35 protein-coding genes, 1 tRNA gene and 1 pseudogene are annotated in these 43,642 nt (G+C 67.8%); 5 read left to right on the forward strand and 32 right to left on the reverse strand.

The window, feature by feature from the left end; translation table 11 throughout:
- From MJ797_RS06795 to MJ797_RS06825, 7 genes are all read right to left on the reverse strand, one after another.
- Positions 1-8,049, reverse strand: an 8,049-nt coding sequence (locus MJ797_RS06795; protein ID WP_239332906.1) for a DNRLRE domain-containing protein, incomplete at its 3' end; no start/stop codon positions are given.
- Positions 8,050-8,584: 535 nt separating this feature from the next.
- Positions 8,585-9,247, reverse strand: coding sequence for an endonuclease NucS (nucS, locus tag MJ797_RS06800; RefSeq protein WP_239332908.1), 663 nt, complete (start codon positions 9,245-9,247; stop codon positions 8,585-8,587).
- A gap of 240 nt (positions 9,248-9,487) precedes the next feature.
- Positions 9,488-10,060 (reverse strand): HD domain-containing protein, encoded by a 573-nt coding sequence (locus MJ797_RS06805; protein WP_239332910.1) that lies wholly within the window; start codon positions 10,058-10,060, stop codon positions 9,488-9,490.
- A gap of 68 nt (positions 10,061-10,128) precedes the next feature.
- On the reverse strand, positions 10,129-12,144 hold the full coding sequence (locus tag MJ797_RS06810) for a protein meaA (protein ID WP_239332912.1): 2,016 nt from the start codon (positions 12,142-12,144) through the stop codon (positions 10,129-10,131).
- A gap of 55 nt (positions 12,145-12,199) precedes the next feature.
- Positions 12,200-12,820 carry a hypothetical protein gene (locus MJ797_RS06815; RefSeq protein WP_239332914.1) on the reverse strand — a complete coding sequence of 207 codons (621 nt, stop codon included), beginning with the start codon at positions 12,818-12,820 and terminating at the stop codon, positions 12,200-12,202.
- A gap of 120 nt (positions 12,821-12,940) precedes the next feature.
- Positions 12,941-13,285 carry an STAS domain-containing protein gene (locus tag MJ797_RS06820; RefSeq protein ID WP_239332916.1) on the reverse strand — a complete coding sequence of 115 codons (345 nt, stop codon included), beginning with the start codon at positions 13,283-13,285 and terminating at the stop codon, positions 12,941-12,943.
- The gene (locus tag MJ797_RS06825; protein WP_239332918.1) at positions 13,285-13,599 is read right to left on the reverse strand and encodes a hypothetical protein; all 315 of its coding nucleotides are present in this window, start codon (positions 13,597-13,599) and stop codon (positions 13,285-13,287) included. The genes MJ797_RS06820 and MJ797_RS06825 overlap by 1 nt, the downstream gene beginning before the upstream one ends.
- Before the next feature lie 82 nt (positions 13,600-13,681).
- Here MJ797_RS06825 and MJ797_RS06830 point away from each other — a divergent pair, with 82 nt between their 5' ends.
- Entirely contained in the window at positions 13,682-14,065 is a 384-nt protein-coding gene (locus MJ797_RS06830) for a hypothetical protein (protein ID WP_239332920.1), read from the forward strand.
- Positions 14,066-14,334: 269 nt separating this feature from the next.
- On the opposite strand, the gene murA is transcribed toward MJ797_RS06830, so the two are convergent.
- Positions 14,335-15,621, reverse strand: coding sequence for a UDP-N-acetylglucosamine 1-carboxyvinyltransferase (murA, locus tag MJ797_RS06835; protein WP_239332922.1), 1,287 nt, complete (start codon positions 15,619-15,621; stop codon positions 14,335-14,337).
- 162 nt (positions 15,622-15,783) lie between these two features.
- Between murA and MJ797_RS06840 the strand changes: the two genes are divergently transcribed.
- Complete coding sequence (locus MJ797_RS06840) at positions 15,784-16,356, forward strand: cob(I)yrinic acid a,c-diamide adenosyltransferase (RefSeq protein ID WP_239332924.1); 573 nt, start codon at positions 15,784-15,786, stop codon at positions 16,354-16,356.
- Positions 16,357-16,425: 69 nt separating this feature from the next.
- Here the strand turns inward: MJ797_RS06840 and MJ797_RS06845 are convergent, their stop codons facing one another.
- The 23 genes from MJ797_RS06845 to MJ797_RS06955 form a co-directional block, all read right to left on the reverse strand.
- Complete coding sequence (locus tag MJ797_RS06845; RefSeq protein WP_239332926.1) at positions 16,426-16,692, reverse strand: F0F1 ATP synthase subunit epsilon; 267 nt, start codon at positions 16,690-16,692, stop codon at positions 16,426-16,428.
- A gap of 214 nt (positions 16,693-16,906) precedes the next feature.
- Complete coding sequence (atpD, locus tag MJ797_RS06850; RefSeq protein ID WP_239332928.1) at positions 16,907-18,346, reverse strand: F0F1 ATP synthase subunit beta; 1,440 nt, start codon at positions 18,344-18,346, stop codon at positions 16,907-16,909.
- Between the two features lie 154 nt (positions 18,347-18,500).
- Positions 18,501-19,403, reverse strand: a complete 903-nt coding sequence (locus MJ797_RS06855) for a F0F1 ATP synthase subunit gamma (protein ID WP_239332930.1) — start codon at positions 19,401-19,403, stop codon at positions 18,501-18,503.
- Between the two features lie 4 nt (positions 19,404-19,407).
- Positions 19,408-21,060 (reverse strand): F0F1 ATP synthase subunit alpha, encoded by a 1,653-nt coding sequence (atpA, locus tag MJ797_RS06860; RefSeq protein ID WP_239332932.1) that lies wholly within the window; start codon positions 21,058-21,060, stop codon positions 19,408-19,410.
- A gap of 74 nt (positions 21,061-21,134) precedes the next feature.
- Positions 21,135-21,980: a F0F1 ATP synthase subunit delta gene (locus tag MJ797_RS06865; RefSeq protein WP_239332934.1), complete on the reverse strand. Its 846-nt coding sequence runs from the start codon at positions 21,978-21,980 to the stop codon at positions 21,135-21,137.
- A gap of 3 nt (positions 21,981-21,983) precedes the next feature.
- On the reverse strand, positions 21,984-22,568 hold the full coding sequence (locus tag MJ797_RS06870; RefSeq protein ID WP_239332936.1) for a F0F1 ATP synthase subunit B: 585 nt from the start codon (positions 22,566-22,568) through the stop codon (positions 21,984-21,986).
- A gap of 16 nt (positions 22,569-22,584) precedes the next feature.
- Entirely contained in the window at positions 22,585-22,833 is a 249-nt protein-coding gene (locus MJ797_RS06875) for a F0F1 ATP synthase subunit C (RefSeq protein WP_239311513.1), read from the reverse strand.
- Between the two features lie 66 nt (positions 22,834-22,899).
- The gene (gene atpB / locus MJ797_RS06880) at positions 22,900-23,787 is read right to left on the reverse strand and encodes a F0F1 ATP synthase subunit A (RefSeq protein WP_239311511.1); all 888 of its coding nucleotides are present in this window, start codon (positions 23,785-23,787) and stop codon (positions 22,900-22,902) included.
- Between the two features lie 392 nt (positions 23,788-24,179).
- Entirely contained in the window at positions 24,180-24,509 is a 330-nt protein-coding gene (locus tag MJ797_RS06885; protein WP_239332938.1) for an AtpZ/AtpI family protein, read from the reverse strand.
- Positions 24,506-24,946 carry a hypothetical protein gene (locus MJ797_RS06890; protein ID WP_239332940.1) on the reverse strand — a complete coding sequence of 147 codons (441 nt, stop codon included), beginning with the start codon at positions 24,944-24,946 and terminating at the stop codon, positions 24,506-24,508. The genes MJ797_RS06885 and MJ797_RS06890 overlap by 4 nt, the downstream gene beginning before the upstream one ends.
- A complete protein-coding gene (locus MJ797_RS06895; protein WP_239332942.1) occupies positions 24,943-26,052 on the reverse strand; it encodes an MraY family glycosyltransferase in 1,110 nt (369 codons plus the stop codon). The genes MJ797_RS06890 and MJ797_RS06895 overlap by 4 nt, the downstream gene beginning before the upstream one ends.
- A 199-nt stretch (positions 26,053-26,251) precedes the next feature.
- Entirely contained in the window at positions 26,252-27,508 is a 1,257-nt protein-coding gene (glyA, locus tag MJ797_RS06900; protein ID WP_239332944.1) for a serine hydroxymethyltransferase, read from the reverse strand.
- 185 nt (positions 27,509-27,693) lie between these two features.
- Positions 27,694-28,380: an L-threonylcarbamoyladenylate synthase gene (locus MJ797_RS06905; protein ID WP_239332946.1), complete on the reverse strand. Its 687-nt coding sequence runs from the start codon at positions 28,378-28,380 to the stop codon at positions 27,694-27,696.
- Between the two features lie 53 nt (positions 28,381-28,433).
- Positions 28,434-29,390: a peptide chain release factor N(5)-glutamine methyltransferase gene (gene prmC / locus MJ797_RS06910; protein ID WP_239332948.1), complete on the reverse strand. Its 957-nt coding sequence runs from the start codon at positions 29,388-29,390 to the stop codon at positions 28,434-28,436.
- Positions 29,387-30,457, reverse strand: a complete 1,071-nt coding sequence (gene prfA / locus MJ797_RS06915; RefSeq protein WP_239332950.1) for a peptide chain release factor 1 — start codon at positions 30,455-30,457, stop codon at positions 29,387-29,389. Before prfA ends, prmC begins: the two co-directional genes overlap by 4 nt.
- Before the next feature lie 248 nt (positions 30,458-30,705).
- Positions 30,706-30,945: a 50S ribosomal protein L31 gene (gene rpmE / locus MJ797_RS06920; protein ID WP_239332952.1), complete on the reverse strand. Its 240-nt coding sequence runs from the start codon at positions 30,943-30,945 to the stop codon at positions 30,706-30,708.
- A gap of 158 nt (positions 30,946-31,103) precedes the next feature.
- A complete protein-coding gene (gene rho, locus MJ797_RS06925) occupies positions 31,104-33,314 on the reverse strand; it encodes a transcription termination factor Rho (protein ID WP_239332954.1) in 2,211 nt (736 codons plus the stop codon).
- A gap of 479 nt (positions 33,315-33,793) precedes the next feature.
- Positions 33,794-34,843 (reverse strand): homoserine kinase, encoded by a 1,050-nt coding sequence (locus MJ797_RS06930; protein WP_239332955.1) that lies wholly within the window; start codon positions 34,841-34,843, stop codon positions 33,794-33,796.
- Positions 34,840-35,997, reverse strand: coding sequence for a threonine synthase (thrC, locus tag MJ797_RS06935; RefSeq protein ID WP_239332956.1), 1,158 nt, complete (start codon positions 35,995-35,997; stop codon positions 34,840-34,842). Before thrC ends, MJ797_RS06930 begins: the two co-directional genes overlap by 4 nt.
- On the reverse strand, positions 35,994-37,277 hold the full coding sequence (locus MJ797_RS06940; protein ID WP_239332957.1) for a homoserine dehydrogenase: 1,284 nt from the start codon (positions 37,275-37,277) through the stop codon (positions 35,994-35,996). Before MJ797_RS06940 ends, thrC begins: the two co-directional genes overlap by 4 nt.
- A gap of 38 nt (positions 37,278-37,315) precedes the next feature.
- Positions 37,316-38,734 (reverse strand): diaminopimelate decarboxylase, encoded by a 1,419-nt coding sequence (gene lysA / locus MJ797_RS06945; protein WP_374581650.1) that lies wholly within the window; start codon positions 38,732-38,734, stop codon positions 37,316-37,318.
- 85 nt (positions 38,735-38,819) lie between these two features.
- Positions 38,820-39,998, reverse strand: coding sequence for a DALR anticodon-binding domain-containing protein (locus tag MJ797_RS06950; protein WP_239332959.1), 1,179 nt, complete (start codon positions 39,996-39,998; stop codon positions 38,820-38,822).
- A gap of 113 nt (positions 39,999-40,111) precedes the next feature.
- Positions 40,112-40,501, reverse strand: coding sequence for a response regulator transcription factor (locus tag MJ797_RS06955; protein ID WP_255738469.1), 390 nt, complete (start codon positions 40,499-40,501; stop codon positions 40,112-40,114).
- 73 nt (positions 40,502-40,574) lie between these two features.
- Here MJ797_RS06955 and MJ797_RS06960 point away from each other — a divergent pair.
- Positions 40,575-40,646: transfer RNA gene (locus tag MJ797_RS06960), tRNA-Arg, on the forward strand.
- A 119-nt stretch (positions 40,647-40,765) separates the two neighbouring features.
- Here the strand turns inward: MJ797_RS06960 and MJ797_RS06965 are convergent.
- Positions 40,766-41,564, reverse strand: a pseudogene (locus MJ797_RS06965) (replication initiator); the annotation flags it as partial.
- Positions 41,565-42,046: 482 nt separating this feature from the next.
- Here MJ797_RS06965 and MJ797_RS06970 point away from each other — a divergent pair.
- Complete coding sequence (locus tag MJ797_RS06970; protein ID WP_239332961.1) at positions 42,047-42,634, forward strand: helix-turn-helix transcriptional regulator; 588 nt, start codon at positions 42,047-42,049, stop codon at positions 42,632-42,634.
- On the forward strand, positions 42,631-43,203 hold the full coding sequence (locus MJ797_RS06975; protein WP_239332962.1) for a DUF6036 family nucleotidyltransferase: 573 nt from the start codon (positions 42,631-42,633) through the stop codon (positions 43,201-43,203). Before MJ797_RS06970 ends, MJ797_RS06975 begins: the two co-directional genes overlap by 4 nt.
- Positions 43,204-43,642 lie beyond the last annotated feature (439 nt).

The following is a 43,642-nucleotide window of genomic DNA, read 5'->3' on the forward strand; positions in this document are numbered from 1 at the left end:
ACCAACCCGCACATTCGCACTGCCCGCGGTCGTCGCCACCCCGAACGGATCGAACACCTTCTGATCCGTCAACCCCGCCCCGTTCGTGGTGAACGCGCCCACCACATCCCCATGGGGATCGGCCAGCGGCACCCACGCCCCACCCGGCGTCCCCAACCCGATCAGATCCCCGTCCGGGTCCCGGGCATACGTCGACGTCCCATCGGCGACCGGTTCTTTTTCCACCCCGGCATAGCCCAGGGTGGTGCCGTTGCGGACCGCGAGCCGATCCAACCCGTCATAGCCGTAACTCGTCGTCCCCGACGTACTGTCGGAGACCAGCCGGTCGAACCCGTCGAAGCCCGTGGTCGCCATCGTCCCGCCGGCGGTCCGGGTCGCCCGGGTCCCCCGCGCCGTATAGGTGAACGTCGTCGTCCCATCGGTGAGCAGCTGGTTCCGCTCATCGAAGCTCGCCGCCGTACCGTTCACCGACGTGCGGTTCCCCGCCCCATCCCAGCCGTACGTCGTCGTCGCCCCACCAGTGTTCGTCCACGACACCAGCCGATCCGCCCGGTCATAGGCGTAGCTCTGACTCCCCGACCCCGCCAGCGCCGCCGGACTCAACGTTTCAGCCAGCCGATTGTCGTTGCCGTCATAGCTGTACGTCGCCGCCCGCAACGTCCCGCCCGGCCCGGTCAGGGTGTCCGAGGTGGTCCGACCCAGCTGGTCATAACCGAACGACCGGACCGCCCCACCACTGGCGTAGGTCACCGAGGTCAGCTGACGGGCATCGTCATAGCCCAATGTCCGGGTCCCACCCGTGACCGCACCCGACGTCGAGATCAGATCATCCCGGGCGTTGTACCCGAACGACGACGTCCCCGCCCCGTCGGTCCGCGAGCTCATCCGGCCACTCGCGTCATAACCGAACGACGACGACCCGGCCGGGCCGGTGCTCCCGATCGGCAGATCCCGATCGTTATACGTCAACGACTGCGTGCCCGACGGATGGTTCACCGACGTGACCCGGCCAATCAGGTCATACCCCAGGGTCCGCGACGCCGATGCCGCCCCACCCCCCGAGCCGGACTCCGCGGTCAACCGGCCCAACGCGTCGAAGGTGCGCGCCCGGGTCACCCCACCCGGCTCAACCAGGCTGACCGGCAGCCCACCGGCGTCATACGACGTCTGCCAGGTCCGATCCGCCGCCGCCGGATACGCGGTGGTCGACGGCTCGATCGTCGTCTCGACCAGGCCCAGACTGTTGAACGTCGTCACCGTCGCATGACTGTTACCGTCGGTCAGCCGGGTCCGGTGCCCAGCCGCGTCATACCCCACGCTCGTGGTGATCGACGCCGAGGCGGTGACCGGCTCGGTCAGCGTTCGCAGCTGATCCAGCGGATCGTAGCTCCGGGTGGTCGTCCACCCGTTCGCGTCCGTGGACGACGTTGGGTTCCCCGCCGCGTCATAACCGATGCTCGCCGTGCGTAGCTGGCTGTTCGACGCCGAGAACTGCGCGGTAGTGACCCGCCGACCGGCCCGGTCGTAGGTGTACCGGGTCGACCGGCCCAACGGATCCGTCACCGACGCCAACCGACCCGCCAGATCGTAGGTCCGGCTGGTGAGCTTCCCGAGCTCGTCGCGTTCGCTGATCAGCCCACCCGTGGCGTCGTACACACCGGTCCACGCCGCCTGCGACCCGACGTTCGCCGGCTTGATCACCCGGGTGACGTTCCCCGCATCATCATGATCGGTATAGGTGGTGAACGTGCCCTGCGGCGAGCGCTCCGTCGCCGTGGCCGCCCACACCCGGTTCAAATCGTCATACGCCAGGAACGTCCAGGCCCCGACCGCGTTCACCGCCGACGTCACGTTCCCCGCATCGTCATAACCCAGCCGGCTCACCCCGGCGGACGCGCCAGTGACCTGCGGTTCGGTGACCGCCACCGGCCGGTTCCGCCGGTCGTACACCGTCGACGTGGTCTTCCCCCGGGTGTTCACATGGGTCAGGACGTTGCCGTTGTGGTCATACGTCCAGGACTCGACCGGGGTGAGCACGCTCCCGCCCGGCGGGGTGTAGGCCGGGTAGCTCGTCTGGGTGACCCGGCCCAGCCGGTCCACGATGCGGGTCGTGACCAGCCCGCGGGTATCCCGACGGTGGGTAGCCTCCCCGAACGTGTTGTACCCGACGTCGGACGTGGGACGGCCGCTGGTGGCGGTCGCGCCGTTCTCCTCCACCAACACCGGCGGCGCCTTGCTCTGGGTGACCCGGCCGGCCGCGTCCACGCTGCTGTTCGTCAGATACGCCGGGTCCGGCGACCCTCCCGCGACGTACCCCCGCGGATCCGCGGTCCCGGTGACAAACCCCCGCTGATCCCGCAGCGTCGTCGACACGAACGTCGCCGAGCCGTCCCCGAACACCGCCCGCGACGTCACCCGGGACGCGTTGTCATACCCGATATCGACCCGCCCGGTCGTGCTCGTCCCCGCCGCACCCGACACCGCCGAGGTGACATCATCGTTCGCGTCATAGGCCAGGTCGGTGGTGCGGGCCAGCCCCGCCGGATCCACCGTCGACCGCGTCGTCCGCCCGGCCGCATCCACCACCGTGGTCACCGTCAACCGGCCACCACCGGTCGTCACCCCGACCGGATTACCCGCCCCGTCATAACTGCGATCGGCCAGCACAATGTCACGGGCAGCTGGACTCGACAGCACCCCGTTCACGGTGTCCGGCGGCCGGTAGCCCACCAGAATGTCCTGCCGCGGCAGATCATCCAACCAGTAGGTGTGCTGGACCGTCCGGCCCAGCGCATCGGTCACACTCGCCAACCGGCCCGCCGGGTCGTAGGCCCGGGACTCGGTCACCACGTCCCGCGGCGTCGACCCCGCCACCGGATCATCCACAAAACTCTTCACCGTGGTCGTCGCCAGCAGGTTCTTGGCCGTGTACGTGAACGCGGTGACCGTGCCCTGCGGATCCGTGACCGTCGCGGCGTTCCCGTTGTCGTCATACGCCGTGGCCGTGGTCGCGGCCTCCGCCGCCCCCGCAGCCGCGGTCGTCGACGTCACCCGGTCGTCGTTGTCATAGGCGTACGTCGTCGTCCGCGCCGCATCCCCACCGGTCGTATCCGACACCACCGTCTGGGTGCGGTTCTCGTTCAGGTCGTAGGTGTTCGCCGTGACCCGGGTGTGGGTCACCCCGGACACCGGGTTCACCGCCCCGGGCTCGGTCACCTGCGAAACCCGCGACAGCTTGTCGTAGGCGGTGGTCGTGGTCAGCCCCGCCGGGAAACTGTCGGAGGTCTCCTTCGCCGTGACCCGCCGACCCAGCTCGTCATAGCTGTAGTCGTGGACCAGCCCGACCGGATCGACGTCCCCGCGCAGATCCCCCTTGCTGTCGTAGGAGAAGGCCGTGACCTTCCCCCGCGGATCCGTCGTGGACAGCAGCACATCGCGCGGGACGGTGCCACCACCGGTCGCCGATTCCGTGCCCGCCGCATACGACCAGGTCGTGGTCCGCCCGGACGGGAAATCCGACGTGGCCGGCACGGTCTTCGCGACCAGATCCCCCAGCACGCTGTAGGCGAACGTCGTCGCGTAGGTGCTGTCGGTCGCGGACGCCGACCGGCCGTCCCGGGAGACCGTCATCAGATCGTTGCGGGGATCTCCCGGCGCCCCCAGAAAATAGCTGTAATAGTCGCTGTTCGCCTGCTGGGTACCGCCTGTGACCGCCCGGACCGTCGTGCGGGCCAGAATGTTCCCCCGGGTATCGGTCTGCAGCATCAGCAGGTTGTCGTTCTCATCGGTCACCTGCGCCAGGAAACCCCGGTCGTTATACACGAACCGGCGGTTCCCCATCCCGTCCCGATGCGAAATCAGCTGACCGTTCGCGTACTCCCAGTCCTCGGCGTGCCCCCGCGGGTCCGTCACCCGCACAATCACCGTCGGACTGCTACTGATCACCGTGAACGTGGTGCGCTTGGCCAGCCCCTCCTCGCGCCAGGCCACCGTCCCGTCCAGGTTGTACCCGATCGTCTCCGCGATGTTCCCCCGCGGCAGGATCGTCTGCCCCAACAACCCGTTGAACGCATAGGCGTACGTCGTCGGGGTCGACGACCGCGGCGAGACAACCGACGTGAGGCTGGCGCCGGTGTAGCCGTACGACCAGACCAGCGGCCCGCCATAGGCGCCGACCGTGTTCGTCGCCACCTGACTGACATGACCACCCGACCAGGTGAACGCCAACGACCGGTTCGTCGTCACGTTCAACGCCGAGGTCAGCCGGCTGGTCGCGTCGTAGGACAGCGTCAGCGCCCGGCCGGCCACATCCGTGACCCGGCTCAGCCGGCCATCGGAACGGAACGCCGACGCCGTACCGGTCTTGTCGATCAACAGGGTGGCGGCGGTGAGCACCACGTCGTCCACCCGGCCCGACCCGGTGCCCTCGGTGTACGGACCCGCCCGGGTCCCGAACAGCACCGCCGGATCGGTCACCGACATGATCTGTGTGCCGTTCCGCAACACGATGATCGATGGCCCGTTCGTCACCACCGTCAACGTGTCCGACGTCGTGCAACAGGAGCTCGACGCATTGGCGACCGTCGTGTCAACCCCACCGACACGCTTGATCAGCCGCCATTTGCTCGCCGACGGCACCGCCACCAACCGCCAGAAGTTGCCACTGTCCGCGACCCGGAACGCCAGCCCCATGTTCGCCTGGGTGACCGGTTCGGTGAAACTGAACGACCCGTCTGCCGCCGCCGGCGTCACCAGCAGATTCGCGCTCCCCGCCGCCGACGCCAGATAGGCACGGTTGGCGTCGATGCCCCAGGTACCGGCCAGTGCGGTCCAGATCGCCCCGTTATCGGTACTCCCCGCCGACGTCGACGAGTTGGCCCGGGTGAACGAATCCCGCTGCTGATCATCGAGGATGGCGAACCCACCGACCCGCCCCGCACCCGTGGTCAGCGCGTACAACCCGGCTTTCGTCGCCGTCTGGAACACACTGTCGCTCACGGTCGCGACCACCCGGTCGTTGCGCGACACCGCGATCGACGACCCGGCCGTCGTCACCGCGAACACATCCGACGCCGCGCAACACGCATTCGACGCGGCCGCCACCACCGTGGTCACTCCGCCGACCCGTTTCGCCACCACCAGCTGGTTCGCCGATGGCTTCGCGTACACCATCCACAGGTTGTCCGCGTCCTGGACGCGGAACGCGACCCCAAGATCGTCCTGTGCCACCGGCAGCGTGAACCGCACCGTGCCGTCCGCCCCCGCCGGCAGCACCGCCACGCTCCGCCCGGCACCGGCCGACACCAGATAGGCGTCGTTCCCGGCGACCCCCCAGGTACCGGCCAGCGTCTGCCAGCCCTCCCCCGTGTCCGCCGTCCCCAACGACGCGTTCGAGTCCGCCCCGGTGAACGACGCCACCCGCGGCGACGGCGCCTGCACCAACGAGTAATAGCCAGGCGACGGCACAAACGAGCCGTCCGGGTTACGGCCGAACCGCGACACCCGCCCATCCGCATACCGGACCGCGAGATTCCCCTCCCCGGCCAGATCCGGCGCGATCGCCATGTCGTACTGGCTCGACCAGCCCACCCCGAACAGGCCGTCGGCTGGGTTCCGGTCGTTGTACGTCCGGGTCACCCCGAGCGCCGGGCCCACCCCCGCCACCGACGCGTCCGTCGTCGACGTCGTGTAGTTCCCCACCACCGGCGTCACACTCGCCACCGTCGGCGCATACGGATCCGCACCCAGGTGACCCTCGGGACCCGACAGCGGAACCTTCGTCACCAGCCGGCTCGGCGGCATCGCCGCGCTCGGCAACGAATAGTCACCCACCCAGCCCCGCCAGTAATACGACTGGTCCCAGGCCAGGACACCCTTCGGCGGGCTCCACGTATTCGCCGTGATCCACCCCGACGACCAGCAGCTCCCCGAATTCGCATCCGACCCGGTACACAACTGGAAGCTGTAATTCACCCCCGACCCCGGATAGTTATCCGGGTCATTACCCGTCAGCGTCAACGTCGGCGTCAGCGAGTACACCGCCGCACCATTCATCGGCGACGCCGCCGTCAGCACCGGCGGATTGTTCACCACATCCAACGGCTGCAGAGCATAGTTCACACCCTGCTCGGAAAAATAGGTCACCCCGTAATTCAGCATGTCCCACCGCAGCGAATAACTCCCCAACGGCAACGGATTGATCGTCGCCAGCACCGTGGCGGTCTGCCCTGGATTCACCGTCACCGGCAGCTGCGTGCCATACCCGTCATACTGCACCACAGTCGTGTTCGACGCGTCATACACATGATAGGCCAGCATATAGTTGCTGTTCGCCGGCCACGGATCCCGCCCGGTATTCGTCACATTGACCTGGATCTTGCCCTGCTGCGTCGGTGACAACATCTGCGTCCACGCCGGCCCACCCGGCGGATACGCATACGTCGCACCGTAGGGCGTCCAGGTAATCGCCATCTGCGGCCGGTTCGCCGCCGTCGCCGTATTATTCGACAGGAACTTCTTCCACGCGTAGTTATCCGTCGAACTGGCCCGCACCGACGTACCCGTGTTCGTCTTCCGCCCATGCGTCCAGTCATCCACCAACGCGGTCAGCCGCGGATCACTGAAGGAACCCCAGTTCGCCGGGCACGACGACGAATACCCGTAGGCGAAACTGCTCTGCGCGACCTCCGGGCCGACCGCGGCACCCGGCCACAGCATCGTCGTGCCATCCCACGACTGGTTCACCTCATACAGGCTCACCGGCCGCGCCGTACACGACCACGACCAGCTGTTCAGCAACGACACAGTCACGCCCAGGACGTTGGCCTGGTTCACCGCGGCCGTGCCCTGCCAGTTGATATACCCGTAATTGACGTCCCCGCCACCGTTGTACGTCCCGACATGAATGTCGTCCAACGTGTTGTAATGCGAATTCGGATACGCCGACGACACATAGGTGTCGTCCGCCCACGCCTGCAACACCTCCACCGACGGATCGACCGTGACCGGGAACACCCGCGCCGGGTCCGACAGCCACCCGGCATCCAGATCCACCTGCAACGCCGGCTGGCCATTCGAGGCGGTCACCAGGGTGTAGACGACACCCTCCGAATACGCCCCACTGCCCACATGCGGGTCGACCGCCGAATCTTCCATCGACCCGCGAGGAATCACCGCCTTCACCGTGCCCGAGGCGTCGACCAGCGAGATCTGCTGGGACTTCCCGTCCAGCGTCGCGGTCAGGCCGTGCAGCCCCAACGGAAACGTCCAACGGGCCGGGGCGTCCACCGCGCGCAGGACCAGCGTCTCCTTCAAACCCGACAGCGTTCCCGTGATGCGCACATCCGACGACCGCCGCACGTCGGCATAGGACGCCGTCGCCCCCTCAACCGTGGCCGCGGACTGCCCCGCGCCAGCGATCCCGAACGACAGCGACGCGTCGCCGCCGACCTGCACCGTCGCCAGCCGAGGGTCGTCCGCGGTGTCCGCGATGTCGGCGGCGTGTTCGACCGCGGCCACCCGGTGGCGCCCTGCGCCCGCCGCCACCAGGGTCGTGTCGATGTCGACCAGCTTGCCGCCAGCGTCGGTGAACCGCTTCGGCACCGAATAGACCTGTGTCGTGTGAGTACCGTCGGGATTGACGTACTCATCGCTCCACACCGTCCGCCGCCCGGGCACCTCGACCTGCCCCGGCTGCGGTCCACGCGCCACCGACGGAACCGACGGAGTCACCGGCCCTGGCCGCGGCTCCCCCAGCACCGCACCACCCGTCACCGGCCCCGGCTTCGCGAACTCCACCGGACGCGCTGGCTCCGCCACCGTGGCCGGCACCGCCCCCGCCACCGCCGGGACCACGGCACGGGCCTTGTCCGCCGCCGGTGCCTTCCCCGACTGGGACTGCGCCGTGGGCACCTGCGTGTCACGGCCCGCCGCACTGCCGTTCGAGCTCTGCGGCAACGCCACCGTCCGGAACGGATTCACCAACGGCGCCGGCCCGCCCGTACCGCCCCCGGCTATCCGCAGCATCACCAGCCCGGTCAGCACCAGCACCGGTACCAACCCGAATGAGATAGCCGCCAACACCCGCCGAGACACCCGGCGAGAGAGCGTCCGGAGACGAGCGGCAGAAAGCCGGCCACGCATGAATAAACTCCAAAGATCTGACGGCAAAAACCTACATGAGCCCACGCCAACGGACAGCACCGGACAACAGCGCGGCCCGACAAGAAAACCCGGAGTGACCCGCACGCCCAGATGAACGCGCGGCAAACAGCACGAACAGAACGACCAGCACACCGCAGACAGCTCACCGCGGGTATGTCGAGTTTTTTGGCGGTGAGATCAGGGCATGTTCCGCGAAAGCCGGCTGTCCGGCTCCCTGGTCGAACGACGGCTCCCGGAACACTCCTAGCGGACAGCCAGGCCGCTACCCGGACGCAAGATTAGTATTTATGCCTGGTACAGGTGGATTCACGTCGCGCAGCATTGCACACGAACCATCGCGGAGTCGAGCTGTTCAACGGCGGCCGTAACAATAGTTCGTTCGTTGTTCTTGGCGGGTGTCGCTATCGACTGCGTTGGAAAATCAGAACAGGGTCGGGATCGCGGGTGCCAGGCCGCGCAGGGCGTCGTAATCGACGGTGACGCAGCCCAGACCACGGTCCGCGGCCAGCAGTCTCGCCTGCGGAGTAATCGCCTGCGCGACCAGGATCCCCCGCACCGGATGCGGCAGGAACGGATCGTCCGCCAGCCGGGCGAGATAACGGGTCAGCTGCTCGACGCCGTCGATCTCACCCTTGCGCTTCACCTCGACGGCGACACTCGCGCCGTCGGTGTCGCGGCAGAGCAGGTCGACGGGGCCGATGCCGGTCTCGTACTCCCGGCGCACCAGGGTGAGGCCGGCGCGAATCGCGTCCGGGCGCTCGGCGAGTAGCACCTGCAGGTGTGCCTCCACGCCGTCCTTCCGCAGGCCCGGGTCCACGCCGAGATCATGGGAGGAGTCGTGCATGATCTCCTCAAGGGTGATCACGAGCCGTTCGTCCGCACGGTTGGTCACCCGCCAGACACCGTCCGCCTCAGCGATCACGCAAGGCGGGCTCATCCAGTTCAGTGGTTTGTAGGCCCGCCCGTCCGCGTGGATGGACACCGACCCGTCGGCCTTCACCAGCAGCAGGCGAACAGCGCTGGGCAGGTGTGCGGTCAGCCGGCCCACATAGTCGACGCTGCACCTGGCAATCACAAGACGCACGCCCAGAACGCTACCGTCCCCGGCCCCGGTGGCTACACCCGCTTAGAGCGACCGGCAATAGGGACGCGGCGTCGCGGGGCTGGGGCACGCACCTCGCTGTGTTGTCGTCGGTCACCACCCAACACCAGGGTGGCTCCCTCCGCCGCCTTGCGATGCACGCACCCCAGCCCCACTCCTTGATCCACGCCCCTATTGCCGGGCGCTCTTACCTGTCCACGGTGCGTCCCTGCCCCATCCGTCCTATCCCATCCGTACCCAGTCCGCCTTGCGCCCGGCAACAAGATCATCGAGTAGCCGGACACGGTCAGCGTAACGTCGCGTGTAGCGGTCCGCCTGATCCCGCGGCAGCCTCGCCAGCCGCGCCGGGTTGCTGTTGTCGGCCATGTCCGCGCGTTTCACCACGACCGCCAGGTCGTTGCCGGCTACCCGGGTGAGATAGTCAGGCACCGACTCCCCGTCGCGATGGGTCAGCGCGTCGACCGCGGCGACGACCTCGGGCGGATAACCGAGGGAGGCGAGGTCCGCCAGGGTGACGTCGGTGTCCTCGACGACGTCGTGCAGCACCGCGGCCAACCGGGCGTGGTAGGGGTCGACAGCGGCCCGCTCCGCGGCGGCACCGACAGCGTCCATCACCCGCAGCGGGTGGCCGATGTAGTCATCGCCGATCTTGTCGAGCTGGCCGGCATGCGCGCGGGTGGCCAACGCGACGGCGTCCCGCAGGGAAACGGGGGGCGCGGCCGGCCCGGTGCCGTCCTGGGCCCGTCCGGCGCCCCGCGCCGGCGCGCGTTGGGGATGGGTGCCTTCGTCAGCCATCACCCTCCGGACGCTACGCGGCCCCGGGCGGCCCCGCACCACCATGTCCGGGTCCCGGGGAGGCCAGCTCAGGCCAGGCCATTCGCGGCGCGGACGACGTCCACGACCCCACCCATGATTTCGGTGAGACCGTAGTCCTTCGGTGTATAGACCGCGGCCACGCCGAGCGCCCTGAGGCGCTCGGCGTCCGCGGGCGGGATGATGCCGCCGACGATGACGGGTACGTCACCGATCCCGGCTGCCCGCATCCCGTCAAGGACCTGGGGCACCAGCTCCAGATGGGAGCCGGACAGCACCGACAAGCCCACGACGTGCACGTCCTCCTCCACCGCGGCGGCGACGATCTGCGCCGGTGTCAGCCGGATGCCCTGGTAGACGACTTCGAAGCCAGCGTCGCGGGCGCGTACGGCGATCTGCTCGGCACCGTTGGAATGCCCGTCCAGGCCTGGCTTGCCGACGAGGAACTTCAGTCTGCGGCCCAGTTCCCGCCCGGTCTCGGCGACCCTGTCCCGCACGCCGGCAAGCTCGGCGCCGCCAGCGTGTACCGCGGCGCCGGACACACCTGTCGGAGCCCGGTACTCACCGAAGGTGTCACGCAGGGTACTGGTCCACTCCCCCGTGGTGACTCCGGCACGGGCGCAGACCAGCGTTGCGGCCATCAGGTTCGTGTCGGTCTTCGCCGCGTCCCGCAGGCCCCGCAGGGCATCGTCCACGGCACGCGCGTCGCGATCGGCCCGCCAGGTCGCGATGTCGGCACGGGCAGCCTCCGCCACCGCCGGGTCCACTGTCTGGACCGCCGCCGTCAGGTCGGCGAGCAACGGATTCGGCTCGGTGGCGGTGAAGCTGTTCACACCGACCACCACGTCCTCGCCGGACTCGATGCGCATCCGCCGGTTCGCCTGCGAAGCGACGAGCTGGGACTTCATATAGCCGCTCTCGACCGCGGCCACCGCGCCGCCCATCGCCTGTACCTTGTCGATCTCCTTCTGCGCGGCTTCGACCAGCTCGGCCACCCGCCGCTCGACGACAACCGAACCCTCGAAGAGATCGTCGTACTCCAACAGGTCGGTCTCGTGCGCAAGGATCTGCTGGATACGCAGCGACCACTGCTGGTCCCAGGGCCGGGGCAGGCCGAGGGCCTCGTTCCAGGCCGGTAGTTGCAGAGCCCGGCAGCGGGCGTCCTTCGACAGCGTCACGCCAAGGGCCTCCAGCACGATCCGGATAACGTTGTTCTCCGGCTGCGCCTCGGTCAGGCCCAGGGAGTTGACCTGGACGCCGTAGCGGAACCGCCGGTGACCGGGGTCGGTGACCCCGTAGCGGGTCCGCAGCAACGTGTCCCACAGTTCGACGAACGCCCGCATCTTGCACATTTCCTCAACGAAGCGGACGCCGGCATTGACGAAGAACGACATCCGGGCGCAGACCTCGCCGGTGCGTTCGGCCGGCACCTGCCCGGAGGCGACCACGGCGTCGAGCACGGCGATGGCCGTGCACATCGAGTAGGCGATCTCCTGAACGGGGGTGGCCCCGGCCTCCTGCAGGTGATAACTGCAGACATTGATCGGATTCCATTTGGGGATCTCGGTCACCGCGTAGGCGATCATATCGGTGATCAGCCGTAGCGACGGCGCCGGCGGGAACACGTACGTCCCGCGCGAGAGGTACTCCTTGATGATGTCATTCTGGGTCGTGCCGGTGAGTTTCGCCGGGTCCGCGCCCTGTTCCTCAGCGACGACCTGGTAGAGGGCGAGCAGCCACATGGCTGTCGCGTTAATCGTCATCGAGGTGTTCATCTGGCCCAGCGGGATGTCCTGGAACAGCGCGCGCATGTCGCCGACATGCGCGATCGGCACACCCACCTTGCCGACCTCGCCGCGGGCGAGCTCGTGATCGGGGTCATAACCGGTCTGGGTCGGCAGGTCGAACGCGACCGACAGGCCCGTCTGCCCCTTGGCCAGGTTCCGGCGGTAAAGCGCGTTGGTTTCCGCCGGATTGGAGTGACCGGCATAGGTCCGAATGATCCACGGTCGGTCCCGCCGCGGACTGGCCTGCTCGGACTGCTCTCGCCGCACCGTGTTGGCCATCGCCATACCCTCCCGGAGGCTCATCCGATGGCCGGAAGCCTACCGGGAGGTAACGTCACGCGCCCGAACAGAGACCTGGACGCCCCCGCCAGGCCGTGAAAAGAACGGGCGGCAACCTGTCACAGGCGCCCGGCCCCTCCACGAGCTGCATCCAGGGGCCGCTTCCGGTCCGCTTCCACACGTGCGGGTTGGGCGGCGCCGAGGCTACGCCGGCCACCTGCGCCAGGCCGACGGCCCAGTACTCGTCGAAAGTGCTGTCGCGGCCTTCCAGCGCACCGTAGAAGAGCTTTCCCGGCGGGATGACGACGTCCGCGGTCGTGACGTTCCCGGCGCCATTCTCGCGCAGGTCATACGCAAGACTCGCGCTGAAGGCACGGCGATCCTGCTCCCGTACCCGCATCTGGTGGGCTGTCCCCGGCAGGCGGCTGCCCTCCCAGGTGGGCGGGTCCAACGCCGGCTGCAGCTCGGACGGTGGCGCGGCGGTCGCCGGGGTGGCCAGCGGGACAGTCCTGGCACGAGGCGCGGTCACCAGACCGATAACCACGCCCAGCACGATCGCCACCGCGAACGCGCCGACGATGAGCCCTGTACGGCGCTGGTCAACGGGCTGGGCATCACCTCGCCGGTATACCGGACCGCCTGTTGGACCCAACCGCTGCGCATCGACGTCGAGCATTTCCCTCCCCGGCCACAGCCATCATCCCACGACCGAACGCAACCTCATGGAACTGGGGACCACAGTGAACCAGCGGGCTGTCCTGGCGCCGACCACTAAGTGGCCGGCGGGCTGGCCGCATCAGGCGTGCCCCACGTGCGGCAGGTCGGCGTCCTCGGCCCGCAGGATGCGCCCGAGGCGGTTGGCCGCCAGCAGCTTTCCCAGCGCCATGGGAACCTCGACCAGGAGCATCGACCGCCCGGACCGGCGCGCCCGCAGCGCCCCGCCGAGCAGGACGCCGAGACCCGCATGGTCGGCCAGCTCCAGGCCGGACACGTTCACCCGCAACTGCCCGGTTCCGCTGTCGATCGCGGCATGCAGCCGCAGCCGCAGATCACCGACGGTGCGTACATCGACCCGGCCAGCCAGCCGCACGGTCTGGATCTCCATACGTCCCTCGTCGAGAAGCATCGCGTTCTCACTCATCAGGCCTCCCGTCCCCCCTGGCTCATGCCCTGACCGATCGGGCATCCCCGGCGGCCAGGAGTTGTCGGACACAGCCGGAACGCGCTGTTGATTCCTTCCGATGCCCTGTCGAGAACCGCTGCCACAGCGGCCCCCGGCGACAGGGCCAGTATCCATAGTCGCAGAGTGGCGATACGGATGCGCAGGTGTGCGATCCACTCGGGCGCCCTGGTGAACAGGACGGAAAAGACTGCGCACAGGACTATGTACAGGACGGAAACACCGGCCGAGGCAATCATGACCACGCGGCGGCCCAGAACTGCGACGCGGGCCACGCATGAACGCCTGCGCGGAGCCGGCCGCGCTGAGACGATGAGATCCGTCCAGCCCGCCGGCTCGGACAGCAGGGAGGTGACGGTGCCACTGAACAGCCTGCACTACACGATCGGCCCAGCCATCGCCGTCGCCGCCACCGCCGTGCTTGTGGCGGTGTGCCGATGGGTATTCGCACCGAAGCGGACGCGTGGCAATAAATACATCGCAAAAAGTTACGGCGACTTCGGAATGCTGGTACCCGTGGCAACGCTCCGTACGTCAACCGAAGCAGCCCGGCTGCGCCAGCTCCTCCGTCAACACGGGATACGGTCTACGTCAGGCGCGGCGCCGCCTGGCCCGATTCAGGTGAACGCCGACGGCAACATCCGCCGCCACTACGTCTCCGGTTGGCACGTCATGGTGTTCCCTGAGGACTCCATGCGGGCACGTGCCGTGGTTGCGGGCACTGACCGCGACTGGGCCTGAGAGCGACCCGGCACCAGGGGACACGGCGTCGCGGGGCTGGGGCACGCACCTCGCGCTGTTGTCGCCGGTCACCACCCAGCATCAGGATGGCTCGCCCCGCCGCCGTCCGGGCCACTTTTAGAGCGCCCGAGGATAGGGCGTTCTTAGATCATCGCCCACATCGACCAACATCCATCGGGCACCCCCTGACGGCTGCCCGGCGGCTGCCCGAGAGTGCCGGCCCAGCCCGGCCTCCGGCCGATGATGTCCCGGAGCGTCATGGCTACCGATCAACCAGTACGCCACGCCGTGTCCGCGGCCGGTTCCCGCAGGATATCCGCGCCCAGCGCCCGCAGCTGCTCGACGAAGTCGCTGTAACCGCGGTCAATATGGTGAACCTCGCTGACGCTTGTCATTCCGTCAGCCATCAGACCAGCCAGCACCAGCCCGGCCCCGGCTCGGACGTCCGAAGCCACCACATGCGTGCCGACCAGGCGGTCGGCACGGCGGACAATGACGTGGTGGCCGTCGGTGCGTAGCTCCGCGCCGAGCTTCAGCAGCTCCCGGCAGAACACGAAACGGCTTTCGAAAACATTCTCGGTGATGAGGGAGACCCCTTCGCTGACCGCCTCCAGCGCGATGGTCTGCGGTAGAAGATCCGTCGGGAACCCCGGATACGGCAGGGTGACCACGTCGATCGACCGTGGCGGCCGGTCCGCGACGACGCGGAAGCCGTCAGGGCGGACGTCCACGGCGGCACCCGCCGCGGACAGCTTGTCGAGCACGATATCGAGATGATCGGCGCGCCCGCCCCGGACAAGTACGTCCCCGCCCGTCATCAGCGCGCCGATGGCGAAGGTCCCGGCCACGATCCGATCCGCGACCGTGCTGTGTGTGGTCGGGCGGAGCCCGTCGACACCGTCGATCACCAACGTGGACGTGCCCGCGCCGTCGATCTCCGCGCCCATCGCCGTCAGCATCGCGCAGAGATCGGTGATCTCGGGCTCGCGGGCAGCATTATCGATCACGGTCGTGCCCTTGGCCAGCACACCGGCCATCAGCAGGTTCTCGGTGGCGCCAACGCTCGGGAAGTCCAGCCAGATGGACGCTCCCTGCAGCCGGCCGGCCGACCGGGCCATCAGGATGCCCGCTTCGACATCAATCATGGCCCCGAGCTTGGTCAGACCGTTGACATGCATGTCGAGGGCGCGGGTACCGATCGCGTCCCCACCGGGGAGCGCGACTCGCGCCTCACCGCAGCGGGCGACCAACGGGCCCAGCACGACGACGGATGCCCGGATGCGGCGGACGAGGTCGCTGTCAGCCGCCGCACCGGGCCGGGCTGGCACGTCGATCGACAGCAGGCCGTCGCGGTGGTCCCGATCGACAGTCGCCCCGAGCGCCCGCAGCACGTCAGCCATGACCGTGACATCGAGGATGTCAGGCACGGCACGAAGAGTCGTCCGGCCATGGGCCAGCAGGCTCGCGGCCATCAGTTTGAGCACGGAGTTCTTCGCTCCGGGGACATCAACCTCGCCGACAAGCCGAGACCCGCCCCTGACCACGAAGCGTTCCACGGGAGTCGATGCTATGGCCTCGGCAGCCGCCCGTCAGCGCGGACCGGCCGGTAGGGCAAGGCCCATCCGGCACGCAGGGCCGACGGCCGGCCGGCGCCCAACCACGCACCGGTGGACACGGCAGCGAACCGGTGGAGACGGCAACGGCATAGTGTGACCGGCATGGCCATCCACCTGACCCGGATCTACACCCGCACCGGAGACGACGGGACCACCGCGCTCGGTGACATGTCCCGGGTCCGCAAGACCGACCCGCGGCTGTCAGCCTATGCCGACGTCGACGAGGCCAACGCCGCCATCGGCATGGCGCTGGCCTTCGGCGGGCTCTCCGAGGAGATCCAGACGCTGCTCGCCCGGGTGCAGAACGACCTGTTCGACGTCGGCGCGGATCTGTGCACGCCGGTCGTGGAAAAACCGGGCTTCCCGCCGCTACGGGTCACCGCCGCGTATGTGGAGCAGCTTGAGAAGGCCTGCGACCGGTTCAACGAGAACCTCCCGAAGCTGGACTCGTTCATCCTGCCCGGAGGTACGGCCGGTGCCGCTCTGTTGCACGTGGCACGGACAGTCACCCGCCGCGCGGAACGGTCCGTCTGGGCGCTGCTGGAATCCGACCCGGAGCATACCGGCGTGCTGCCCGCCCGTTACCTCAACCGGCTGTCCGACCTGCTGTTCATCCTCGCCCGGGTCGCCAATCCCGGCGGGGACGTGCGGTGGGAACCGGGCGCCAACCGCTGACGGCGCCCCGGCCGAAACGCGGCGCGACGATGACTTTTCGCGCCGCCGGTCATCCCTGCGCCAGCGGGATCAGCCCGTGCCCACCAGGAGCGCGTGTTCGGCGAGGATACTGACACCCTGTTTGGTCACGGAGAGGAATCCGCCGTCGACCTCCACGGTCAGTGTGCTGTCGCCGGTCTTGACCCGCACCTGCCCGCCCTCGACAAGCACCCCGAGCAGCGGGACGTGCCCGGCGAGCACACCGAGCTCACCTTCCGTGGTCCGTGCGACGACCATGTCAGCCTCGCCTGACCATACTTCCTTCTCCGGCGAGACGATCGCCACCCGCATCGGCATCGCGCTGCCGTCCTTCCCGCTGTCGTCGGCCCTCGACCCCGCGGATCACGGAGGCCGTGCAGTTGGTGAATCCGGTCGTTCATCGGGAACACGACCGGCCCGGCTCCGACCGCTATCGGGGAAACCGGCAAGGCCGAAGACCGCGCGATCATGATTTTCACGCGCGGCCAGCGGCCCGGAAGCCCTAGGTACCAGAAGCCCTAGGTACCAGGTACTAGAGCTCCTTCGCCTTCTTCTCCGCGTCCTCGATCCCACCACACATGAAGAACGCCTGTTCCGGGAGGTGGTCGTAGTCGCCTTCGGTCAGCTTCTTGAAGGACTTGATCGTATCTTCGAGCGGGACGAACTTGCCCGGGATGCCGGTGAACTGCTCGGCGACAAAGAAGGGCTGCGACAGGAACCGCTGAATACGCCGCGCCCGGTTGACGAGGATCTTGTCCTCTTCGGAAAGCTCGTCGATACCGAGGATGGCGATGATGTCCTGTAGATCCTTGTAACGCTGCAGGATGCGCTGCACCTCACGCGCCACGTCGTAGTGATCCTGCCCCAGATAACGGGCGTCAAGAATGCGTGAGCTCGAGTCGAGCGGGTCAACCGCTGGATAGATCCCCAGGTCGGAAATGGCCCGGGAAAGCACCGTGGTCGCGTCGAGGTGAGTGAACGTGGTGTGCGGGGCCGGGTCGGTGATGTCGTCCGCGGGTACGTAGATCGCCTGGAGCGAAGTGATCGAGTGGCCGCGCGTGGAGGTGATCCGCTCTTGCAGGACGCCCATCTCGTCGGCCAGGGTGGGCTGATAGCCCACCGCGCTCGGCATGCGTCCGAGCAGGGTCGAGACCTCGGCACCGGCCTGGGTGAAACGGAAAATGTTGTCGATGAACAGCAGCACGTCCTGCTTCTGGACGTCCCGGAAGTACTCCGCCATGGTCAGCGCGGCGAGCGCGATCCGCAGCCGGGTGCCCGGGGGCTCGTCCATCTGCCCGAAGACCAGCGCGGTGTCCTTGATGACGCCGGCTTCGGTCATCTCCAGGAACAGGTCGTTGCCCTCCCGGGTGCGCTCGCCGACCCCGGCGAACACCGACACGCCCTCGAACTGCGTGGCGACGCGGTTGATCATTTCCTGGATGACAACCGTCTTGCCGACGCCGGCACCGCCGAACAGACCGATCTTCCCACCACGCACGTAGGGCGCCAGCAGGTCGATGACCTTGATGCCGGTCGTGAACATCTCTGTCTTCGACTCAAGCTGGTCGAACGGGGGCGCCGACGCGTGGATCGATCTGCGTACGTCGGTAGCGATGCTTTCGACGTCAAGTGGCTCGCCGAGCACATTGAACAGGTGCCCCTTGGTGGCGTTGCCAACAGGAACCGTGATCGGTGAGCCGGTGTCCTGAACCGGCGCTCCACGCACCAGACCGTCGGTCTGCTGCATGGAGATCGCCCGAACGGTGTTGTCACCGATGTGCTGCGCGACCTCGAGCGTCAGCGTTGCGGTCTGCCCGTCGATGGTGCGCTCGACGCGCAGCGCACGGTAGATCTCGGGGATCTCGTCGGGCGCGAACTCCACATCGACGACCGGGCCGATAACACGGGCGACCCGGCCGATCCCAGGGGCCTTGCCCTCCACCGCGGCGGGCGAGGTAGTGGTGACGGTCATGGCGTCCTCTGCTTCATCAAGGTGCCCTCCGCGACTGACGGCTCCGTCAGGAGGCCAGCGACTTCAAGCGGTTCATCTGCATGTCATACCCCGAAGTCACCGACGGCTCTCCCCGCGGCCGGTGACTTCGAGCATTCTTCGGTGTAACGGTCGTCTAGGAAACCTGGGCGAGGGCGTTGGCCCCGCCGACGATTTCCGATATTTCCTGAGTGATGGCGTCCTGACGAGCGGCGTTCGCCCGGCGGGTGTAGGTCTTAATCAGCTCACCGGCGTTGTCAGTCGCGGATTTCATCGCTCGCTGGCGGGCCGCCGACTCGGACGCCGCGGACTCCAGCAGTGCCGCGTGCAACCGGCTCTCGACGTAGCGAGGGAGCAGTGCGTCGAGCACGCCCTCCGCGGACGGTTCGAACTCGTACTGGGGAAGCGGGCCGCCAGGCGGGGGCTCGGCGGTCGCCTCCAGCACAAGCGGCAGAATGCGGTGCGCAACCGGTCGCTGGGCCAGGGTGTTGACGTACTCGGTGTAGACGACATGGATCTCGTCCACCCGGTCGGTCTTCTCCCCCGATGGGTCCAGGAAGCGCGCGATCAACGCATCGGCCACTTCCTTGGCGTTGTCGTAGCCCGGCTGTTCGGAGAAACCGATGAACTCGCCGGCCAGCTCCCGGCCACGGAAACGGTAGTACGTGACGGCCTTGCGCCCGACCGCGTACAGGACCGGCTCCTTGCCCTCCGAGCGCAGCAGCTCCAGCAGCTCACCCGTCCGGCGCAGCACGTTGGCGTTGTAACCGCCGGCAAGGCCGCGGTCACTGGTGACCACGAGAACCGCGGCTCGCCGCGGATCTGTGTGTTCGGTCGTCAGCGGGTGACGAATCGTGGTCTGCGACGCCACCGCGGAGATCACTCGGGTGATCTCGTCCGCGTACGGCCGGGAAGCGGCGACCCTCGCCTTGGCCTTCACGATCCTGGATGCGGCAATGAGTTCCATCGCGCGGGTAATCTTCTTGGTCGACTGAATCGAGCGGATGCGGCGCCGGTACTCACGGAGCTGGCCGGCCACGTCCTCAGTCCTCGTCCTTCGGCTTCGCCTGATGGATCTTGATCGCTTCCCGCTCCACCTCGGACGGGTCCAGGCTCTCCGGCAGTGGCTCGTTGACCAGCGGCAGACCGCCCGACAGCGTGAACTCGGCCTTGAACTTCGCGACCAGCTGCTCGAGCGCGCTGACGGTGTCGTCGTCCAGCTTGCCCGTGCCCTGGATGGTCCTGTAGACCCCCGGCTGGATCCGCTCGATGAAGTCGAGGAACTCACGCTCGAAGCGGCGGATGTCCGCGACCGGCACATCGTCGAGCTGCCCGGAGGTACCCGCCCAGATCGATACGACCTGCCGCTCGACCGGGAAGGGCTCGTACTGCGGCTGCTTGAGCAGTTCGACCATGCGCGCACCCCGCTCAAGCTGTGCCCGCGAGGCCTTGTCGAGATCCGAGCCGAACGCGGAGAACGCCTCCAGCTCGCGGTACTGCGCGAGGTCGAGGCGCAGCCGCCCCGCGACCGCCTTCATCGCCTTGATCTGGGCGCTCCCGCCCACGCGGGAGACCGAGGTACCGACGTTGATCGCCGGACGGACGCCCTGGTTGAACAGGTCGGTCTCGAGGAAGATCTGCCCGTCGGTGATGGAGATGACGTTCGTCGGAATGTAGGCGGAGATGTCGTTGCCCTTGGTCTCGATGATCGGCAAACCGGTCAGGGAGCCGGCACCGAGCTCGTCCGACAGCTTCGCGCATCGCTCCAGCAGCCTGGAGTGCAAGTAGAAGACGTCGCCGGGATAAGCCTCACGGCCCGGCGGGCGGCGCAGCAACAGCGAGATCGCCCGGTATGCCTCAGCCTGCTTCGACAGGTCATCAAAAACGATCAGTCCGTGCTGGCCGTTGTACATCCAGTGCTGACCGATTGCCGACCCCGTATAGGGCGCGAGGTACTTCAGACCGGCTGGCTCGTCAGCGGGCGCCGCCACGATGGTCGTGTAGGCCAGCGCGCCGGTCTCCTCCAGCGTGTTGAGGACGGCCCGGATGGTCGACTTCTTCTGTCCGACCGCCACATACACGCACTTGACCTGGAGCTTCGGATCCCCCGTCGCCCAGTTCTCCCGCTGGTTGATGATCGCGTCCAGCGCGACGGCGCTCTTGCCGGTCTGCCGGTCACCAATGATCAGCTGACGCTGGCCACGGCCGATGGCGGTCATCGCGTCCACCGCCTTGATACCGGTCTGGAGCGGCTCCTTGACCGGCTGGCGCTGGACGACCGTGGGCGCCTGCAGCTCCAGCGCTCGGCTCTCGGTGGAGACGATCTCGCCGAGCCCGTCGATCGGGCGGCCCAGCGGATCGACCACCCGGCCGAGGAAACCGTCTCCGACCGGGACGGAGAGGATCTGACCGGTGCGACGGACCTCCTGGCCTTCCTCGATGTTTTCGGAGTCACCGAGGATGACGCAGCCGATCTCGGCAACGTCAAGGTTCAACGCCAGGCCCAGCACGCCGCCGTGGAACTCCAGCAGCTCGTTGGTCATGACGTGCGGCAGGCCCTCGACCCGCGCGATGCCGTCGCCCGCGACGACGACCCGGCCGACCTCCTCACGCTCCCCGACGGATGCCTGGTAGGAGTCGACGTAGTCCCGGAGGGCGGCGCGGATTTCCTCCGGTCGAATGGAGAGCTCAGTCATCGCTTCGGTCCTTCAATAAATGGTGAGGGCACGTCCCGCAGGTCATGCGCGGTCTGGGTGTCCACGAGAGCGCTCTATCGGTGCAGTCGCCGGCGCGCGTCGGTGAGGCGGCGGAGGACGCTGCCGTCGACCACCTCGCCACCCACCCGCACGACAACGCCGCCCAGAACGGCCGGATCGACGTCCACCTGGAGCTGGACATCGCGACCAAAATACCGGCTGATCGCTGTCCGCAACCGAAAAATCTGGTCCCCCGCGAGGGGGACAGCCGTGCGCACCAAAGCGACGAGCCGGTTCCGGCGGGCCGCCGCGATCACGGTCAGTTGCTCAAGACGGTGTTCGAGATCTCCATAGTGGCGCTCCGCAACCGCACGCTGGACGAGACGTGTCGTTACAGCCTTGGCCCTGCTGTCCAGCAACGTGGCCACGAGTTCCCGCTTCGCGGACCACGGGGCCGCCGGATCGCTGAGCGCCAACGACAGTTCGGGCGTCCGGTTGAGGATGCGGCCGAACCGGAACAGCTCGTCCTCCACATCGTCGAGCACGCCTTCGCGCTGTGCCTGGGCGAGCAGGACCTCGACCCCGAGCTCGGACACGGCACGCTGGAGATCGAGCGGCCGGGCCCACCGGCCGTTAGCCGCAACCTGCAGGATGTCAAGAGCCGCTGCCGAGACCTTGGCATCGAACAGGCGGGCCGCGAGGTCGGAGCGGGCTGATCCGGGGGTGCCCGGATCAGCCAGCGCCCGGCGGATCGCCGGCTCCCGGTTGAGAAGATCCCCCACAGCTTCGAGATCGTCCGCCAGACGGCCGAGATCGACCGGATAGTGGGACCGCATCCTGATGCCGGGTGGCGGAGGCATGGTCAACTCATCCAGACGAGCACGCGCCGAGTCCAGAGAACGTCGGCTGGATCCCTCCACGCGTCAGCCCCCCGGACCAGCCGGAGCTGGGACGGCCGGCTCGCCTGGGTGCTCCAGGCCGGCTATGAAGTCGTCGACAAGTTGACGCTGGCGGTCGTCGCGCTCCAGCTCATGGCCAACGATCTTCGTCGCGAGCTCGAGGGCGATGTCACCGACCTCACGCCGGAGCTGAGCGACGATCTGCGCCCGCTCCGCGGCGAGCTGTGCCTCGCCACGCGCCTTGATCTCGGCGACTTCCGCACCAGCCTGCGAACGCAGCTCCGCGAGGATCCGACCTCCCTGCTCACGGGCGTCATCACGGATACGGGCAGCCTCGGTCTGCGCGTCGGCGAGCTGCGCTCGGTAGGAGGTGAGAAGCTCCTGAGCCTCCCGCTGAGCATGCTGGGCACGGGCGAGATTGCCCTCGATAGCCTCGGTCCGCTCGGCATACGCTCGCTTGATCTGCGGATAGACCTTCCAGAAGAAGAAGGCCACGAGCAGGCCGAACGACAAAGTACCGATCAGCAGCTCGCCAAGCGGGGGGATGAGGACGTTCTCGTCCGAATGCCCGCTCTCCCCGGCGGCTTGCAACAGTGTTGTGGCAACCACGGTGTCTCCTCCCGGCTTAGGGGAAGACGAACGGGACGACGAAACCGATCAGAGCCAGTGCTTCCGCCAACGCGAAGCCAATGATCATATAGCGGAAGGCCACCTGCTCCGCTTCGGGCTGGCGGGCTATCGCCTGCACGCCCAAGCCGAAGATAAGGCCGATTCCAATACCCGGCCCGATGGCCGCCAAGCCGTAGGCCACCGCGCCAAGGGAGCCGCTCACCTGATCGGCAGCAGCAAGCACCAAGGAAGGGGTGTCTGCCATCTCATATTCCTTTTCCAGTCGGGCACCGGGACCTGCCACGGTGCTGATCGGGGTGTCCGAACCTTTTTATGCGTGCGCTCCGGCGGGCGCCCCGCTCACTGCGTGAGCATGGTCAGCCGCGGGAGAACTCTCATGTCCGCCACCGGATTCGATCGCGCCGGAGATGAAGGCGGCCGTGAGAATTGTGATGATGTACGCCTGCAAGCCGTCGATGACGAGTTCGAAGCCGGTCAGCACGATCGTCATGAGCAGCGAGGCGAGTCCGAAGACAAAGGGCGGCTTGGGCAGCAGGTACTCCGCGCCGAGCGAGAACACCAGCAGCAGGATGTGACCGGCGAACATGTTCGCGAACAACCGGACCGCCAGCGTGAACGGCCGCACGAGCAGGGTCGACATGACCTCGATCGGTCCAAGGAGAACCTTGACGAAGACGGGCGCGGTCGGAGCCGGATTGATCATGTGGCCGAAGTACGCCCGGGCACCGTTGGCCTTGATACCGGCGTGGTTGAAGAGCACGTACGTGACGGCGGAGAGAACGATCGGAATGGCGATTCGCGACGTCGGCGGGAACTGAGCGCCAGGGACAATCGCGAGCACATTACAGATGAGCACGAAGCTGAAGAGCACGAGGAGGTACGGGGTGTACTTCCGCCCGTTCTCCCCGATGACGTCCCGGGCGATCGACGTGTCGATGAAGTCATAGACCGACTCGCAGACGTTCTGCAGTCCGCGGGGCACGACCGTGGCCCGCCGGAAGGCGAGCCAGAAGAGGACACCGACGAAAAGCGCGGCGAAGATCCCCAGCGCAGTCGCCTTGTTCAGGTAAAAATGAACAGGTCCAAGATCGACATCGAACCAATGCGGCGGCTGGAACACCTCCTTGGTCGGGCCCTTGAAGCCCTCGTCAGCGAGGACCAGGGGTCCCGCGGGGACCGGCACGACGGACACCTCCATGATCAAAATATACTCTCACCAGCTGAGGAAGAGACGCAGCCGTACCGGCGGCGGTGTGGACTTACCCTATCTGGTTCAGGCGAGACAGCCCCTCCTGGCGCGGGTCGGCTCCCCCCGGGTAGGGCACCGCGCCACACATGACCATCCATCGACACAGCATGATCATGAGCCCGGCAGGACCAACGGGAGACACGACTCACACCAGATGTCCGTGAGTGGACACCCAGCACTGGCGATACTATCCACACCCCGTAGCGACCGGCATCAACTCCAGGCCGGCGAAGGCCTGTTCGCTCCCTTGTTTATCTGAAAGTAACCTACCAGTTCGTTTTTGTCATCTATGTCTCACGCTGAGAATTCGAACGAAGACGTTAAGCGACCATCGGAGCTGCCTAGAAACGCCGCGTAGCGCGATTGATCACGAGATAGAGCGAAGCCGCCATACCCACGAGGACACCGACCGGCAGGAAGACGGTGTCGAGACCGACGAGCCGATCGATCCCGTAGCCCACCAGCCCCCAGAACCCGATTCCAGCCAACAGGGTACCGACCGCCGTCCAGGCCTCGTCAGAGATCAGGCCCGGCCGGTACGGGCGGCGTGGCGGTCCGTCACCGACGGGCCGATCGGGGTCCCCGGCCGGGCGAGAAGTACTATGATCATCTTGCTTTCCGCCACCGGGCTCCTGCCCGCTCTCCTCCGGATTCGGCTCGGCTTTGTTCACGTGTTCAGAGTGTCACGGCCGGAGTCTTCCCGCGCCCGGAAGAGCGTGGGATCGTAAAACGGGACCCGGATATGCGTGGCCACCCACAGCTCAGCCCCGAGCCAGCCGAAAACTCCTCCAAAGATGGCCCAGGCGAAGGCGGTGAGGTCGATGGCGCTCGACCCTTCAAGGTTCACGAGCAGAGCACCAAGAATTACGATCTTCATAAGATAGGTGCCGAGCGCGGCAGGTAGCACCATCGCCCTCGCGCGCCGGGCGACGACACTCACCGCCACCTTGCTCACCGTGAAGAAAAACCCGACCAGGCACAGACCGAGCGCAACAGCGACAATCCCGGCCGCACCCCGGGCGAAACCCGCGGCCACCAGGCCAGGCACGGCAATGATGGCCAGCACGCCCAAACCAATCTTGATCGTCCGCCCAGCAGAAACAATCATGCTCGCCGCACCGATCGCTGGCCACTCAGCAGCAGCGCCAGGAGCCCGATCAGACCGAGGCCGACCACGGAGGCGAGAATGGGCAGCGGCTGCCGCGAGAAGGAGGCGGCCACCCCGCCGAAGCCGAGCAGAGCCGCCCAGAAGTACATGATGAGAACCGCGCGGACATGGGATTTCCCGATTTCCAGCATCCGGTGGTGCAGATGCATCTTGTCCGCGGCGAACGGCGACCGGCCGGCACGGGTCCGGCGGACCACGGCCAGCCCGAGGTCAATGAACGGCACCGCCAGCACGGCCAGTGGAACAGCCAGTGGAATCAGTGACGGCAGAGATCGGGACGGCCCGGCGTATCCGCCATAGGCGACCTGGCCGGTTACCGAGATCATGGAAGCGGCTGAGAGCAGACCGACCAACATCGAGCCGGAGTCTCCCATGAACAGCCTGGCCGGGTTGAAATTGTGCGGCAGGAAGCCGAGGCACACCCCGGCGGTGACGGCGGCCAGTAACGCCGCCGGCGCCGCCCGGGAGAAGTGATTGATCACAGCAACCTCGTAGGCGAAGTAGAACGTGGCTCCCGCGGCAATCGCCGCAACCCCCGCGGCAAGACCGTCCAACCCGTCGATGAAGTTCATGGCGTTGACAAGAACGATCGTGGCGAGAATTGACAGCGGCACGGCTGTCTCCGGTCCGAGACTGACAGTGGTGTCGCTGTCCGGATTGACAGCGAACGACCACTGGACGCCCAGCAGGACCATCACCCCGGCGGCGGCGACCTGACCCGCGAGCTTCGTCAGCGGATCCAGCGGCCACCGGTCGTCCACGACTCCGAGCAGGCAGATCACGATGGCTGCGGCACCCACCGCGTGTGGTTCGGCCCAGTCCCGCGAGACCGAGGACAGGAACGGCAGGTTATCGGCGACCTCCAGACCGGCCACGAGCCCCGCGAGCATGGCGAGCCCACCGAGACGCGGGGTCGGCACCGCATGTACGTCACGGTCACGGACGCCAGCGACGGCGCCGATCCAGATGGCGAAGCCCCGTGCCACCGGCGTGCACAGGAATGTGACCGCTGCCGACACCGCGAATACGAGCAGATACTCCCGCAACAGCCCGCAACCTTCGCTGATCTACCGCGCCGCCACCAGGGCGTATCTGATGGATGTTGGTCGATGTGGGCAATGATCCAGAAAGCGGCCCGCAAGGCGGAGGAGGCCCGGATAGCGGTGTCCTATCCGGACCGACGACAACACAGCGGGACGCTTTCTGGGCATTGATCCGCACGATCGAAGATCCATCAGACACGCCCTAGCGCTGGTAGACAGGATGCCGGCTGACCAGGACAGAGACCGCTCGGGCCACATCGGGGGCGGCGAGCGGGTCACGGACCGCTCGGGCGATCAGAGCCGCGATCTCCTTCATCTCGTCCTCCCGCATGCCCTGGGTGGTAACCGCCGGGGTGCCAACCCGGATACCGGAGGAAACCGCGGGCGGCTGCGGGTCGTACGGGATGGCGTTCTTGTTCAGTGTGATCCGCGCGGCATCACACCGGGCCTCCGCGTCCTTACCCGTCACGCCAAGAGCACGAAGATCGAACAGGGCGAGATGCGTGTCGGTGCCGCCGGCAACCGGCCGCACACCCTCCGCGGCAAGCCCGTCCGCGAGAGTCTGGGCGTTGGCGATGACCTGACGTGCGTAGTCAGCGTAGGCGGGGGTGGCGGCCTCCCGCAACGCCACCGCCTTGGCCGCGACCGCGTGCATGAGCGGGCCGCCCTGGCTGAACGGGAACACCGCCTTGTCGATCCGCTGGGCCAGCTCCTCGCGGCAGAGGATCATCCCGCCCCGCGGCCCACGCAGGACCTTGTGAGTAGTGAAACTGACCACGTCGGCATAGGGCACCGGGCTGGGGATGGCCCCGCCCGCCACCAGACCGATGAAGTGCGCGGCATCGACCACCAGCCATGCCCCGACCTCGTCGGCGACCGAGCGGAAGGCGGCAAAGTCAATCAGCCGGGGATACGCGGTGGCACCACAGATAATCATTTTAGGTCGATGCTGACGCGCGAGGTCGCGAACCTCGTCATAGTCGATCATTTCGGTGTCTTCGCGCACCCCGTAGGCGACGACATCGAACCACTTCCCGCTGAAGTTGACCCGACTACCATGAGTAAGATGACCGCCGTGCGGCAGCGACATCGCCAGCACGGTGTCACCGGGCGCGAGCAGCGCGGCGTACACCGCGAAGTTGGCCTGCGCTCCGGAGTGTGGCTGCACGTTCGCGTGCTCGGCGCCGAAGAGCTTCTTCGCCCGGGCGATGCCGATCTCCTCCGCGCGGTCGACGACCTGGCAGCCACCGTAGTAGCGACGGCCCGGGTAGCCCTCGGCGTATTTGTTCGACAACGTCGACCCGAGGGCCGCCAGCACCGCCGGCGAAGTGAAGTTCTCGCTCGCGATGAGCTGAAGACCCCCACGGAGCCGGTCCAGTTCGGCCAGGACGACGTCCGCGATCTCGTGGTCCTCGGCCTGGAGCTGATCGAAGTCCGGGCCCCAGAACGGGGTGCTCATAAGCTGCCTCTCCTCGTGCGCGCCGCGCGCCTGACCCTGGCCGCGCGATTGCGCCGTCCGCGCGAAGGCTGCCGGGCCGGAAGCGGCCAGACAGGGGAGTGTCCCGATCGCGACGCCCCGTCCTCGGACTGGTCCAACCCCCGCCCCGACAGCTTACGGCGTGGGGCCGCGGCCGGCCGAGGGTGTCATGCGGTCGCGGCGGGTTCCTGCACGGAGGACAGCACCTCGCGCAGCGCCGCCATACCGACCGCGCCCGTCCGCAGCACCCGCGGGATCTCACCGGTACAGTCAACGATCGTCGAGGCGATGCCGGCCGAGCACGGACCGCCGTCGAGGTACACCTCAACGGAATCACCGAGCTGCGCCATGGCGTCATCCACCGTGGTCGCGGGTGGCTGACCGCTGATGTTCGCGCTGGACACGGCCATCGGCCCGGTACGGCCGAGCAGTTCGATCGCGACCGGGTGCAGCGGCATCCGCACCGCCACAGTGCCACGAGCGTCACCGAGATCCCAGCTCAACGACGGCGCGTATGGCACGACCAAGGTCAGCCCACCCGGCCAGAATGCCCGGACCAGGTCCCTGACCGGCTCGGTAACCCGCTCGACAAGCCCGTCCAGGGTGCGCCACGAGCCAACGAGCACCGGTACCGGCATGTCCCGGCCACGGCCTTTGGCCGCGAGCAGCGCGCGGACCGCGACCTGATCGAAAGCGTCCGCACCCACGCCGTACAGGGTGTCAGTGGGCAACACGACGAGCCGGCCGTGGCGCACTGAGCGGACGGCTGCCTCCAGCCCGGCCGCACGCTGTCCGGGGTCCGTGCAGTCATACCGTTCGCCTGCCGACTCCCTTGGCCTCACTGGCTCCCCCATTACCTCAGCGATCCTTCACCACTGTGACAGCACATCACATCAACGATGCGCGTCTAGTGCTCCCGCGACCGGCGCGACGCCGAGACGAACCGGTCCCGCCCCGCCAGGTCGAGATGGTCCTGGACATCCTCCCAGCAGCCGGAGTCACGCAGCAGCGCAGGGGCTGCCGAGCCGTGGCGGTCGGAATGTTCGATCACTAACTTCCCACCGTCCCGCAGCAGGTCGCTCGCCACCCGCGCGACCGCGCGGACCCCCGCCAGACCATCCGGCCCGGCCCACAGGGCAGCGGGTGGATCATGCATGCCGACCTCGGGATCAACCGTGTCCCGTTCGTCGTCCCGCAGGTACGGCGGGTTGCTCACCACGAGATCGACTCGACCTACCAGGTCTGCCAACCGCTGGACAGCCGCCGTAGCCGGCTCGCGACCATCGTTGCGGCCATGCCCAGCCGGGTCGATCCCGACATCGGCACGATGCAGCGTCACCCGGCTGTCGGTACCGACAAAACCATGATCGGTGATGTTACGATCTGCCCACACCAAGGCTTCCGGATCAACTTCGACGGCGTGTACGCACGCGCCGGGCAGTTCCTCCGCGAGCGCGAGGGCGATCGCGCCGGAGCCGGTACAAAGATCCACACAGATCGGTCGCGCCCAGCCAGCCGCTCGAACCACGTCGAGTGCCCAGCCGACCACAACTTCAGTCTCCGGCCGGGGTATGAACACCCCCGGGCCCACCGCCAGGGTGAGATAACGGAACCCGACGCTGCCGACCAGGTGCTGGAGGGGCACCCGCGCGGCCCGACGGGCGACCAGGTCCTGAAACCGGTCCTGATCCGCCAGCGTAATGGCCGTCGTCCGCCGCAGCCGCCACCGGGGCTCGCCGGTGACATACGCGGCGAGCTGTTCAGCGTCCGACCGGGGGCTTGGCACCCCGGCCGCGGCGAGAGCGGTGACCGCGCTGTCCAGCACATGCGCGGCCAGCCCGGCGCTGGGCTCACCGGATGTCATGACCCGGTCCCGGCCGAAAGCCTCGCCGCCAGGTCCGCCGCGACAAGGGCGTCCAGTACCTCGTCAAGCTCACCATCGAGTACCTGATCGAGATTGTGCGCCTTGAAACCGATCCGATGATCGCTGATCCGGTTCTCCGCGAAGTTGTAGGTACGGATCCGCTCGGAGCGGTCCACCGTGCGAACCTGGCTGGCCCGTGCCGCCGATGCCTCCGCCTGCGCCCGCTCGCGGGCCGCCGCGAGGAGCCGTGCGCGCAGGATCCGCAGCGCCGACTCCTTGTTCTGCAACTGGCTTTTCTCGTTCTGGCAGGACACCACCAGACCGCTGGGAAGATGGGTGATACGCACTGCCGAGTCCGTCGTGTTGACGCTCTGCCCACCGGGGCCCGAGGAGCGGTACACGTCGATGCGCAGCTCGTTGGGGTCGATATCGACCTCAACATCCTCAGCTTCGGGCAGTACCAGCACTCCGGCCGCCGAGGTGTGGATGCGACCGGCCGACTCGGTGACCGGAACCCGCTGGACCCGGTGGACACCGCCCTCGAACCGCAGCCGCCCGAACACGCCACCGGTGGTCATCCGGCCAGCCTTCACCGCCACGCTCACGTCCCGGTAGCCGCCGAGATCGCTGGGATTCGCGTCCAGGATCTCGGTACGCCAGCCGCGTCGCTCAGCGTAGCGCAGGTACATCCGCAGCAGGTCGCCAGCGAACAACGCCGACTCCTCACCGCCCGCGCCCGCCTTGATTTCCATGATCGCATCACGGGCGTCGTCGGGATCGGTGGGCACCAGATGGGTGTGCAGCCGGTCCCGCAGCACCGCGTGCGTGGCCTCAAGCTCCGCGACCTCGGCGCGGAACGAGGCATCCTCGGCGGCGAACTCCCGGGCGGTCGCGAGGTCCGCATCGACCCGGTCCAGCTCACGCGCGGTCTCCACGACCGGGGCCAGCTCCGCGTACCTGCGGCCGAGGCTGCGTGCCAGAGTCGGGTCGGCGTGCACAGACGGATCGGCGAGACGGTCCTCCAGCTCGGCGTGCTCGGCAAGCAGACCGTCGAGTGGAGTGGTCATTTCGGGAATCTCCTGGTCTAGAGAGCCAAAGGCGACATGATCATCGTTTCATCGCATCGCCGGAGGCCGCCTGACCCCCCAAAGGACTTCCGGCGCCGACCGCTAAGCGAGCCGATGAAAACATCGATCATGACTCTAACCCGCGCCAGCGGCGGCCCCGTGGGCCGCTGGGACCCGAACCGCTGACAGACGCCACGCAGCGCCCGCGCCACCGTCACACCGGGCACGGGCGCTGCGTGCGCGTTACTTCACTTCGTCCCAGGCCCAGGCTTGTCACCCGGACGACGGCGGCCGAAGCGCCGCTCGAACTTCTCGACCCGACCGCCGACATCCAGGATCTTCTGCTTGCCGGTGTAGAACGGGTGGCACTGTGAGCACACTTCGGCGTTGATCACACCGTCCGACTTGGTGCTACGGGTAGTGAAGGTCGAACCGCAGGTGCAGACAACCGTGGTCTCACGGTACGCCGGATGAATATCAGCCTTCATGATCCTTCTTCCCGAAGTGGCCGCCGGGTCGCCCTGTCGCGGACGCGAGGACGTGAACCGGTGCCGGGTCTCAGCCTTCCAGTCTGCCAGAAGCTTCCGGCCATCCAGGGACAGCACCACCGTACGGGCGCTGCCCAGGCGGTCCGCACAACAGGTTCTCAGTCCTGACCCGGAGTGGCAGTCGCGATCTGCATCAGGAACTCGTAGTTCGTCCGCGTCTTCTTCAACCGCTCCAGCAGAAGGTCAAGCGCCTGCTGCGACTCCAGCGTGTGCAGGACCCGCCGCAGCTTATGCATGATCACAAGTTCGTCCGGCGCAAGCAGGATGTCCTCCTTGCGGGTTCCGGAGGGGTCGACATCGATCGCAGGGAAGATCCTCTTATCGGCGATCTTGCGATCGAGCTTGAGCTCGGCGTTGCCGGTCCCCTTGAACTCCTCGAAGATCACAGTATCCATCGTGGAGCCCGTCTCCACCAGGGCCGTGGCGATGATCGTCAACGACCCGCCGTTCTCGATGTTCCTGGCCGCGCCGAGGAAACGCTTCGGCGGGTAGAGCGCCGTGGAGTCCACACCACCCGACAGGATCCGGCCGGACGCGGGTGCGGCCAGGTTGTAGGCCCGCCCGAGCCGAGTGATCGAGTCGAGCAGCACGACGACGTCCTCACCCAGTTCCACCAGGCGCTTGGCCCGCTCGATGGACAGTTCGGCGACGCTGGTGTGGTCCGACGGCGGCCGGTCGAACGTCGAGGCGATGACCTCGCCCTTGACCGACCGCTGCATGTCGGTCACCTCCTCCGGACGTTCATCGACGAGAACGACCATGAGGTGGCATTCCGGGTTGTTCGTGGTGATCGCGTTCGCGATGGCCTGCAGCACCATCGTCTTACCCGCCTTGGGCGGGCTGACAATCAGCGCGCGCTGCCCCTTACCGAGCGGCATCACCAGGTCGATCACCCGGGTGGTCAGCAGTTGCGGCTCGGTCTCCAACCGCAGCCGCTCCTGCGGGTAGAGCGGGGTGAGCTTGGTGAACTCGGGACGGTTTCGCGCCTCGTCGGGCTCCAGCCCGTTCACCGTGTCAAGCCGGACCAATGCGTTGTACTTGTCCCGCCGCTGCTCGCCCTCCTGCGGCGCCCGGACGACGCCGGTGATCGCGTCACCGCGGCGCAGGCCATGGCGACGGACCTGGGCCAAGCTCACATAGACGTCGGTCGGGCCCGTCAGGTACCCGCTCGTGCGCACAAACGCGTAGTTGTCGAGAACGTCAAGAATACCCGCGACCGGGACCAGAACGTCGTCCTCACGGACAATCGGCTCCGACTCGCTGAAACCGCCACCCTGGCGGCCACGGTTACGACCCCGCTCCCGGAACCGGCCGCGGTTACGCCGATTCCCGCCACCGAATTCGTCGTCACGATCAGCCTGGCCGCGATCGGCCTGGCTGCGATCGGCCTGGCCACGGTCAGCCTGGCCACGATCGGCCTGGCCACGATCGGCCTGGCCACGATCGGCCGAGCCCCGTCCCTGCCGGTCACCCTGCTGGCGCCCCTGGCGCTCAGCGGCGGCGGGACGGTCAGCCGAGGCACGCTCCCCGTCGACCTGCTGACGCTCACGCCTGTCGTCTCGGCCACGCCCGCTGCCGTTCTCCGACACGCGAGGAACACTGGCCGGCTCGGCCACCGACGTGACGGGCACGCCGGCCACCGACGGTTCCGCTGGAGTGATGGACGGCGCTGTGGCTGGGGTGGTGACCACCGGCGGCGCGGCAGCCGGCGCGGCTTCTTCCGTGCTGGCGGCCCGCACATTCTCGGACCCGCTCTCCGGACCGGGCGTGCTCGCCCCGCCACGGGTCTCCCGCGAGCCAGACAGCGCGTCGGTCAGTGTCGTCTGCTCACCACCGGCTGTGGACGGGCTTCCCGACGCCCGGGAAGCCCCACGGCGGGTCCGGACACGCATAGTGCCCTCAGCCGGGGCCGCTGCCTCGGCTGAGGGCGCGGGTGAGGAGACCGGAGGATTGACAGCGTCCCCTGCCTTTGCGGACGGAGCTGAGGTACTCCGGGCCGGCTGCGGGGCCGGTTGCGCCTCACTGGCGGCCGCGGCCGGCCGGGCGGCGGTGGCAGCCGCGCCTCCGGCGGCGCCGGCGGGAGTCTGAACGTTCTGGATGGCCGCGATGAGCTGCCCCTTTCGCAGGCGTCCCACGCCCTGAATACCCAACGAACTTGCCATGGCCTGCAGCTCCGGCAGGAGCATGGCTGAAAGGCCGGTGCCTGACCGCCGGCGTCGCGGAGAACCAGCGTCCACGGACGACGTCGGTGTCTGGGGCTCCGCGGACTCACGTGCGCTGTCAGGCAGCACGTCGGTGGTGTCGCTCAAGATGTTCCTTCCCTGAAGGGACCGGCTCAAGGGAGCCGGGTGACGCTTGTTGACCTTCTTCGCCTGGGCATCCCATGTGGAAACGATGTTCAGCGCCAGGTAGGCAAGCAGAGCGCCCGTGGACGGCGCTAACGGCTGAGCGCCGCGTGCGAACTCGTCAATCCCGCTGAGGACTTGTCGGTGCTGGCCGAGGCTTCGATGACGAGGCTGAGGCACCAAGTTCCGGCACCATGATCCGGCTACGATGAACCGGTAGCACCGGCGGGCGAGCACGCGCCGCGGCGGCAGCGAGTGCAGTCATCAGACTATCCAGACGGAGTCATCTGGGCAACAACCTTCGAGGGGCATTGCTTCGGAGTCCTCCGTTTCCAACCCGAGCCGCGACCATTTCGGCTGGATGTCACCCTCAACGAGGATCTGGCCCGCGGCGAGGATGGGGGTTTCGGACACCGGGCCGGGTTGAACTCGAACCGACGGCGTCAGCCCACGACGGACTCGACTCGTGCTCCGTTCCTGTCCACAGGCAGATTGAACACGGTGAAGCCGTCCCCGCCACATGCGCGGGCAGCCTCGGCCTGCTCCGCCCCCACGGCCAGCGCCAGCACCGTCGGTCCAGAACCCGACAGCACGGCCGCCAGGCCCGCCGCTCGCAGTCGCCCGAGCAGATCGCGGGTCTCAGGCATGGACGGCAGGCGGTAAGGCTGGTGCAACCGGTCGTCGGTAGCCGCCACCAACGCGTCCAGCCAGGACGCCGTACCCAACCGGCTGGCGCCGGGCCGACCGCCAGGAAGACGGCTCTCGCCAGGCCGGCCCGCCCACTCCTGACCGCTGCCAGCCTGGATCCCCAACGTCTGTGAAGGCAACGTCTCCGGAGACAGGGTTCCTGACATCGCCACTGCTAACAAAGCCGCACGCCCCGCATTAGCCGCAGCGTCGGCATGCGGCACGTTAGCCGGCAATACCGCCCGCGCCACAGATGTCAACTGGCGGTGGGCGGGAATGAAGACTACGGGCCGTAGATCATCTGGCGGATCGATTCGAACTGCCTGCGGGCGACCGCCATTATCGTACCAAGCCACGGTGAATCCACCGTAGAGGACAGGGGCGATGTTGTCCGGATGACCCTCGATCTGACAGGCGAGCGCGAAGACGTCCGCGGTGCTCAGGTGGCCCCCGCCCAACGCGCTCGCGGCAAGGAGGCCCGCCACGATGGCCGCGGCCGACGAACCGAGTCCACGGCCATGCGGGATGCGGTTGATACAGGTCAGGCTCAGCCCGGTCGGCCCGAGGCCGAGCGAGTCAAGCCCAGCCCGCAACGCGCGCACGACCAAGTGGCTCTCGTCTCTGGTGCCATCGTCCTCGCCGGTCACCTCAATCGACAGGCCCGACTCCGTCACGACGACCGTCAGATCGTCGTAAAGGCCCAGCGCAAGCCCACAGGCGTCAAAACCCGGACCAAGGTTCGCGCTGGTCGCTGGCACCCGCACGCTGACTGTGGCCGGCACCGGAGCCCGGGGCGCACAGCTCATGACCGCCGCAGATCAAGAGCCACGGCCGCGGCGGCAGCCGTCGCCGGTATGGTCACCGGCTTGGCCGCTCCGCTGATCGCCCAGTCCGGGTCCTTGAGCCCGTTGCCGGTCACCGTGCACACAACTCGTTCGCCGGCCTGGATGAGGCCGGCGGCACGCGCCTGGAGAAGCCCCGCCACGCTCGCCGCGCTGGACGGTTCGACGAAGACGCCTTCCTTGCGTGCGAGCAGCCGGTAGGCCGAGAGGATCTGACGGTCGTCGACCGCGTCGATGGCGCCACCCGAGGCATCCCGCGCATCCAGCGCGAAAGCCCATGACGCGGGGTTGCCGATCCGGATCGCGGTAGCGATCGTCTGCGGTGCGGTGACCACACTGCCACGCACGATGGGCGCGGCGCCGGCCGCCTGGAAACCATGCATGCGGGGCCGGCCGGAACCGTGGAGTGTGTCGTCCTCGACATAGCCGCGCCAGTAAGCGGTGATGTTCCCCGCGTTCCCGACCGGCAGGCAGTGGGCATCGGGCGCCGCGCCCAGATCCTCGACGATCTCGAAGGCAGCGGTCTTCTGCCCTTCCAGGCGGAAGGGGTTGACCGAATTGACGAGGGTGACCGGAAAGGTTTCGGCAAGGTCCCTGGCGACCCGCAGGCAGTCGTCGAAGGAGCCGTCGAGCTGTAGGAGCCGTGCCCCATGCACCAGCGCCTGCGCCAGCTTCCCTAACGCGATCTTTCCGCTGGGTACGAGCACGGCGCAGGTCAGCCCGGCACGAGCCGCGTACGCGGCGGCGCTCGCGCTGGTGTTACCGGTCGACGCGCAGATCACCGCCTGCGAGCCCGCCTCGACCGCGCGGCTGATCGCCATGGTCATCCCACGGTCCTTGAACGAGCCGGTCGGGTTGGAACCCTCGACCTTGAGATGGACATCACACCCGGTCACCGCGGAGAGATGCTCCGCCGGCAGCAGCGGGGTTCCGCCTTCCCGGAGGGTCACCACCGGGGTGTCCGAGGAGACTGGCAGGCGGTCCCGATACTCCTCGATCACGCCGCGCCACACCCGCCGGCTGCGGTCGACCGAGCCCGGAGCTCCTCCAGCCGCGGCCGCGACCGCGGGCGCGCCCGTCGTCCGCGGCTGCGATGCCGCCACTGGCGATGTCGTCACAGCTCACCTCCTTCTACCCGCATCACACCCGTGACCGCCCGGACGACGTCCAGCTCCCGCAGCTCCTCGACTGTCGCGGACAGTGCCGCGTCACTGGCGCTGTGCGTGATCAGAACAAGACTCGCGTCGTCGCCATGGCCGTCTTGGCGGACACTCTGTATGGAAACGTCCCGATGGGCGAATGCGGCGGCGACCGAGGCGAGCACTCCGGTCTTGTCCGTCACATCCAGATTGATGTGGTAGCGGGTCACGGTGGCGCCTATTGGCAGCACAGGCAGCTCGGCGTAGGCCGACTCGCCCGGGCCCCGGCGACCGGCCAACCGGTTGCGCGCCACCGCCACCAGATCACCCAACACCGCGGAGGCGGTCGGTGAACCGCCCGCCCCGCGACCGTAGAACATCAGTTGCCCAGCCGCATCCGCCTCGACGAACACGGCGTTGAACGCCTCCCGGACCCCGGCGAGCGGATGGGAACGGGGAATCATCGCCGGATGCACCCGCACACTCACGCCCGGCGTCTCCGGTGACCGTTCGGCAATGGCCAGCGCCTTGACCGTGCACCCCATCGCCCGGGCGCTGGCGATGTCCGCGGCGGTGACGCCGCCGATGCCCTCCCGATAGACGTCGGCCAGCGTGACCCGGGTATGAAAGGCGAGCTGCGCGAGGATCGAGGCCTTGGCTGCGGCGTCGAATCCGTCGATGTCCGCGCTCGGGTCGGCCTCCGCATATCCGAGTGTGGTCGCCTCGTCGAGCGCCTCGGCAAACCCGGCACCGGTTTCGTCCATCCGGGTGAGGATGAAGTTGGTGGTGCCGTTGACGATGCCGAGCACCCGTCGGACGCGATCACCGGCGAGGCTCTCCCGCAGCGGGCGCAGCAGCGGGATCGCACCGGCGACCGCGGCCTCGTAGTAGAGGTCCACGCCGTGTTCGGCCGCCGCGCCGTACAGCGCGGCACCGTGGGTGGCCAGCAGCGCCTTGTTCGCGGTCACCACCGATTTCCCCGCGCTGAGCGCCGCGTGCAGCCAGGTGCGGGCCGGCTCGATGCCGCCCACCACCTCGACGACGATGTCGATGTCCTCCCGGGTCGCGAGCCCTTCCGCATCCGTGGTGAAGATCCTTGGATCGACCGGCAGGTCGCGGACCACCGACAGGCGGCGGACCGCGATGCCAGCGAGGTCCAGGGGCGCGCCCACCCGAGCGGCGAGGTCCTCGGCGTGGGTGTGCAGGAGCCGGACGACCTCACCCCCGACCACACCGCACCCGAGCAGGGCAATCCTCATCCCGCGTTCCTCACCATGTGGTTCTCGTCATGGATTCCTCATCGTGCGTTCGCCCCGCCGTCACCCGGACGCGCGCCGGTCCAGACAGCCACGCCGAGGCCGGCCCGGGCATCCCCGCGTTCGGCCCCGTCGATCTCGGGCTCGGGGATGCCCGCTTCGTCGATGTCAAGACGCAGCATGTCCATCTCGGTCTCCCTGCGAACAATCATGCGAGCCCGGCCAGCGCCGACCGCGACAACAGGTGGCCGCGGAACATGGTTGTAGTTGCTTGCCATGGACCGGTGGTACGCCCCGCTCGCCGGCACAGCGACAAGATCGCCAGGCCGGATGTCGGCAGGCAGCGCCACGTCGTGGGCGATGACGTCGCCGGACTCGCAGTGCTTGCCCACCAGCGTGACCACGCGGGGTACAGCCATGCTGCGCCGAGAGACAAGGCGGGCCGTGTAGCGTGCATCATACAGCGCGGTACGGATGTTGTCGCTCATCCCGCCGTCGACGCTGACGTAGGTACGCAGCCCCGGCAGTTCCTTGACCGTCCCGACCTCGTACAGCGTGATCGCGGTCGGGCCGCTGATGGCCCGGCCCGGTTCGACCGCCAGCCGCGGGACGGCGAGTCCGGCCGCGGCGCACTCCTTGCCGACGATCGCGCGGAGCCGGTCCGCGACCTCCGCGACCTCCAGTGGCGCGTCCTCGCCGGTGTAGGCGATCCCCAGGCCACCACCGAGATCGAGCTCAGGCAGTTCGACCCCGTGGGCATCGCGAACGGCGGCAAGCAGCCCCACCATTCGATGGGCGGCCAGCCCGAAACCGGCGGTGTCGAAAATCTGCGAGCCGATGTGCGCGTGGGTCCCGACGAGCTCAAGGTGCTCGGGCGCGGCCAGCACCTGACTGATCGCCTCGGCCGCGGCACCGCTGGCCAGGGAGAAGCCGAACTTCTGGTCCTCCTGCCCGGTGGCCACGTAGTGGTGGGTGTGAGCCTCCACTCCGGGTGTGACCCGGACGAACACCCGCTGGCGCACACCGGCCCGCGCGGCCACCGCCGCCAGCCGGGAGATCTCCACGAACGAGTCGACGACGATCCGCCCTACGCCGTAGGCGACCGCCCGCCGCAGCTCAGCGGTGGACTTGTTGTTGCCGTGGAAGAGCAGCCGCTCGGGCGGAAAGCCCACCGCCTCCGCGATGCCCAGCTCACCACCTGTGCAGACGTCCAGCGAGAGCCCTTCGGCGACCACCCATCGGGCGATGGCACGCGACAGCAACGCCTTGCCCGCGTAGTAGACGTCCCCGTCGGCGAAAGCGGAGCGCCACGCCCGGCAACGCGCCCGGAAGTCCTCCGTGTCCAGGATGTAGGCGGGCGTGGCGAACTCGGCGGCGAGCACGTCAACCCGCAGCCCGCCGACCCGCAGCACACCGTCCGTGTCCAGAACGGCGGACGCCGGCCACAGCCCTTCCTCCAGCTGCGTCTGATTCTGGGCGAGATAGATCACATCACGCACAAACAGTCACATCCTCATCACGCGTATCCGCGTCACGCACGAACAGTCACATCCTTGTCAGGGCCGGCACTCCCAGCAGCCGCAGGCCACTCGCAAGCACGGTCCTGGTCGCCTCAGCCAGGAGCAGCCGCGCTCCGCCCAGCGCACCCGCCTGCTCGTCCCCCTGCGGCAGTACCCGGCAGACGCCGTAAAAACGGCGGTACGTGCCGGCGAGTTCCTCGAGGTAACGCGCCACCCGGTACGGCGCCCGGCGGTCGGCCGCGGTCCGCACGACCCTCGGCAGCTCACCCAACGCCCGCAGCAGGTCGCCCTCGCGCGGATGGGTCAGCAACAGCACATCGGCGCCCTCCGTATCCAGGGACAGCCCCAGCTCTCCGGCATTGCGCAGCAGCGCGCGGATCCGGGCATGGGCGTGCTGGACACAGAAAAACGGGTTGTCATCCGTCTGGCTGGCGATGACATCCAGATCGAGAACGAGGGCGCTGTCCAGCGGGACACGGACGAGCCAGTAACGGGCGGCGTCGACGCCGACGGCATCCACCAGATCATCGATCAGAGGCGGCCCCCCGGCCCATGCCGACGTCCGCACCGGCTCACCGCCGCGGGTCAACGTCACCCGCTGCCTGATGAGTGTGCGGTCACGGTCGCCGACGCCAGGGCGCCCCGGCTGGGCCTCGCCCGCCGCCGCGGTGACCGCACCGATCCCGGCGGGACAGCCGCCCTGACCGCCGGCCGCGTCGAGCAGCCGGACCGATGCGTCCGCCACGGCTGCCCGACGCGCGGCGGCAAGGGTGACCGGGCCGGCCGGGTGTGCGTACCAGGTCTCGGCGTCCACCCGGATGGCGCAGGCCTCGGGCGGACCGCGCCAGCCCTTCGCGGCCGGGCCGCATCCGTAGCTGCCGCCCGCGCGCACGACCGTACGTGCGATCTCGCCGAGAGCCCCGCCAGCCAGCCGGATGTTGAGGAAACCGGGACCGGCCACCGCCACCGCGGCCACCGCCTGATCCTGGCGCAACCGGCCCGCGACCGCCTCGGCGACCTCGCGCGGTGATCGCCCGGCCGAGCGGGCGAGGCGCAGCGCGATCGGCGTGGCATAGTCACCATGATCAAAAAATCTGAGGCGCTCGACCGGCACCACCGTGGGGATCGCTACATCAAGTTCGCCGTCCGCGACCAGCTGCCCGACGATGGCCCGCAGAACTTCCGCGAGGCCGTCGGGAGTCATGGCGTGATGTTATCGGCGGTGGGCTGCGGTACCGGCACGGGACAGCGGAACCGATCGCCACCGGTCATCACGCTGTCGACGGCAGGCAGCCCGCGCCCCAGCGGCCCGCCTGTTCAGACGGTCTGGCCGTGGCCGGCCAGCCGGCGCACAACCCCGATCAGCTCGTCCGGGTCGAACGGCTTCGTGAGGTAGTAGTCGACGCCAAGACGCTTCCCGCGCCTGAGATCGGCGGCCTGGGCACGGGCGGACAGCAGGATCACCCGGATGTCCGCCGTCTCGGGGTCGTCGCGCAGCCGAGCGGTCACGTCCCAGCCGTCCAGGTGAGGCATCATGACATCCAATGTGATCACCTGTGGCGCGATGTCCCGCACCCGCTCGAGGCAGTCCAGCCCGTCGATCGCGGTGTGCACCTCGAAGCCCTCCAGCTCAAGGTTGACCACCACGAGCTGACGGATCACCGCGTCATCATCGACAACGAGGACACGTGGGGGGGCGCAATACACATCGGGAGCTTACGGCGACCCGTCGACGCGACCACCGTCGCGGTCCTGGTACGGTATAGCCGCCTGCCCTGAAGCCCCCGTAGCTCAGGGGATAGAGCACCGCCCTCCGGAGGCGGGTGCGCAGGTTCGAATCCTGCCGGGGGCACCCAGGTATGTCCTGGTCATGGGGCTAATCGTAGCCGCTGCGGTCCGCCCATTCCAGATCTTGACCACGGTTTACCCGCACGGGTGGGTACATGTCGGATGTGTCGGGCGGCTGGCCAGTCAGGCCGCCGGGACGATCGCTGGTGATGATGGTCCGACATCGGGAGGAGCGTTCGCCGCCGTCTGGAGTTCGGCCCGCCACCGGATCCGGTCCGCTATCCCCCGCATGATCAGGTATTCGCGGCGCGGGACGCCGGGATCACCGGGATGGGCGGGCAGCCAGATCAACCGGGACGGGTCAGGCATGGTCCGGCCGAGCACGGCGAGCTGAGCCGCGATCCACTCTCGCCGGTCGACACGGTGGTCGCTGAGCGACTTTCCCGACCACCGACGAGAGACAAACCCGGCGCCCTCCGAACCCGAGTGTGGCTTGCCTGTGGGCCTTGCCCTTGCAGTAGCCTGGCGTCAGTCCGGGCCGGGGGTTGCGTGGTTGGATGCCGTAGCGTAGCCAGTTCGCGCAGGTCGGCGCCCACGGCTCGAACCGCAGCGCCTCAGCGAGTCGATCGACGTGGCGACGCTGGGCGTCGGTGCTCACCTCGTGGCAGACGTCCAGCGCCTTTGTCAGGTACTTGGTGAGATAACCGATCATTCGGCCAACCTGCGCCGAGTTCGCCGTCACGCCGTCGGCGCGCAGCTGAGGCCCGAAACGGACGACGTGCGACGGCGGGTCATCGTCCCCGATTGCATCCAACGCCTCATCCCACGTCGGCAGCGGTTCGGCCGTGGCCGGATCGACATAGCCGCCCTGGCGCTCGTCCCGCTCGGGCAACCGGCCAGCGATCGTATACATCGGCTGGTCGCAGGCTGGCCACCACACCTGGTGATATGTTGCCGCCGCCACCTGACGCAGCACCGCCCGGTGGTCGTGTGCTTGCCCGACTACAGCTCGCGCTCACCCCCCCAGGACCAGCACGGCCCCAGGCTCTCGTCGAGCAGGCAGACCCGACCTTTGATCGGATTCCTCACGTTCCGTCACAGGCAGCCAGACAGGCACCGTACTGCATGTGTACTACAACGGGGGCGGACGTCCATGGACGCCGGTGCACGTTCCCGAAGCCATGACCTGCCCTGATGGATATCGGTGGACATCCATGGACGTATCGCTGAGGACTACGGGTCAAGAGGTTGGGGGTTCGAGTCCCTCCAAGCGCGCCGCATCTCCGCAAGCCAGAGCCCCGCAACCGATCACAGCTACGGGACTCTAGATCATTTTTACCTCTGGATCCCGCCTTATGGGCCTGACAGCCAAACTGACAGCCGAGCCGGCAGACGTCCACTCTCGGCTTGACAGACGTCCACCCTGGTTGCCTGATGAGATAATTCGGAGCAGGGAGGTGCCACGTGAAGCTCGATCGGGACACGCGCAAGGTCACGGCCTGGCTGGACCGTGCCCTTGCCGACAGCGGCCTGACCCAGGCCGAGTTCGCCGCCGCGCTCGGGACCTCGCCTTCCCGGTTCTCCACCTACCGCTCCGGCAGGACGAAGCCGACCGCCGCGTTCTGTTTCCGCGCACAGCGCATAGCCCAGGGCCTCGCCGCCACACGTCGTGCGCGGGTAATGTCCGCCCCGGTCACCGCTAAGATCATCCGCGACACCGACGACGAGGACTGGGCATGGCGGATGCTTCTTCAGGGCCGCGACCACCTGCGCATGCTCCTCGAGGATGGTGATGACACGGTCTGCGCATGGGAGGCGGCCCCGCCGTCGACGGGGAGCGCCGGTTTCGACACCCTGCTGGCCGTTTTGACACGCCGCGAGTTCGACCAGGTCGGTGTCGAACCACCCGCGTGGTGCGAGCCCAGGTGCCTGCCCGAGCCGTGGATTCCCGATCATCCGTTTCTCACTCGCGAACAGGTCATCGCCAAAACCCCGGAGTTCCTGAAGGAACTCAACGTCTTCGTCCCCGCCCGCGACCTGGTCACCGCGTGACCGAAGGCTACGAGTTCACGGCAGACGAGATAACCGCTCTGCTCGCCAAGCTCGACGAGCGCCTCCGCTCGCGAGGCGCGTCTGCATCGGTCTTCATCGTAGGTGGTGCCGCTATCGCCGTCGGCTCGAGCAAGTACCTGCGACAGACAGAGGACATCGACGCGATCACCCGCGATGAAATCGTCATGGACGAGGCTCGCGCGCTGGCTGCCGAGATCGGCCTTCCGCGGAACTGGCTCAACACCCGCGCGAGCATGTGGATGCCACCAGTGCCCGAAGACGCGCCGGCGCCGGTAGCCGGGCCAGGGCTTCGCGTCACATACGCCTCGGACGAGTTCCTCCTCGCCACGAAACTGGTCGCTCAGCGTCGCAAGGACTCGCGAGACATCCTGGAGCTCGCCGCGCGTACAGGAATGACCCATGCGACGGCGGAGGATTTCGAGAGGTTGATCTACCGTTACTACACAGATCCGGGCATCTTCGAGTTCATCATCGACGGGACGGACGTCCAGACCGAGGTCCGGTTGCTGGCCGAACGCGCGGTCCAGCTCCTTGCGCACGCCCAGTAGGCCAACAGCCAGCCGGTGACGGCACGGCGGTCGCGGATTGGGTAGGTCTTGTGAGTCTCACCGATCGTGCGGGGTCTACCCTCCCGCCCCTCGTTACCTGTTTTCTAGCGACAGCGAACGCTGACGGCAGCGTGAGCGGACAGGCGCGAACACCCGGGTCAGGTGAGTGTCTGTGGGGAATATGTGGAGACGTTGTACACGGTCGTGGTCCCATGGGGGCGAACGTTCAGGTGAACGGCATGATCCCCGGATAGCCAAGATGTCTTGAAAACCGCTTCACGACGGCACGGCATCCGCACCACGGTCCAACGGTGTACCCGAGCCGGCGGACGTCGGTGGACAGGCACGGAGGCTGGCGAACGCGCACCACAGGTCACCGGACGTCCACGTACGTCGGCGAACGGTCTGCCTTGCTCTCTTAAGAGCGCCCGAGGATAGG

Origin of the sequence: Protofrankia sp. CiP3 (assembly GCF_917627345.1) — a bacterium.
Classification (GTDB): Bacteria; Actinomycetota; Actinomycetes; order Frankiales; family Frankiaceae; genus Protofrankia.

Bases quoted from the DNA above. Each gene is read 5' to 3' on its own strand.
- MJ797_RS06805 (WP_239332910.1), bottom strand. From the start codon at position 10,060: ATGGCTGACGAAGGCACCCATCCCCAACGCGCGCCGGCGCGGGGCGCC.
- MJ797_RS06810 (WP_239332912.1), bottom strand. From the start codon at position 12,144: ATGGCCAACACGGTGCGGCGAGAGCAGTCCGAGCAGGCCAGTCCGCGG.
- MJ797_RS06815 (WP_239332914.1), bottom strand. From the start codon at position 12,820: ATGCTCGACGTCGATGCGCAGCGGTTGGGTCCAACAGGCGGTCCGGTA.
- MJ797_RS06820 (WP_239332916.1), bottom strand. From the start codon at position 13,285: ATGAGTGAGAACGCGATGCTTCTCGACGAGGGACGTATGGAGATCCAG.
- MJ797_RS06840 (WP_239332924.1), top strand. From the start codon at position 15,784: ATGGCCATCCACCTGACCCGGATCTACACCCGCACCGGAGACGACGGG.
- MJ797_RS06845 (WP_239332926.1), bottom strand. From the start codon at position 16,692: ATGCCGATGCGGGTGGCGATCGTCTCGCCGGAGAAGGAAGTATGGTCA.
- atpD (WP_239332928.1), bottom strand. From the start codon at position 18,346: ATGACCGTCACCACTACCTCGCCCGCCGCGGTGGAGGGCAAGGCCCCT.
- atpA (WP_239332932.1), bottom strand. From the start codon at position 21,060: ATGACTGAGCTCTCCATTCGACCGGAGGAAATCCGCGCCGCCCTCCGG.
- MJ797_RS06875 (WP_239311513.1), bottom strand. From the start codon at position 22,833: ATGGCAGACACCCCTTCCTTGGTGCTTGCTGCTGCCGATCAGGTGAGC.
- atpB (WP_239311511.1), bottom strand. From the start codon at position 23,787: ATGGAGGTGTCCGTCGTGCCGGTCCCCGCGGGACCCCTGGTCCTCGCT.
- MJ797_RS06890 (WP_239332940.1), bottom strand. From the start codon at position 24,946: ATGATTGTTTCTGCTGGGCGGACGATCAAGATTGGTTTGGGCGTGCTG.
- glyA (WP_239332944.1), bottom strand. From the start codon at position 27,508: ATGAGCACCCCGTTCTGGGGCCCGGACTTCGATCAGCTCCAGGCCGAG.
- MJ797_RS06905 (WP_239332946.1), bottom strand. From the start codon at position 28,380: ATGGGGGAGCCAGTGAGGCCAAGGGAGTCGGCAGGCGAACGGTATGAC.
- prmC (WP_239332948.1), bottom strand. From the start codon at position 29,390: ATGACATCCGGTGAGCCCAGCGCCGGGCTGGCCGCGCATGTGCTGGAC.
- prfA (WP_239332950.1), bottom strand. From the start codon at position 30,457: ATGACCACTCCACTCGACGGTCTGCTTGCCGAGCACGCCGAGCTGGAG.
- rpmE (WP_239332952.1), bottom strand. From the start codon at position 30,945: ATGAAGGCTGATATTCATCCGGCGTACCGTGAGACCACGGTTGTCTGC.
- MJ797_RS06930 (WP_239332955.1), bottom strand. From the start codon at position 34,843: ATGAGCTGTGCGCCCCGGGCTCCGGTGCCGGCCACAGTCAGCGTGCGG.
- MJ797_RS06940 (WP_239332957.1), bottom strand. From the start codon at position 37,277: ATGAGGATTGCCCTGCTCGGGTGCGGTGTGGTCGGGGGTGAGGTCGTC.
- MJ797_RS06950 (WP_239332959.1), bottom strand. From the start codon at position 39,998: ATGACTCCCGACGGCCTCGCGGAAGTTCTGCGGGCCATCGTCGGGCAG.